The following is a 57,671-nucleotide window of genomic DNA, read 5'->3' as shown; positions in this document are numbered from 1 at the left end:
AAATTTTGAAAACGGAAAAACCTCCTGTATCAATTATAAATTCTGATCAAAAATTTTATCTATATTTGATAAACACAATGACAAATAGCCATAACCATCATGATTTCGGTATATAAACTAAAACCAAAATTCCAGCAGCTGCTCACCCCGGTTTTATTATTCCTGCATAAGAACACGGTCACCGCCAACCAGATCACGGTAAGCTCCATCTTGCTGTCTTTGATTATTGGCGTATTATTCTGGAATGCAGATCAGTCAGAATGGTTTTTCCTGAGCCTTCCCATCGGGTTGCTTGTAAGAATGGCCTTGAATGCACTGGACGGAATGATGGCCAGAAAATTCAACCAGACCAGCAGATTGGGAGAAGTTTTAAACGAAGTCGGCGACATTGTTTCTGATGTGATCATTTTTTTTCCGCTGCTAAAATTCCAGCCTGAAAGCTTATACCTGATCATTATCTTTATTGTATTAAGCATCGTCAATGAATTTGCCGGACTGATGGGGAAAATTGTCGGAAAAGAACGACGCTACGATGGCCCCATGGGAAAAAGCGACCGCGCCCTGATCCTGGGAATCTATGGTGTAGTTGTATTTTTCGGAGCAGAGATTTCAGGAATTTCATTATATATTTTCGGGCTTATTATTCTTCTGTTGACGATCAGCACGTACATCCGCTTAAAGAAATCACTGCATGAAGCCTGAAGAAAATAAATTTGCAGACGTTCCTTTAAGGGTAAAAACATGGATCTATATCATTATTGTTTTCGCATTGGGGATTTCCCATCCCCTTGCCATGAAAATTTTCGTTGCATGGATCAGCTTTCAGTGTTTTTTTGAATTCATGCGACTGTTCAGGATCAGTTCGAACCGGATTATTCCGTCATTGTTTGTTGGGACCGCCCAGTTTTTCCTGTTATATTTTTTTAGCATTGAAAGCTATTTTATTTATAGTGCTGTTGTGACGGCCATTGTATTGTTGTATTTCATTTTATTAAAAACATCCATAAGGCAGTTTTACGGAATAATCGTGGCTTTATTGGTTTGCCTATTTGCTTTTCCGCATCTTTTATTTATCAGGGAAATGGTTTCCGGACTGAATGCTATTATTTTCATTGTTGTCGTGACGGAATTGAATGATGTTTTCCAGTATCTGATGGGCAAGTTTTTTGGGAAACATAAAATTACCCCTCAAATAAGTCCAAATAAGACTGTGGAAGGATTTATCGGTGGTATTTTTCTTACTGTGCTGTTAAGTAATATTTTAGGTTTTTTCTTATTGAAGACAGATATTCCGGTTAATACCATTTTAGGGATTATTCTGGGGATTTCAGGATTTTCCGGTGATGTCTTCATGTCTTATCTGAAAAGAAAAGCCGGCATAAAAGATACCGGAACCCTGCTTCCCGGACATGGCGGCCTTCTGGACCGTATGGACAGCCTGATCTTCAATGCTCCCATTTTTTTCTGGATATTTTCACTTCTTATCAAAAGGTAGAATCATGAGTGAAAAATTTAAAAGAGCGGTTCTATTTTCCGGAGGCGGAACCCGGCTGATGATCTACCTGGGAATGTTTGCTGCCCTGGAAGAAATGGATATGAAGCCTGATGTACTGATCGCTTCCTGCGGAGGAGCATTTGCCGCAGCTGTTATCAATGCTTTTCCTGACAGTATTTCCAGAAAGGAGTACCTGAAATCAGAAGAATATTTCCGTTTTGTATCAGGAACAGTGCTGACAAAGCATAAAAAGCTTTCCCAGATTGGACTTTTCTCATTAAAGAAATTATCAGAAAAAAGAAACGCTCCATTTATTGAAGATGTTTTCAGCAGATATCTCGTCGAAATGCCTCAGGACCTGTCCATGGTTTTTCCTTCATTAAAAAATGCTCAGTTTTCACAAAGAATACCAACAGTGATCATTGGTTCAGAGATGCTTTTTGATCCAAAAGAGACAGGACAAAAAAGAAACAGCAGAAAGCTTTACCAAAAAGTGATTTTCACTGATCCGGAGACTGCAGGAAAAATCAATCCGGAACAAATCATTATCAAATCTGAAAATGTATTAAACAGTGCTGTGGAAACACTTCCGGTAATAAAAACCGATATTTCCTTACTGGAAAGTACCCGGATTTCCGTTTCTGATATGTTTTATGTAGAGCCTGTTTCTCTTCAGGGAAAATACTTTGCCGGTGGAGCTGTTGACCTCATTCCTATTGAACTGGCCAAACATCTTGCAGACGAAATCATCATTGAAAAAAAACAGCCTTACAGTTCTGTGGAAGAAGCTTTTGTACGTGCTGTGCTCGGTTTCAGCGGTAATGAAAGACTTTCAGAGATTGAAAAATTCCCGGTGGATTTCCGGATTGACACAACGGATATTAAAAAGGATTTAAAAGGACATTATCTTAAAAAGGGCATTAACTGGCGGAGATTTGAAATTGATTTTTCTTTCCCGAAAACATACAGGCAGTTTGCAGAAGATATGGAAATGCAGTGGCAGTATGGTTTTGATCAGACCATAAAATCGATCAGAAGATAATTTTTGTAGATAGTTTTGACTAAAGCCTTATGTACTTATTTTTGTTTAAACGGGCCAAAGTCCGCTTCTATTGATGTATTGAAAATATTTTATTTTCTAAAAAACCGCCCTTTTGTGTTGATAAAAATTCAGTCTACCCTCCGGTTTTCAGTTTTAAAATCTATTTTTACACAAAATTCAAATCACTACAGCCTCATGAATGTTTTTATAGCAGGCGGAACTTCCGGTATCGGCTATGCTCTTGCCCGGCATTATCTCCAAAAAGGATATGATGTAGGAATCTGCGGAAGAAATCCGGAAAAGATTCCTGAAAATCGTCATGAAAATTTAAAACCATTTCGCGCTGACGTTTGTGATATAGACTCTATTGCTGCTGCACTGAACTCGTTTACAACCGGGAAAAACAGTCTTGATATTTTCATTAACTGCGCAGGAAGTTATGCAGAAGATGTCGCAGGAAAAATTTCTTATGAGGAAGCTGAAGAGATGCTTCAGACCAATATCCTGGGAACCGTCAATTGTTTTGAAGCAGCCAGAAAAGCAATGAAAGGACAGAATAAAGGAAGTATTGCGGTCATTGCGTCTGTTTCCGGAATCCTAGAGTATGAAAATTCCAGCCTTTATACCAAAACAAAAAGATCTGTGATCCAGATTGCTGATGCATACCGCCGTGCCCTTAGTCCTTTTGGTATATCAGTAACGGCCATTGCTCCCGGATATGTAGACACCGAAAAATTAAGACAGCTGAATAATAATGATCTGGGCAAGAAACCTTTTCTTACGGATATTGAAACTGCCGTAGCGATTATTTCCGAAGCCATTGAAAGAAAAGAAAAGCTGATTATTTTCCCTATAAAAATGAAATGGATGATGAAATCGTTATCCTTACTTCCTTCTCCTTTGTTAAATATCATCATGTACAGGAAAGCCAAATGGATGAAAGACGACCGACCTTAAAACAGCAATTGTATGCCTTCTCCCTTTGTGGAATTGTATTCCTAATTGTTTACAATTTTGCGGCATGGTACACTTCAAAGGCTGAAAAAATTCCGTCTTTTGTATTCGATTTTGAAAAACATATTCCATTTCTGCCATGGAGCATTATCCCGTATATGACCAGTGGTATTTTTTTCTGTTCAGTATTTTTTATGGCTAAAGATCATGAACAGCTTAAAGTTTTAACAAAGAGAATGCTTTTCGTAACCATAGCTGCAGGTCTTTTTTTCATTATGTTTCCGCTCCGTTTTTCTTTGGTAAAACCCGGGACAAACAGCTCTGTATTAAATTACTCCTTTCAGTTTCTAAAGATATTTGATTCACCTTTTAACCAGTCTCCGTCGCTGCATATCGTTTATGCTTTTATTTTCTGGACCGTTTTCAGAAGCTTAAAAAAAGCCCGGACCTTTTTAATGCTGTGGCTTATTTTGCTGGGTGTCTCGACACTGACGACCTACCAGCATCATTTCATAGATATTCTTTCGGGAACGGTTCTTGCCCATATCAGTTTTATCTTTTTCCCTTACCGTCAACATGATTTTCAATACAGAAATTTCCATGTTGCCAATTTTTACTTTCTTTTTGGGTGGATGCTGATCTCTGCAGCATTGCTTCTGGATCAATACTGCGGGCATTTATGGCTGATTTTATTTTGGCCTGCTGTAATGTCAATCATCATTGGTTATCATTATCAGAAGAACAGTGTCCATTTTTTAAAAGACAAAAATGGGAATATTTCACTGTGGCGAAATATCTTCTATGCTCCTTATCTGATGGTGTATCGGATTTTCTGGAAATTTTTAAGGAAGAACAGAAGACCGCTGGAGATTGTTCCCCGCATCTATATTTCTTCAAGGCCAGGACCCGAAGATCTGCATTATTTTGAGATCAACAGCTCTACTTTGGTGTATGATCTTTCAGCAGAAATTGAGGAAACATCCGGGTTAAAAAACAAATCAGCCTATCACCCATATCCTTTTCTGGATATCGGAACTTTTGATATACACAGTACAAAAAAACTGGTTACAGAAATTACAGAGAACTATAAAAAACTTCCGGCAGAAGGAAAAATATTCATCCATTGTACCATGGGCTTTACAAGAAGCAGTGTTATAGGTATTTTAGTAATGAAAAATATTCTATCTTTACCCGTAGATGAAGCAGCAGAAACCATGAAAGACATTCATAAAAATGCGGTAATCCATCCTTATCTGAAGGATTTTCTGAAAAAAATTTAAACTATGAACAGCGGACACTTTAAGAGTTTTGACGGCAGTACTATTTTCTACCGTGAATGGAATTACCAGCCTCAGCAGAAAAACATCATCATCATCCACCGGGGCCACGAGCATTCGGAAAGACTGAATGATATTGCCCAGTCGGCACAGTTTTCAAACTACAATATTTTTGCTTTTGATCTCCGGGGACATGGGCATACAGAGACTGCAACGTCTTCCATTTTCATGGATTATGTGCGCGATCTGGATTCTTTTTCCAAATTTTTAGGATCAGAATTTGATGTAAAAATTTCGGATATTTTTGTTTTGGCTAACAGTATCGGAGGCGTTGTTGCTTCAGCCTGGGTCCACGATTTCGCTCCGGATATTGCAGGAATGGCACTTCTGGCTCCTGCTTTCAAAATCAACCTTATTGTTCCTCTGGCTAATGAAATGATTACGCTTGGAACAAAGCTGAAAAAGGGACTGATCATCAAAAGCTATGTAAAATCTACAATGCTGACCCACGACCCGGAACAGCAGAAAGCTTATGACACCGACCCTCTGATCACAAGATCTATAGACGCTGAACTTCTCATAGACCTTGCAAAAGCCGGAAAACGCCTGGTAGAAGATGCCGAAGCTATTGATACACCAACTTTGATTCTGGTTGCGGAAAAAGACCATGTGGTTTTCAATAAGGAACAGAAGATATTTTATGATAAACTGGATACGGATCTGAAAAAATACGAAGTGCTGCCCGGATTTTTCCACGGGATTCTGTTTGATACCGGAAAAGAAAAAGTATACGACAAGGTTGCAGATTTTGCCGGAAAATGTTTCGGCAGAACCTCTAAAACGAATTCTCTTCATCCTGACCGCTTTTCGGTAAAGGAATATGAAGACCTTCAGAAGAATATCGGCAATAATCTGAATTTTAAGTTTCAGAAATTTTCGCTCAACAATATCGGAAAGATAAGTAACGGGATGGCCATTGGACTGAAACACGGCTTTGATTCCGGTGCTTCGCTTCATTATGTCTACCAGAATCAGCCAGGCGGAAAATTCGGTTTTGGAAAAATGATGGATAAAAATTACCTCAATGCCATCGGGTGGAAAGGTATCCGAATCCGTAAGGGACATCTGATCCAGCTTTTGGAGAAGAACATCCAAAGTCTCAAAAAGGAAGGCCGGAAAATTAAAATTCTTGATATTGCAGGCGGAACGGGAAATTATTTATTCGATATTAAAGAAAGATATCCTAATGCCGAAATCGTTATCAATGAATTCGTAAAAGCCAATATCGAAATCGGAGAACAGGTAATCAAAGAGAAAAATTATCAGAACGTCCGTTTTACCAATTTTGACTGTTTTGATCCTGAAACCTATAAAAAACTGGATTTTGAACCGAATATCACCATTATTTCCGGAATTCTTGAACTGTTCGGAGACAATGAAATGGCCGTTAAAGCTGTTAAAGGAGTCACTTCTATCTCTGAAAAAAATTCTTTTGTTGTTTATACAGGACAGCCGTGGCATCCGCAGCTGAAGATGATTGCTTATGTTTTGAATAACCATCAGAACAAGGACTGGATCATGAGGAGACGTTCGCAGAAAGAGCTTGACAGGGTGATGAAATACAGCGGTATCCAAAAGGAGAATATGGTGATCGATGATTATGGCATTTTCACGGTTTCTTCAGGGAAGATTAATTTTTAAAACTAAAAAATAATCTCGCGCAGATTGAGCAGATGGAACAGATGCTTGCGTTAAACCTACCTAATCAACTGAATCTACGCGAGTTAAATTCTAATAAAAAAAGGTTTTCCAAGAGATTGGAAAACCTTTTTTATACTCAATTAGTAATAGAACTATTGTTTTACCAACTCAAAGTATAAGCTTACTTCTACATCTTTAGCTACACCTGCACCAGTCGGGTCGTATTTAATCCCATAGTCTAAGCGGTTCACTGTGAATTTGGTCTGGAAACCCATCACTTCTTTTCCCTGCTGGTTTTTAGCAACACCTCCAAACGTTACGGGAACACTGATCTCTTTTACAGTTTCCTTAATTTTTAAGTTTCCTTTCAGTGTGTAGGTATTATTTTTGTTTTTGGTGATGGATGTGCTGTTAAAACTCATTGCAGGATATTTATCGATATCAAAAAAATCGGCACTTTTAAGGTGCTTATCTCTCATATCTACACCTGTATTAATAGAATTCACTTCTACTACAAAATCAAAAACAGCATTATCCAAATTAGTGCCTTCAGCGGTTACTCTTCCTTTAAATGAATCGAACCTTCCCTGTACAAAACTAATACCCATATGTTTGATATTAAAATTTACAGAAGAATGCATAGGATCTGCCGCCCATTCGGTTTGCGCAAAACTCAGAACGCTTAACAGCGTAAAAACGAAAGATAAAAGTACTTTTTTCATTATAACTTATTTTTAGTTGAGTAAAGATAATACATATTGATTATCTGGTTCTTGATGTAGGATAGTTTTTAATTTTGGATGCAATTATTTTAAAATAGATCAAATGGAAAATACATACGATAAGAAATACAACGAAAGAATTTATATAAATGAATAAAGCTAGAAGTCCTGCATCTGTTTTATTTGAAAAATAGGCAAAGGGATTTGTTCCTGAAATGATTAATGTGAGTAAATAAATAATTTCAAATAAAACCGCAATTCTTAAAACTGAACTGTAGTTCTTTCTGAATAGTAATACCGTAATAAAACTGACAATCGTTACAATCAGGCAATCCACCAAAACACCAATTGGCACCATGACTATTCCGTCTGATTTTTCTTTTAAAAAATGCAAGGTCCATTCGCTGAACTGGGCATTAAGAAGACTCATTACAATAAATATAACCAGACTTCTCATTAAAATATTTTTCATATCTGAAAATTAATTAAAATTCTGAAAGGAGATTCATTTTTTTTAACTTCGCAGTATGGCAAAACTGAAAACAGCATATTTCTGTCAGAACTGCGGAACCCAATATTCCCAATGGATGGGGCAATGCAAAAACTGCGGAGAATGGAATACTCTTGTGGAGGAAGTGGTAGAGAAAACCTCATCCAAAACGCCCCCTTTTTCAAAATCAAAACAGCATGTCATCAACATTATTGAAGTGGTGACCAGCGAAGAACCGAGAATAAAAACACCTTCCGAAGAACTGAACCGGGTTCTGGGAGGAGGTATCGTATTGGGTTCAGTAACTTTAATCGGTGGTGAGCCCGGAATCGGGAAATCTACCCTTTTGCTCCAGTTGGCCTTAAAGATGAAGAAAAAAGTCTTTTATGTTTCCGGGGAAGAAAGTGCTTCACAAATCAAAATGAGAGCGGACAGGCTCACAGATGTTCAGAACCCGAACTGTTTTCTTTTTACCGAAACGTCACTGGAAAAGATCCTTCATGAAGCCAAAAAACTGGAACCGGATTTTATGATCATCGATTCTATCCAGACGCTTCAGTCGCAGCTGATAGAAAGTTCGCCCGGAACCGTTTCCCAGATCAGGGAATGCTCCAATGAAATCATTAAATATGCAAAGGAAAATAACATTCCTGTTTTCCTGGTAGGCCATATCACGAAAGATGGCCAGATTGCCGGACCGAAAGTGCTGGAACATATGGTAGACGTGGTTTTAAATTTCGATGGCGACAGAAATCACCTTTTCAGACTGCTCAGAGCCAATAAAAACCGTTTCGGATCTACTTCCGAGATCGGAATTTATGAAATGGTTTCCCAGGGATTGAAAGAGATCAGGAATCCTTCCGAAATCCTTATCACCAAAAAATTTGAAGAGCTTTCCGGAAACTCGGTGGCCGTAACTTTGGAAGGAAACCGACCGATGCTGCTTGAAATTCAGGCTTTGGTAAGTACAGCCGTTTATGGAACTCCTCAAAGAAGTTCCACCGGATTTGATGCAAAGAGACTGAATATGCTGCTGGCCGTCTTGGAAAAACGTGCAGGTTTCCAGCTGGGTGCAAAAGATGTCTTTTTAAATATTACTGGAGGAATCAAAACGGATGATCCTGCCCTGGATCTTGCGGTGGTGGCTTCCATCCTGTCTTCCAATGAAGATATTGCGATCTCCGAGCATTTCTGTTTTGCAGGAGAGATTGGGTTAAGCGGAGAAATCCGTCCCATAGCACAGGTTGAACAGAGAATTACAGAGGCTGAAAAATTAGGCTATGAAAAAATATTTGTTTCGAACCTCAACAAAATTCCTAAAAGAAAATTTGGAATCAAGATTGAAGAAGTGAGCAAAATTGAGGATTTCCACGAAAGAATTTTTTAATACCAGTTTCGGAAAAAGTTGGAATAGATATTGACGAACAATGCATGATTAATTATTTTCACGAAAGAATTTAAAATAATGAAAAACAGTATCCATGAATACTATGATCATCTTGCAGAAACCTATGAAGAAAACCGGTTCGGGAATTCTTACGGAAGGTATATTGATGAGCAGGAGAACTTATTTTTAAATTCTTTTTTCAAGGATAAAGACTATTCCAAAATTCTGGATCTGGGATGCGGAACGGGCAGACTGCTCAGGTTGGCTACGCATGGCGTAGATTTCAGTGAAAAAATGCTCAGGATTGCATCGGAAAAAAATCCGGGAAAGATAACAGCTGTCGGTGAGATTTCAGAAATTCCATTTGATATAAAATTTGACTGTATATTCTGCTTTCATGTGATCATGCATCAGACAAAGGAAGAAACAAAAAAATTCCTTGACGAATGTTTTCGAAAATTAGGAAATCATGGAATTTTAATCTTTGACTATCCTACAAAAGCCCGGAGAAAAACGGTTTCACCTCAGGAAGAATGGCACGCGGGGAATAGTTTTACAACCTCTGAAATTTCAATATTGTCAAATGAAAAATGGCATATAAAAAACACCATCGGTATTTTGCTCTTTCCTGTTCATAGACTTCCCGATCGCTTAAGGAAACTTTTTCTGCCCTTAGATATTCTGCTCTGCCGTACTTTTCTGAAAAAATGGGCTTCCTATAACGTTGTAGTACTTGAAAAGAAATGAAACAGGTATTGAAAAAACTTTTACCGGATCCCCTGAAACTGCGGATCAGATTATTACAACGTTATTTTGATGGGCAGCAATCCCGGTATCGGTATGCCAGTGAATATGGCACCGAAAGAATCGGTGGGCACGTCATCGAACTCAAACAGGTTATAAAAAAGGGAGTATTCAGTGAAAATAAAGTCCACAATTTAAAAGTGGTCAGTGATAAGATCCACAACCTGATAATTCAGCCCGGTGAAGTATTTTCTTTCTGGAAATTAATAGGAAACCCGACTCAAAAGAATCATTTTAAAGAAGGCAGAAATCTCATTAAAAACAATATATCTAGCGGATTCGGTGGCGGAATCTGTCAGTTTTCATCCATCCTGTATTATGCTGCTCTGCAGGCAGGGCTTAGGATTATTGAAAGACATCCACATTCTATAGATATTTATAAAGAACATGAGCGGTTTACTCCATTAGGTTCGGACTGTACGGTAGTCTATGGGTATAAAGATCTCCAGATCCAAAACCAGTTTCAATATCCTGTTCAGTTTCAAAGTTTCGTGAATGACAATGAGCTTCACCTCCATTTGGTTTCTCCGGAAAAGATCATTTTAAACCCTATTAATTTCAAATACACAGAAGCAGAAAAAGGAGTTTGGGTAGAGACTTTTGCAGATGGCAGGTTATTGTCTAAAAATTTTTATATTCGTTTATGAATTATTTAGCTCATTCTTTTCTCGCTTTTTCGGACGGACAGATCGTAGGACAGTTTCTTGAAGATTTTATCCGGAACAAAGACCGGTATTCCTTTCCGAAAGATATCCAGGACGGAATTACCATGCACAGGGCAGTGGATACATTTACAGATTCTCATCCCGCCATACACGAAGCGAAAAAGGCATTTTCTCCGCTGGTAAGGCTCTATGCAGGTGCTTTTGTGGATGTTGCCATGGATTATTTCGTGGCCACCGATCTTTCCCTGCATTCTTTAGCTGAATGGAAAGCCCATTCCCTGCGGGTCTACAGAGTTCTGAATGAACATGATGAATGGCTTCCTGAAAATTTCAAGATAATGCTGGCTAAAATGGAACAGGATGACTGGCTGTTTAATTACCGTAAGGACCAGACCATCAGATTCAGCATGCGCAATGTTCTTAATAAAGCAAAATACCTGAGTCCGGATATTCCCGTTTTCGAAGCATTCCTGGACAACAAACCTTTTCTCCAGGAGTGTTACAACAATTTTTTTCCTGATCTTCTTGCTCACGCCAAAGGAATCAATACCCTGATTCAAATGGATCATAAATAAAAAACACCTACAGGGAACGTAAGTGCTTGTTAACAATTTGTGTTGTTAGAATCTGCTGCCTTAAATATGGTAGTGGGAATTTTTACATCGCGTTTAACTATTGGCTGGGTGATTTAAATGTTTAGAAAGCTTGCATTTCGCTGCCTTCTGACGAATCCCCTTTTTATTTCTAATTTCTGCTGAATATCAATTAAAAACAATCATTATCAGAGTAAATTTAGAAAAAAATATTCAATCTCTACTTAAGCGCAATACCTGACATATTCAAAAACTTCCATGGCTCACATCCGTAAATTTTAAAGTTTTGATCAGATTCATTTAAAATCATTAACCAAAAATCAGTTATACTGAAGCAAACACATGCAAATATAACTATTTTTAAATATAAAATAAAAAAAATATTAATTAATTAACTAAATACTACCCAATTATAAGTTTTTAATAGTTAAATCTGATGAAAAACTAAAAAACAGCGCGAAATTAAAACTGCCGGTACAGATAACGGTTCGGGTAGGTAAGCTTTTCACTTTTCCTCTCACCATTCACAATCAGATGAACAATATTGATTTGATCATCATAAAGATTGTACAGAAAACTGACTGCCGTCTCTACTTTTTTAGGCGACGCCACCGTTTCCGATTCAAGAAAAACATTGACCGACTCACTGTCTTCCTCATACCCTACATAATTTACTTTTAAAAACCTGCCGTCAGCTTTTAATTTAAAATAGTCTGCACAGTACTTTTCCAGTGCCTCATTAAGCCTGGCTTTATATTTTTCGTCATTAAAATGGAAAGAACTTCCGTATTTTTTGCCCAGTCCGTTTTCCAGGTCATCCAGGAAAAACCTGCCAGTGATCTCAAAAGTTTGTGATTTGGCATTATAATTAACTTCTACAGAACCCACATGATAAGGATGCTTCACTTTTGAAAAAGAAAATAACAAAAATGCCGGTAATAAAAAAAGCCATAAATTCTTCATATGTCCTGACCTTAAAATTTGTTCGAAATTAATCATTATTTTCGTACGCATTATATTTTTACGTTATGATGCAGGATTTTCTATTTTATTTAAACCTCGGCTGGGAACACATTATTTCTCTGGACGCACTGGACCACCAGCTTTTTGTTCTGGCCCTGATTGCCGTATATTCTTACAGTGACTGGAAAAAAATACTGATTCTTGTGACAGCTTTTACCATCGGGCATTCCATTACACTTGCCCTGAGCATTCTTGATGTCTTCAGGGTACCTTCTGCCTGGGTGGAGTTTTTAATTCCTTTGACTATTGTTCTGACTTCTCTGGATAACATTCTGATGAAAAATAAAAAGCAGACGCTGATGCGGGCCAATTATTATCTTGCCCTGATCTTTGGCCTCATCCATGGAATGGGGTTTGCGAATACGGCAAGGATAATGATCGCCAAAAGCCAGAGCATTGCTGTTCCTTTGTTAGGCTTTAATATCGGGCTGGAACTGGGGCAGATCGTCATTGTATCAGCCATTCTTATCCTTTTATTTATTTTGCTGAACATTTTTAAGGTTAACAAGAAGGACTGGATCCTTTTTGTATCTTCCGGAGTATTTGCTTTATCTTTAAAAATGGCTTTGGAGAGAATTCCGTTTTAACATTGAAACATTTTTAACTTTTCAACTACTTATTATTATCTTTGATAATTATTAAATCAATTCGGTAATGAAATTAAAAGCAGCCCTATTTTCATTTTCAGTATTTGCATATGCAGGCTTTGCCGCACAAAATATCCAGAATAATCCCGGAAGTAACCACGGAAACAGGTTCGAACAGCTTGGAACCATTCTTCCTACTCCCAATATTTACAGAACAGCTTCAGGAGCACCTGGACAGGGATATTGGCAGAACAGGGCTGACTACGATATTACGGCTTACCTTGATGAAGACAAAAGAAACCTGAAAGGTTCGGAAACCATTACCTATTACAACAATTCTCCGGATGATCTGGATTATATCTGGCTTCAGCTGGACGAAAATCAACAATCCAATGTTAAAAATGCAGGGTTCGGGTCTTCCTCTACCCTTCCGGCTTCTTCCAATGACCAGCAGCTCAAAGTAACTGATCTTCCGGCAAAAGACAACGGCTATGGTGTGAACCTTGAAAAGGTAACTGATGCCTCCGGAAGTCCTCTGAAATATACGGTGAACAAAACGATGATGCGCATCGATCTGCCGAAGGTTTTAAAGAAAGGAGAAAAACTGGTCTTTAAGGTAGACTGGAACTATAATATCCCGAACAGGATTAAAATGGGCGGCCGCGGCGGTTATGAAAATTTCGCTGAAGACGGGAACGACCTGTATACAATGACTCAATGGTATCCAAGAATGTGTGTGTACAGCGATTTTCACGGATGGCAGAACCATCAGTTCACAGGACGCGGTGAATTCGCGTTGGTGTTCGGAAATTTTAAAGTTTCAATGAATGTCCCTGCGGATCATATTGTAGGCGGAACCGGCGAATGTAAAAACTATGAGCAGGTTTTAACTTCGGACCAGATGGCCAGGTACAGAAAAGCTGAAAGCGCTGCCGAACCTATCGAGATCGTAACATTGGATGAAGCGAAAAAGGCTGAAAAAAATCATTCCAAACAGCGAAAAACATGGGTGTTTTCGGCTGATGATGTAAGAGATTTCGCATGGACCTCATCCAGAAAATTTGTCTGGGATGGAATGCGCGTTACAATTCCTGAAAACAACAATAAAGTGATGGCCATGAGTTTCTATCCAAAAGAGGCTTATGCTCTTTACAGAAAATATTCTACAAAAGCAGTGGCCCACACCATCAAAACATATTCTGAATTCACAATTCCTTACCCGTATCCTGTGGCGCAGTCTGTAGAAGCGGCCAACGGAATGGAGTATCCTATGATCTGCTTCAATTTCGGAAGGACGGAAAAGGACGGAACCTATTCTGAAGGAACTAAAAACGGCATGATAGGAGTTGTGATCCACGAAGTAGGACATAATTTCTTCCCGATGATCATCAATTCCGATGAAAGACAGTGGAGCTGGATGGATGAAGGACTGAATACATTCACAGAATATCTTACGGAAGAGAAATGGGATAACAAATTCCCTTCAAAAAGAGGTCCGGCATGGACGATCACAGATTATATGAAGCTGCCGAAAGACCAGCTGGAACCGATTATGAGCAATTCTGAAAACATCATTCAGTTTGGTCCGAACGCTTACTCAAAACCAGCTACAGGATTAAATATTCTCCGTGAAACGATCATGGGAAGAGAATTATTTGACAAAGCTTTTAAAACATATGCCAAAAGATGGGCTTTCAAGCATCCTGAACCTGCAGATTTTTTCCGTACAATGGAAGATGCGAGCGGTGAGGATCTGGACTGGTTCTGGAGAGGCTGGTTTTACGGAACAGATCCGGTAGATATTGCCATCGATAAAGTAACGGTTGCCGTTCCGGACCTCAATACACCGCCAAAGGAAGCCAATGAAACAAAATATAAAGTGGAAAAGCCACTTCAGAACCCGTTTGAAGATATTTCAAAAATCAGAAACAAAGAGGATAAAAACATCACATTCTATGTAGATAAGGATAAGGATCTGCAGGACTTCTATTACAGGTATGACAGAGGCCAGGAAAAAGTGGATGCCGAGAAGGAATATACATTAAAGACGGAAGCCACACTTCCTCTGGACGCCGTGGATAAGGAGAAATTCAAAAATTTTACGGGCTACCAGATTGATTTTGTGAATAAAGGCGGACTGGTAATGCCGATCATCCTTGAATTCACTTTTGAAGACGGATCGAAGCTTTATGATAAGTCATCTGCCCAGATATGGAGACAGAACGAACAGAAAGTTTCAAAAACTTATTATTTTGATAAAAAAATAAAATCGATACAGCTTGACCCGATGAGAGAAACTGCGGATATTGACACTTCCAATAACTTATGGAACAGCAGCGGTACAGAAGGCCAGGCTTCAAAATTCCAGCTGTTTAAACAGAAACAGGAAGAAGGCCCGGTAAGAGGAGGAGCCACCCGAAAGGTAAACCCAATGCAGGCAGCAGGCAAGAAAGACTAAAACCTGAATTCAGATAAGAGCTAAAAAATTAACACAAGGATTTACAAAGCATCCGGTTCATTAAACATATCAAAGTCACCTCACAAACAGGGGTGACTTTTTTTCTGCCAAAATTTCACATCCCCAAACAAAAATCTGCCAAAAATTTCGTTTCCGTTGCTTGGCACACATTTAGACAATTACATTACAGAATAATTAAAAAATAAATATATTATGTCAGTAAACTTTAAACCATTAGCAGACAGAGTTTTGATCGAGCCGATCGCTGCAGAAACTAAAACAGCTTCAGGTATTATTATTCCGGACACCGCAAAAGAAAAACCACAGGAAGGTACAGTAGTAGCAGTAGGCCCGGGTAAAAAAGATGAGCCTACAACTGTTCAGGTAGGTGACAAAGTTCTTTATGGAAAATATTCAGGTTCTGAATTAAAATTGGAAGGGAAAGATTTTTTAATCGTTAAGGAAGGAGATCTGTTGGGAATCATCGGGTAATAATCTGTACGTTGTACAATGTAAAAATGTACAATGTATTAATGACTGATAAAAATAAATTTTAAAAAAGTAAATCAAGTACTTTGTACATTGTACATCGTACATTAATACAACAAACAATGGCAAAAGAAATAAAATTCGATATTGAATCAAGAGACGCTTTAAAAAGAGGAGTGGATGCATTGGCTAATGCAGTAAAAGTAACTTTAGGACCAAAAGGAAGAAACGTAGTGATCGAAAAATCTTTCGGAGCTCCTCACGTAACTAAGGACGGTGTTTCTGTAGCGAAAGAAATCGAACTTGAAGACAGAGTAGAAAATATGGGAGCGCAGATGGTAAAAGAAGTGGCTTCCAAAACCAATGATATTGCAGGAGACGGTACTACTACCGCTACTGTTCTGGCACAGGCTATCGTAAGAGAAGGTCTTAAGAATGTAGCTGCCGGAGCCAACCCAATGGACTTGAAAAGAGGGATCGACAAGGCAGTAACTGCTGTTGTGGCTAACCTTAAAGAACAGTCCAAGCAAGTTGGTGATTCTACAGAAATGGTGAAGCAGGTTGCTTCAGTTTCTGCCAATAACGACGAAACTATCGGATCTTTGATCGCTGAGGCTTTCGGAAAAGTGGGTAAAGAAGGTGTTATCACTGTAGAAGAAGCTAAAGGTATCGATACAACGGTAGATGTTGTAGAAGGTATGCAGTTCGACAGAGGTTACCAGTCGCCATATTTTGTGACCAACCCTGAAAAAATGCTGGTTGAGCTAGATAACCCATACATTCTTTTGGTAGAGAAGAAAATTTCTTCAATGAAAGAATTGCTTCCGGTTCTTGAGCCGATTGCACAGGGTGGAAAATCTCTTTTAATTATTTCTGAAGAAGTGGAAGGTGAAGCTTTGGCAACTTTAGTGGTTAATAAATTGAGAGGTTCTCTTAAAATTGCTGCTGTGAAAGCTCCGGGATTCGGGGACAGAAGAAAAGCAATGCTGGAAGATATCGCGATCCTTACAGGAGGAACCGTTATTTCCGAAGAACAAGGTTTCACTATGGAAAACGTATCTCTGGATATGTTGGGAACTGCTGAAAAAGTGAGCATCGATAAAGACAATACAACGGTTGTAAACGGTGGTGGTGACGAAAGCAAGATCAAAGGCAGAGTAAGCCAGATCAAAGCTCAGATGGAAACTACAACTTCTGACTACGACAGAGAAAAACTACAGGAAAGACTGGCTAAATTAGCCGGTGGTGTTGCCGTACTTTACGTAGGTGCAGCTTCTGAAGTTGAAATGAAGGAGAAAAAAGACAGAGTGGACGATGCATTGAACGCTACAAGAGCCGCTGTTGAAGAAGGTATCGTTGCAGGTGGTGGTGTTGCTTTTGTAAGAGCAATCTCTGCTTTAGAAAATCTTCAAGGTATTAATGCTGATGAAACTACGGGGATTAAAATCGTAAAAAGAGCCATCGAAGAGCCATTAAGGCAAATCGTTGCCAATGCAGGTGGTGAAGGTTCTGTAATCGTAGCCAAAGTTGCTGAAGGCAGCGGAGACTTCGGATACAATGCTAAAACTGACGAGTATGTCAACATGCTTGAAGCAGGAATCATTGACCCTACTAAAGTAACAAGAGTTGCTCTTGAAAATGCAGCTTCTGTTTCCGGAATGCTTTTAACAACTGAGTGTGTAATCACTGAAATTAAGAGCGCTGAACCTGCTATGCCAATGGGAGGTGGAATGCCGGGAATGATGTAACAGTGTGTCGCTGAGAAAATATAAATTTAAAACCGTTCAGATTTTCTGGGCGGTTTTTTATATTTTATAGAAAATCTAAAGGACTTTTTATATTATTTTTGCTGACATCCGTAATATGTGTATAAATCTCCGTTGTTTTGATATTATTGTGTCCTAAAAGCTCTTTAATGATTCTAATATTTGTCCCGTTTTCTAAAAGATGTGTCGCATAAGAATGCCGCAACGTGTGAACGGAGGCAGGAGAATCTACACCAGATTTTTTCAGTGATGACTTCATAATCTGCTGAACGCTTCTCTGAGAATATTTTTCATTTTCAGAACCTTCAAATAAATATTTTGTAGGGTTATAGATTTTATAATATTCTCTCAGTAGCTCAATAAGTTTGAAGGAGAGCATTACTACTCTATCTTTATTTCCTTTTGCTTGTCTGATTAGCAGAATATTCTGATCTGTTTTAATATCAGAAATTTTAAGTTCTAATAATTCGCCTAATCTGAGACCACAAGAGTAAATGGTTGTAAGAATTGCTTTATGTTTTATATTGGAAGTAGAATCTAAAATCTTTTTCACTTCCATTTTAGTTAAAAATTTCGGCAATTTATTTTCACTTCTTTGAGGGTAAAGATGTTTTAAATTAATTGTTCTTTGAAAAGTTTCTTTATAAAATTTCACAATAGTAGAAATCATTGCTTTTTGATAAGATGATCCCACTTTTTTCTTTTCAACGAGCCAGATAACAAAATCTTCCAATTGTTTTTGTGTGATATCTTCAGGTTGAAACTTTGCGGAGAGTTTCAAAAAATAAGACAAATGAGAGGTATAGGTTTTAATACTGCTTTTTGCATACCGCTGAAGGCGCAATATCGTAGCAAAATCTTCTACATAATTTTTATTCATTTTTAAAGTTTGTGCGTTTATCCAAATATAATAAATTTTAATTTTATGATTAACAAATAGATAACTAAAATTAAAACAACATTAGCGCAATTGTGTATAGTCCATATTATCGCATTGCGTAAATTTGGACGTTAGCCACAATTTTATGACAGACCAAGAACTTGAACTATTATTGAAAGAAAGAGTTAAGTCATTTGACTTAAAAAAGACTGCGTTTGACACTCTTGACAAAATTTTTGCTAACAACTCAGATGATAAGGACTTTTTAGGAGGTTTTAGGCAAGACGAAATCATTACAAAGTTCGATGGATTTGTCTATCACATTGACAGACGAAATGGCACTTCAATTATCAGAACTAAAATAGGTTTGTATGTTGAAAACCAATATTGGACTGAAAATTTAGAAGGAATTGGTTACTACCAACTTGAAACCGATTTGAACGGAGAAATATTGGACGACTGGTTTGTAATTGAAAAAGAAAAATACTTGAAAGACATTGGAATTATTTCCCCTTTTCAAAGTATGAATGAGCAATTACCAATTGAGTATCTAAAAAGAAATCATATTCAATACGAGTTTGTATCTTACGTGTCTTTGATTGGGACGCTATTTATAAGTAAGCATTTTGAAGGTGCTGGACGATTTATTTTGAGAGCGTATAGAAATTTAGAAATAGTTGACAATACAAAATTTGACAAAGACTATTTAAAACAAGCAAAGAAGTTTTTAAAAACAATGAGTTGTTATTTAACTACAAACAACTTAGTTACAGACAATTTGAAACAAGAACTAACCGAAAATAAAAACTGTGGCTAACAAGGGTTTGCCAAAAGCGGGGCTGAAGTTCTTCGATTGAGCTTTTGTGCAAGGTTCAACGGTAGTAATTCTATTGAACTTTTGTGCTAAAAATCCCCGCCTTCGCCAAGCCCCGAAACGTTATGCGACATTTTATGAAAACAACCCTACTAAAAGAAATATTCACGACATTAAGTATTTTATTTACTGTATTATCTTGCTCACAAACAAAAAATGAAATGTTTTCAAAACAAGTTTTACCAGCTTTGCCAAATGAAGGTGTTTCTAAATTCGGCTTTGAAAATGATTCAATAAGAATTGATGAATATAGAATTTTAACAGCAAAAGGCAAATCAGAATATATAAAAGTGTTAAAAAGTTTTAGTTGGTTTGATGAAAAAAACGAAGATAAAAAGAAAGAAATTATTAAAATTCTTGAGAACGATTTAGAAGTAAATTATTCTTTTTTAGCGTTAGAAGACTTGAGTTTTGACACTGAAGGTTTTGAAACCGCAGAATCTTACAAAAATCTTCTAAAAGAAATGATTAAAATTGCTGAAATTGAAAATCAAATCAAAAAAATAAATGTTGTTGAAAAAAGAAATTTAATCAATATAACAATCTTGACAAATAAAAACGAAGAATTAAAATATACCGTTGACATCAATGAAATTCAAGACTGGATTGATACAAATTTTATTGAACAATTAATTAATGAACAATTATTGCCAAAAACAAATAATAACAAAAAATTTATTGCTTTACCAGCGATTGACCAAATAGCAAATGTTATATTTATCTCTCAAAATGACTTTGAACAAGCTAAAAAAAATGGACTTATTCCAAGTGATGATATTTTTATGGAATAAAAAAACGTCGCATAACAAGGGTTTTGCAAAAGTGGGGCTTCAGTGCTAATTTGAACATTTGTTCTTCGATTTCCCACCATCGCCCCGAAACGTTATGGGCAATTATTACGGAACTCAAGATGAAAATTACAACAAACAAATTAATGATGTCTATTCTCAAAAATAGAAAAATTGAATTTACATCTCAAAATGTAAGTTTACCAAATGAATTAGACGAACTTATTAATTCGGGTTTTAGAGAAGAAGAAGGTTGTATTTTATTTAAAGATTATCAATATTTTGGTCCTGGAGAACTTGATTCCGAACTCAAGAAATCTGAATATGAAATATTTCTAAATGACATAAATATCAGCGATTATGTTTCAGAAAAATTAGATGAGTTTGAAAAATTAAAAATTGGAGTAGAATGCGGAAAAAGAATATATGAGCAACTTAACAAGCATTATCAGAAAGATTTTCGAGTGTTAATTTATTTTGGTGAAACATTGAACGGAAATGAAATAGATATTTACGACGATTGTATTGTAAAGTTTCACGTAATCAGAGTTTCCTGCGAAGATGAATTAAAAGAATTTGGAATTGAATCAAAATCGGAAGGTGTTTTAATTATACAATAACTGCCCATAACAGCCGTTTGGCGCAATGGCTGGTTTAGTTTTTCTTAGCCGGAAATTACTAAGTTGAAATTTTGCTTATCTTTAGAACAAATTATTACAAAAGTCGCCACTGACGCCAAGCCCCGAAACGTTATGTGCAACTTTAACTCAAACGATAAACAAAAACTAAAATAGAAAAATTATGAAATATACATTTTGGAACAACAAAGGCGGAACTGGTAAATCAAGTTTAGCATTTCAAACAATTACTGAATATGCAATCAAATTCCCTGAAAAAAAAATTTTAACAATAGACTTGTGCCCACAAGCAAATCTATCTGAACTTTTTATGGGCGGACTTCTTGGAAATGGTTCTACAAATCTAAATAATTTAACCACACCAACTTCTGTATGTACAATTGGTGGATATTTTCAAGATAGATTTTCTAATCCATACAATACACCAACAATAAATGCTTCAAATTACATAAGTAATCCAAGCGCAGTAAATTCCAAAATACCAGTAAATATTGACTTAATTGCAGGAGACAGAATTGTAGAATTACAATCAAATTCAATTTCAGCATTATCAATAACTCAAATACCAGGAATCGATACATATTTAAAAATTATAGATTGGGTAAATGATTTAGTTAACGCATCAAATCAATTAAATTCTTATGATGATGTGTTCATAGACACAAATCCGAGTTTTGCTATTTATACACAAATTGCATTAGCAGCTACAGATAGAATTATTGCACCTGTTATGGCAGATGATAGTTCAAGAAGAGCATTAACAAATATCTATTCACTTGTTTATGGATTAAATTTACCTTCAGCTATATATAATCAGTATGCATTTCATACAAAGCTAACGACTGCTGGTAGACAATTACCAAAAATACATCTTATAATTAAAAATCGACTTACGCAATATATGGGACCAGCATCTGCATACGCTTCAGTTTTAACATCAATAGATAATGACTTAAATGCAGTTTTAGCTTCTCATCCGCAACATTTTACATTTAACAATATTTCAGATGGTGTAGTTGATGTAAGAGATTTTCAAACTACTGGAGTTGTTGCATTTGCAGAAGCAACTCCTTTTTCAATGCTAGTAAAAGGTGATCATCATCTTTTTGGAAATAAAACAAAAATTCAAGACCCAAATTGGCAAAACTGTATAGATGCAATAAGTGGTGTTGTAACTAAATTATAAAAAAGCAGCACATAACAGCAGTTTGGCAAAATGGCGGGCTCAGTGCTAAATTCCACGGCAGTTCTTCGATTGAACTTTTGTGCAAAACAAAACATTTATGCTTCGATTTCCGCCACTTCGCCAAGCTGCCAACCGTTAACTAGATGTTGCGGATTTCCAATCCGTGACTTATACTTTCGGTGCAGCAAAAGAGTTTCCCCAATGCCTTAAAAGCAAAAAAAACCACGAAAAACCATTTCGATAAGACCTTCAATCATTTCAACATAAGTTTCAACTCATTCGTTGAAGATGTCAACTTCTTCGTGAAGGCAATCAAGCATTACGTTGAGGCGTTCAGGCGTTTCGAAGAAGCGATTAACCAGTTCGAAGAGACAATCAACCAGTTCGAAGATGCAATCAAGTACAATTTATTACATTTCACCACTTTACAGACCTTTGCAAATCTGGAAAATATGCAAATATTATCGACAGTGACTTCTAAAAAACAATTAAAGCCAAATATTTTACTTAAGAATTAATTTCAAACCTATACCCCGCTGCGTAAAGTCTCCCGACTTTGAGCGCATAAAATAAAAAACACTCCCCTTTTAAAAATATGCTCCAAAGTCTGGAGACTTCGGAGAACAGCTATGTAATCATTAAAGTGAAAAGCGCTGAACCTGCTATGCCAATGGGAGGTGGAATGCTAGGAATGATATAACGGTCAGCGACCGAGGCAATTTATATACTAACCGCTCTACTTTTTGCAGAGCGGTTTTTTTATTATATTTGACGAGTAACAATGATCTATAAAAAAATACAAATTATCGATGAGAGAATATTTCCACTTCCATCAACTCATACATTTAACATTTGTGAAAGAAGCTAAATCAACAGAAGGTTTGAAAGAACAATAATTACCATAACAAAAGATCGCTTGCAAAAATATTACTCTATATATCAACTTAATTAAAAATCAACACAACCAAATAAACAGAATAGACACCTTAAAACAGCAATAAACATTAATTTAAATAAAAAAACAATGACCAGACAATTAAAGTTAGCAATTGTATTATTAGTAACAGTTGCAAGCATGGGTGTAAATGCCCAAAAGAAAACAACTGCAAAACCTACCAAACCATCCACCGAAAACAAAACCGCAAAACCCACCAAGCAGGAAACTATGGATTGGATTGCAGGAAAAATGAAAGAAAATTTAGCCACATATAATGACCGAACTTTTGTTTCTTATAAAGACGGGATTTTTGTTTATAGAAGCAACTATGGAATTAATAAATTTTGTGAATATAGCTATGACATGAATAAGGTTACTGGAATGAAGAATGAATACTCTGATTTTTTTGTTTCGGGAAATAATCAACTTTTTGCTCACTGTGATTATGACAGGGCAGGCGAAGGAAATTATTACAACTATATTTCTATAAGTGGGCCTAACTATAATAAGTATAGATCACCTTTTAACTTTGGTACAGACCAAGCTTTAGTTGAAAGATTAGAAAAAGCATTTAAAACATTAGTTGAATACAATTCAACGAAAAAAGGTGCTGATGAAAAGTTTTAATTCTAAAAACAAAAAACTTTTTGCTTACTGCTTTTTCTATCAATAAGACAATTAATATATTAACCGTTCTATTCTTTGTAGAGCGGTTTTTTTCTGTATTATGGTTTTCCGTAAGGAAATAGTATATTTAGATTGTAATTTTATTATTAACAAATAGATTGTAAAACTAAAACAACATTAGCGCAATTATATGTATTGTATATTGGCGCAATGCATAAATTTGGATGTTCTATCTCAGCTAAAAAAACGATAGTGCTAAATCAAAACAGCAGTATTTTGATAAAATTAACTATAAAATTTGTACTTTTGACCCCATAATGGCAGACAAAGCATACATAACACCAAATGTTCTAAAATGGGCAAGAGAATCGGCAAGAATGACCGAGGAAATTGCTGCTGCCAAAATCTCTGTGTCTGTTGAAAAGTTGAGGGATTGGGAAGCTGGATTCAGCCAACCAACTATTCGACAAGCACAAACATTAGCTAAATCATATAAAAGACCTTTTGCTCTTTTCTTTTTACCTGATATTCCTAGAGACTTTCAACCTTTACAAGACTTTAGAAAATCGGGTTCAAAATCGTTGACAACTTCTTCAATTTTTATTATTAGAGAAATACAGCAAAAACAGGCGTGGTTAAGTGATGTTTATTCTGAAAATCAAGAAGAAAAACTACCTTTTGTTGGGCGATTTAACATAAATGACAACCCTCAAAAAGTTGCAAATGACATACTACAAACTTTAAATATTAATCCATTATTCTACAAATCCGACAATCCAATAAAAGAGTGGATAGACGCAGCGGAAACTAATGGAATATTTATATCACGGACAAGTTTCATTCATTCTAGATTGAAATTAGACTCTGAAGAATTACAAGGCTTTGCAATTGCTGACTCTCATGCTCCATTCATATTTGTAAATTCAGAAGATTGGAAAGCACCACAACTTTTCACCTTAGTTCATGAATTAGCACACATATGGATTGCAGAAACAGGTATTTCAAACGAAGTTGAACCTAATTTGAAACAAAAGGATAAATTTCATCCAGTCGAATTATTTTGTAACGAAGTAGCTGCAAATGCACTTATGCCCAAGGAAATAATATTGGATTTTGATATCTCATTGTTTCAATCTTCAAAAGATATATTAAAAATTGCGAAACAATTAGGTGTCAGTTCATTTGCATTATTAGTACGAGCTTTAAACCTAAATATTATTTCAGTGCCTACTTATCAGAAACTCAAAAAACAAGCAGACATTGATTTTGCCGAATATTTAAGAAAAGAAGCAGACAAGAAAGCAAAACAAAAAGATAAAGAAAAGACTGGCGGTCCAAATTATTTTTTATTACAACTTAATAGAAATAGTAGGTTGTTTACACAAACCGTTTTGGATGCATTTCGAGGAGGATATATTGAACCAACTTTAGCAAGTAATCTTTTAAATGTTCAAGTAAATAAATTTCAAAAATTAGAATCTCAATTAATAAGATGAACACAATGGCAAATAAATATTGTTTAGATGCCAATGTGCTAATTCAAGCATGGCAAAAATATTACAATCCAAAGTTTTGTCCAGACTATTGGGAAATATTAATAGAACTTGGAAAACAAGAAAAGATTTTTATTCCTGAATATGTTTATGAAGAAATAGTAAGAACTGAAGACGACCTTTCTAAATGGTTAAAAAATAGTAAAATCCCAATTAAGAAAGTTAGTGAACAAGTTGCAAATTGTTTGAAAAAAATCTATTCATCAAATCCAAATCATATAAACTTGGTTGACAATACTAAGGCTCGGTCTTTGGCTGACCCTTGGGTAATTGCACACTCCATATATGAAAATGCCACCGTAGTAACAAAAGAAGAAAAAGTAACTGCATTGAACTCTAACAAAATTAAAATTCCAAATGTTTGCGACAATATGGGTGTGCGTTGGATAAATGATTTTCAGTTCATAGACGAGATGGACATTAAGTTTAAATGTTCGTTAACAAAATAACGAATCGACAAGAAACTCTAAGGTATAACAATACCTACACGCAAGTGGGGATTCAGTGCTTCTATGAAAGTGAAGTGCTAAATCAAAGTTCTGTAATTTTAATGAAGTTCAGTGCTAAAAGTCCCACCTAAAACGTTACCTGATAGATTAATAAATACAAAAATCAACTTTTGTCAGGATTTCTCATCTATTTTAAAATTAAATAATTCTTGAGGATGAACTTCTAAGCCCTTAGCTAGTTCCTGTATTGTTGAAATTCTTAAATCAACTTCTCCTTTTTCAATTTTACTGATATTACTATGGTCTACATCACATTTTTGAGCTAACTCCCGATAGCTTAATCCCACCTTCTTTCTAAATTTTTCAACTCTTTTCCCGAAAGCTATTCGAAATTCAATTTTATCCATTGCAATTACCATTGTCAAAGCAATTTGGAAAGTTTACATTAAAAAAATGTAGTTGAATTAACCTACAATTCAGAAATTATATTATATTTGTACAATAAGCTACAATAAATGTAGCTTTGCGATACTTCAAAGAAATATAGAAGCTATTGCTTAGAATCTCAACTTGAAAACTGGTAATTTAAAAGTATACGAGAGGATAAGTAAACAGCTCACGACCTAGGCGTGGGCTCTCTTATCTGTGTACAGGTATACCAGTACCTCAAGTTGGATATTGTAGAGTCCCATGCCATTTTATTTCATGCTGTTCTGCTTTTCTACAATCATCTTTTTCTAAGCCAGCTTCACCACATAAAGTATCATGATATGTTACAATGGGGTGTACAATCCATTGCGGCTTTAGTGCTTTCAGAAAAATACAAATTCTATCCTATTACCCTTGGTTGGTATGGCAGGAAGTTCAGGCATTGCCCTGACTTCCTCCTTTACAGCCAATAAAAAATGACACAACAGAAAACATGAAAAAAACCAGAACAGACCTCCAATGCCCATTTTCGGGAGTTGGTAAGAAATACTCTGCAGTACAGATGATGGAGGCCTTTTTTCAGCTCAATGACCTGACTGCCTCTAAAAAGAAATTAAACAGCATTATGAATTATGCGGTAAAAAGAAATAGCCGGATCAAAGAAGATCCGTCCGTTATATTTCACTTTCGCCAGTCGATGCAGTCGTTTGTCCGGGCAGGTTATCTTATCACGCTGAAGGAAAAGAAATGGGCCGTTAATACTCAGTTGGAAGAGGTCTCTCCGTTGGTTTTTGGCTTGCTTTCGGAGAAGGAATACCAAAACCCTCTGTTGGTTTTTAAAAAAGCATTCAGAGAATACAGCATCAAGGAATTTGATTATTTTATGTCCGGGATGGTCTATTTCTCACTCGGAGTTCATGACAACCTGCCGGAAAGGAATATAGTGAGTCCTTACATTCATCTTACTAAAATGCTGGATGCAGCGCATCTTATTCTTGAAAGGAGAGAGAAGAAATAAAGATATCCCAGCTCTGCAAAGTCTCCCAGTTTTACGCCAGTCAAATAAATCCCAAGCCTGGAGACCTTGAAGAGCAAAGTTTTCCGCAAAAAATATATGTATGTTTGGGGTTTTGAAAAAGCTAACCGAAAGAATTTGCTTACACTTTTTTCCTATATTTGAACTTAGATGTTCTATTGATATTCGGTGCTAAAAACAATCCCGAATTTTGAACAGAAAATTAAGGAAACCAAACACTAAATCTTAATACCATTGAAAATAAAATTAGTAATCCTTTCATTGTTGAGCTCATGGTTATCTCACGCACAAACCCTTCAATTTAAAAATCTCGCCAATATGTCTGCAGGCAGAGGTGCCATAACCAGTGTAATCGTGAATGATAATATCTATGTGAGCAATGGGTATCATGAAAAAGCAAGTGATGCAAAGTATGTTGAAAAATATAATATTCCCAATAACAGCTGGAGTGTTCTCAATTCTACTCTACTTCCGAAAAGATTTGCTAATTCCGAAACTTACAATAATAAAATTTATATTTTTAACGGTTGGGGAAACAGCCATCTTGAAATTGTAGACCTTGCAACCAGTACAGTAACGAAGGGAGCTGTGAATCATTCCTATACAGGAAATTCAGGCTCAGCAATCCATAATGGCAGAATATATGTATTTGGTGGAAGCGGACTCAATGGAGCTGCAACCACTGTATTTTCTAATAAATTCCAGTATTATGATATTGCTTCCAATACATGGAATCCATTACCCAATATGCCTACAGCCAGAGAAGCAAAGGGCAAAATTGTTAATGATAAATTGTATGTAATTGGTGGTTTTAACGGGACCCCATCTCGTCTGATCAATGTTTATGATCTCAAAACTAATCTTTGGATTGATCAGTATACGATGCCTGCTGGTATATCCGGACACGCATTGGCTGTATCCGGTAATAAGATTTTCATTGTAGGTGGTTTTAATAATCAGACTTTTCTGGCCTATTTTGATACTACAACCAACAAGTTACATCAGTTATCATCCAATATGATTCCCAGAAGACACGCTGCAGCGGAAGTATACAATAATAAATTATACATCATCGGTGGAAGTACCACGTCTCTCACCAGCTCAGCTATTAAAAGCATACAAGTGGCAGATATTAACGAAGATATACTCTCTGCAAATGAAAACAATGAAGATCAAGTATTGAAAACAAAGGTGTATACCAACGCAGCCAGAGACGGTTTTGTCATCAGTAATAAAAATAACAGCAATCAATTTGAATACACCGTTTTCTCAATAGATGGAAAGCCAATCAGCAAAGGGTTTGCCTATTATAATAAAAATATAGATTTATCGAAAGTACGAACCGGAACTTATATTTTCAGTTATAAAAATGAGAAAGGAATTTTACAACAGGTTAGAATTATAAGATAATAATAAGCTTTCAGATATGAATATCAATTCTATGATTCGTTTTCTCGTTTTAATAATTGCCAGTCTATTTCTAAGCCATTGTAAAGATAATTCGGAGGCTAATAAATACCGTGTAGGCCAGGAATGGAAATACAAAACCCGTACTGGAGAAGAAAAATCGACTCTAAAAATTTTGAAGATTGAAGAATATCCTCAAACCGGGAAAGTCATTCATATTTCAGTTAGTGGATTAAAGATGAAAAATCCAAAAAGTTCTGAAGGTTTTGCAAATGAATTAAGCCACATTCCGATTTCTGAAGAAGCACTGAACAAAAGTATCATCAAACTACACAATGAAAACGGCAAAATGCCCGATTCTCTTGAAATGGATGGATATTCTTATTGGAAAAAAGAGTTTGACAAAGGAGAAGCCGGGATATTCAAAGTTCCTGTTTCTGAGATTGTGGGAGTAATGGAAGATCATATTATTTCAGGAAATTATACTCAATAGAACATCCTTACTTCAGCAATAAATCCTTTTATAGAAACAATCACTATTGGTTGTAACCAACGGAGCCCCTCCGGTGGTCTCCAGCAAACTGCGGGAGACTTCAAACCGTTAGCGGTAATGCTGACTGAAACGTATAAAAACATAAAAAATATTGAAATCGATTTACAGAATTTTCACAAAAGTTTCGTTTTTAAGCATCATAACAATTTTGATGATTTTATTTACTTTGCAATTTTTAGCAGTTGGAATTTTCAATATTGCTGAAAGCGGAATAGGATTTTATCTGTATGAAAATTTTATCGGCTTCATTGGTATAGTAATAATTTTAATCCTTGACATTTGGCTATTGACATCAACCTTTTTGCCTGTTATAAAAATAAATAGGGATGGAATTTCTGCTTATTCAATTTTTTGGAAAAGAAAAATAATATGGACAGAAATACAATCTGCAAAATTGTTAAAGGTAGGAAGCCGGCATTCAGCAGGAAGACAATCAATTTCTTTTGAATTTACACAAGAACCCGAAAGAAAAAACGCACTAACCAACAAAGGAGCAAGAGTGAATACATTCATCATTATTTCAAAGAAAGGTCTTAAAAAGCCAAAAAGTTTATCGTTGATTGCACAATTGTTAAATCACAATAAAATAACGACAAATGAAGAAATCGCATTTGAGTATGAACAAACTGCCTGGGAAACAATCAAAAGGAAATTGAGCGAATAAAAGCACTGCCGCCAAAAAGGGTTGTCAGACGGGCTGAAGTGCAAACTTGAACTTTTTTGTTATAAATTTGGTATTAGTGCAAAGCTTAACTTTTGTGCAAGAAATCCCGCCCGAATGCCAAGCCCCGAAACCGTTGGGCATCATTATAAAAAAACGCTAAAAAATAAACATCATGGAATTTGAAATTAAATATGAAGATTATTTTGAAAATGAAATAGATTTTAATTTCATCAATTTTTCTGGAAAATATTTAAAAGTTTATTATAAAAATGGCTTTATAAAAAAGAAAGAAGAGTATTTAAATGAAAAAATAACTCATCTGATTTATTATTTATACGAAACCGAAAATCCTGAGAATATTTTAAAAGAAAACTTTGAAATTTCTTCCGTTGAAATGATTGAGTTAGAAAAAATTGGAGACTATTTTAAACGAACGCATACAGATTACTATGCTGGAATTAAAGATGAAAATGATAGCTTTTCAGTTATTGACAAAAATAATCGAGAAATTTATGTCAGCTCAATAGTTGGTGGTGAAGAAGAAACTAATAAATATTTTTATGATAAAAATGGTAAAAAATTATATACATTTTGGTATTACAGCAAAAGTAAAGTTAGCAGTATAGATACGTTAAATCCAAAACATTTTAAATATATCAATGAATTTAAAGAGTCTTTTACTGCTGAAGAATTTATGAATCTACCTGATGTTGATTGGGAAAATATGAAATATTATCATAATGCCGAACCAATAATACCAGAATAACGAAAGTACAACAGGCGTTTGGCAAGATTGAGATTTTTGTAGTAAATACACGTTTATATTTCGCAAGAAATTTAATCTTTAATAAAAAATAATCAAACATATGACAGAAATCGGAAATGGTCTTTTTGAAAACAATGAAGAAATAATAAACTGGACCTATCCCGGAGCCACATTATATTATAAAGATTGTGATCTAAACCCTTCTGTAGCCGAAAAATTCACAAAAGGCAAACTCATCCGAAACGGATTTTTTCTTGATGTAAGTATCAGAGGCGGTGGAATTAAGTTTAATACCCGATTTTTAATTGCCTCTGCAAAAGCAGCAAAACTGTATGAAGTAAATCCGGACAATGAAAGGTTTGGCCATTGTTGTTTAAACCTTGACAGCTATTTCAAAATTCTTGATATCTATCAACTTGAAGGTAAAACTCAAATTTTTTTGCTGCACATCCCTGCAAAAAGTTTAAAATATTTTGAGAGCGTCACCTCAAACTGGGACGAAGACTTCATTAAAAAAGCAAGACAAAGCTTTGATAATAAAATACACATGGAACCCATAAGTGATCTGCTGGAGCCATTTTGGTTAAAAAGAACAAACTTCCCGGTTGGAATGGATGCCTCCGAAAAATTTTATCCTCTGACCTCCATATCCACCATTACAAAAAATGAACAGCCTTTGTATAATGGAATTAAAAATTTGACAAAAGATAACAGTGACATTAATACTCCAACACCATATTTCAGCGAACAGAATAATAAGCCCAAAGGAGGTTTTTGGAAAAAAATATTTGGATAGAATTTAATGAGTTAAACCAAAGAGTGGCAGAAAACAACAGGAATCTATCTTGATCTTTTTGCTTTCGTTTTTTAAATTGCAGTCATTTGTAGTTTTACCTAATTCTTAATAAACTTATAATTCCAACATACATTGAAACTAAAACTTTAACAATTCAAAACAAACATATGAAACAAATATTTTTCACTATCTTTTTTTTGATTTTTACAATCATATTTTCTCAAAAAAAAGATACAATTAATAAAACAAATATTCACTTTACACCTACTAAAGTTGAATATCAAAAGGTTGAATTAAAAAATGAAGTGTTAGAAAACTATATTAAAAAACTTTCTACAAAAAACGAGGCAAAACAATCTATTTGGGATACATTAATTCCTTTACTTATCGGTGCATTTTTAACATTAGGAACACAAATTTATTTTGAAAATAAAAAAAATAAAAAGGATAATGATAATCAGATTCTTGAATCTAAATCAGAGCTTGAAAAATTAACATATCTTTTAAGACATAATTATAATGAACTTGCAATGCATAAAGTTCATAAACATTATTGGTATGCTCAATATCAATATGAAGAAAATTTAGAAACCCCCAATTTAAATGATGTAAATAAATTTTATAATTACCATATTGAATCTGGTAATAAAGCAATAATTATAGAAAATGTAATAGCAGAAAATTTCTCTAATTTCACTAAGGAAATATCAAAAATACAGCACTTAACAAAACAAAATACTGAAGTAAATAATTTATATGTTAAATTTATGTCTCATACTCCAAAGAAACCTCAAGATATTATGTCATTAAATAGAAGTGAATTGTATGAACTGGCAAGAAAAGAAGAAGACAAATTAAAAAAAGAATACCAAGAATACATTAAAATATTAAATGATATTAAAAACATTGTGTAGGGAAAATTCTAACCAAACCTTTTTTCCAACCAAGAATAAATTACCCCACTCCTCCATTTTTTATCCCCCAACTTTTACCTATATTTGTTTCTATAACTCACACAAATATGCAAAACAAAAAAATACACCAGGGCAGAAATATCAAACGTTTTCGTGAGATGTTGGGTATGAAGCAGGAAGCATTGGCTTTTGATCTTGGTGAAGATTGGAACCAAAAGAAAATTTCACTCCTGGAGCAGAAAGAAACTGTAGAAGAGGATATTTTAGAAAAAATCTCCCACATCCTGAAGGTTCCCGTGGAAGCTATCGAAAATATGGATGAAGAACAAGCTATAAATATTATTGCCAACACCTTTGACAATGGTGCTATACTTAACGGCATCAACTACAATCCTTCATTCCACCCTATAGATAAAGTTCTACAGCTACACGAAGAAAAAATTGCCCTGTACGAAAGAATGCTGAAAGAAAAAGATGAAATGATGGCCAAACTTGAGCAATTTATTCAGAAATAAAATACTCATTTACGCAAGCATCCACGCTTATTTCAACATATTGCATATTTAAATTGCTAATAATGTAATTTTTAAAGGGTTTTAATACATAAAAATCAGTATTTGGTTACAAACAATATTGTTGGAAACAAAATACCAGCTTCTTTGGTTTCCCGCAATACTGCGTGTGACTTCCGGAGATGTTGTTTGGTTATAAACACTATTGTTTGTAACCAAACAACAAGTCATTTTATGACAAACATAGGTGTTTGTGACTTCCGGAGTCCTTGTTTGATCAAAAACAAGGTTGCGCAGAGTTTTCGTAATTTCTGTAGAAATGAATAGTTTATAAAAGTTTGTGTAATCTGCCAAATCTGCGGGATTTTAAAAATTCAAACAGCCTCTTATCTTCACTTAGTTTTTATTTAATAAATTTTTGTCTGAGTTTCTTTAACGTAAAGATTAATTTTAACGCCTAATCAGCGATGTAACTTTGCTTTCGTCGGAATAAAAAAAAACATACAATTCCTTAGATTTTTTCGTCTGATCGCCAATTTTTTCAAAGCCTTTTCTCTACTTTTACAATCATAAAAAATGAATTGAAGCATGAAGAAAATAGAAACAAAAATAGATGAAGCCTTTAAAAACACCTTCCTGCTTCCCAGGGAAAAAACAGTCACCAGTTTCCTTGCAGATGTATTCAGTTCAAAATATAAATTCAGGGAAGATGACAAAAAAATTGAGGTGATCAGCCTGTATTATTATGCTTCAAGTCCTTTAAGCTTTTTATTTGCACTGCCTCATTACGAATATTATGATACCGACAAGACCATTCAGATTGCAGAACTTCATTTGAAAGAGCATTCATTTCAGGACTACTCCCCTGCTGATGTTCAGGAATTATGCAAAAAGATTTTGGAAGAAAACAATATTGATTATTCGGCTTATCTGGATGAAAACGACCATTTGGATTACGCCCATTACTGGGAAAACCAGTCCGGCCTGGAAATTGATTTCCTGATGAACTGCTGGAAAAATGCCAAAGAACAAACCCAATCTAAGATGCTGGGATTTTTAGAATCTTCAGACGGCGAAAGTGGAATGTTTGATCTGGATAATAATTACGTGATTCCTTTTGATGTTGACCTGGATGAATATCTGCAGTCTCATGGCTTCATGATTCAGAAGGAGAATTAAAAAAAGATTGAACTGCCAGCCGATTTAAAACTACAATATGACACCACCGGACCATTCAAAAATTATCAGTAAAACTGCAAAAAAAATACTGACCCCTTACGGTATAAAGCAAAAGGGAAAATCCAGAATCTGGCTTGACGATCGTGGCTGGTACACCACCGTAATCGAGTTTCAGCCATTTACAGGAAGACAGGGAACTACTCTAAATATCGGGGTCAACTTCCATTGGCATGAACAGGTCTATTTTTCATTTGACATAGGGTATAGGCAGGATGTTGATTTTGTAGAATATAATGGAAATGAAGACCAGTTTTCAAGGGAAGTTGAAAATTTCTGTAAAATTGCACTGAGCAAAGCCCTGGAATACAGAGAAAATCTCCAAAATCTTCAGAAAGCCAAATCGTTCATTCTGAACCAAACCTACACAAGTGAGGAAATTTGGGGAAGCTATCACAAAGGAACCGTATGTGGGCTGATTGATGATTTGGTTGAACGAAATCACTATTATCAAAAGTTATTAGAAGCCAGTCATGCCGGAGAATGGCTCAATGAACTAAAAAACCACGTAAGTCTCCTGATTGGCCATTCAGCCGGTAAAGATCAATTTACAGAAAACATGATTGAAACAATCCGAAAGACAAGAGTACTGAAAAAACTTCCTGAAGTTGAAATAAAATTTACAGACTACTAATCTAACTCTCCAATATTCACATTTTTTACCATCATGAAGAAAACCTTTGAATTCCTAAAACATTTAGAAAAAAACAACACCCGTGAATGGTTTACCCAGCATAAAGCGGAATATGATTCGGTGATCAAAGAAAACAAAGTTTTTTTCAACCAGATCTATACCGAGCTTCAGGAACATGATCATTTAAAAGGAATCCATATTTTCAGGATTTACCGGGATGTCCGTTTTTCTAAGGACGCAACACCGTACAAAACCAATTTCGGGGTTGGATATTCCCGTTCAAAACCGATGCTGAGAGGAGGATATTATATCCATCTGGAACCCAATAACAGTTTCGTGGGAGGCGGTTTCTGGGGACCTGAAGCCAAAGATCTGCTCCGTATCCGTAAAGAATTCGAGCTTAATACAGCAGAAATAGAAAAGATCACTTCTGATGAAACGTTCATAAAATACTTCGGAGAAATCAAGGGAGACGCTGTAAAAACAGCTCCCAGAGGTTTTGATAAAAACCATCCCGCCATAGATTTAATCAGGAAAAAACAATACGTAGTGATGAGGAAATTCACGGATAAGGAAGTTCTGTCCGGCAGCTTTCAGAAAGAGGCTCTGCTCACTCTACTAGCCATGCGTCCGTTTTTCGATTACATGAGTGAAGTGCTTACCACGGACTTAAATGGGGAACCTTTAGTTTAGAAGCTGGTGTTATTTAAAAAATTAATACCCGATACCAAATTTCCTCCGTCAGTTCGAGTGTTTTTCGCAGCGAAGCGGAGAAAAATGTATCGAGAACCCGTGAACCACAGACACCTCAAAAATCACAAACTTCCCGATACGATTTTCTCCAAAAATCTACTCGAACTGACGAATATTCACTTTAAATTAAAATGAGACCATAAGCTATCAGGCTGTTCTATTTTTAAACCCTTTTTTTGTTATATTTATTCACCTTAAAATCCACTTATGAATGCAACCTTTGACACCATCATACTGTATGTTCAAAACGTTGAATTGCTTAAAAACTTCTATGTTGAAAACTTCAGTTTAAAAGTAATTGAAGAAGATCCGGTCTGGGCTCTTTTGAATGCAGGAGCAGTAAACATTGGTTTCCATAAGATGGGAGAGCCATATCTCGAAAAAATAGAAGCAGGTTATAGATTTGATAACAATACAAAACTCGTTTTTGAAATTGATGCTGATATAGAAACAGCAAGAAATAAATTTCTGTCTAAAAATATTGAAATGAGAGAAATCAAAACCTTTGAAAATTATAATTTCTGGCTATGCGACGGAACAGATCCTGAAGGAAACGTATTTCAGTTAAAAAGTAAAAAAACTCTAACGGTGATCAATGAATAATATTTTTAGAGAACCGGCAGAACCCTCTACCTTTTTCAGTTATTCTAATTTTCTAATTTTAATCCATTTATGATAAAAAATATACTTATAATATCCGTTATATATGCAGTTTTAATTACAACAATTACTTTAACCATGTCGCAGAAAGGAAATACTTATCTGTCTGTAATCGTTTTTTTAGGCGTCGTTTTCGCTTTTCTGATTGTTCGTATAGTTTACAAAAAAAATAGGTCCGGCATCAGGCAAGAAAATAACAAGCTGAATTATACCAATTCAGATTTTCAGCATTTAAATAAAATCTCAGCAAGACCATTTCTGTTCGGACTTGAAAAGAAAATCATTTCAGATCATGAATTTTATTTTGATCATGAAAACTTTTACGCCGTTAATCCCCATCATCAGACAGCAAAATTTAATCTGAAAGATATCACTGAAATAAGTAAAACATCTGTTAAGATTAATAACAGCAGCATCTGGCAGATAAAAATCAATAACAACAACGAAGAAGTTGTCTTCAAATTCGCACACAATTACACCATCTGGAATAAAAATTTTCTTGAATTTTACCGGAAAGTTGAAGAGCTAAACCCTTCCGCCATAAAATCAAAATGGAATATTTGGAGCATGTAAATCTATCTGCAACACCGAATGAAGTTCCGGTTAACCCCGGTAAATAAACACCATCCCTATTTTACTAAAAATACATTATGAATTCAGACCCTATTGAAGAAACTCCCATCTACTACCACGGCACCAGAGCCGATCTTAAAACCGGAGATCTCATCGAAATAGGTTTCAGCTCAAACTATGGCACCAAAAGAAAGGCAAAATACATCTACCTTTCAGCGACTTTGGAAGCGGCAACGTGGGGTGCAGAGCTGGCTTATGGAGAAGGAAAAGAGAGAATTTATATCGTGGAGCCAACAGGTCCTATTGAAGACGATCCTAATTTAACAGACAAGAAATTCCCCGGCAATCCTACCCGGTCTTACCGCTCCCAATATCCTTTTAAAGTGACCGGAGAAGTTACAGAATGGCAGGGACATTCACCGAAGCAGCTCAAAACCATGAAGGATCACCTTGAAAAACTGAGACAGCAAGGCATTGAAGCTATTGAGGACTGATAAAATACCTGTTAAAAAAGCAGGCTTTGAAATAGTCGGATATAATTATTAAAAAAAACTCATTAATTAAACATTGCAGAGGGTTTTCCTTTAAAAAAACAAACATTTTGACAGTACGAAAATTACCCATAGACAGACTTACCACAGAAAGATTAATTCTTATCCCGTTTACAGCAAAAATCTGTGAGTCCGTTCTGAAAGACGATTTCAGTGATATTTTCGCCCTGGGATTACAAAAAGGAAAAGGCTGGCCATATCCTGATGTCATAGAAACCCTGCCCAGGATCATTGAGAATCTCTCAAAAGTGGAGGAACCTACAGGCTTTGAATCATGGATGATTATTAAAAACGACACCTTCGAAATCATCGGTGATGCAGGGTTTAAAGGATATAATTCCGAAGAAAGAAATATTGACATCGGATACGGAATCACCAAAGAAGAAAGAAGGAAAGGTTATGCCGAAGAAGCCGTAACAGAATTGATGCGATGGGCTTTTTCTACCGGGATGATCAATGAAGTTACAGCAAGATGTTTATCAGAAAATACAAATTCTATTCATTTTCTGAAGAAATTAAACTTTACTGAAATAAAGCAGGAAAATGGCATGATCTATTGGTCGCTGCCCAAATCAATAAATTGAATTCCATTAAAAAAGCTGATGAATACATCTCTTCAAACTACATTCTTAGTATTAATCACCCTACTTTTACTTTCCTGTGAAAGTGATAAGGACAGGCTGGCTAAAGCTGAAAAAGAATGCGCAACTAAAACTAAAATTGACGGTTTTCATATTTCCTTCTTCGGATACTTTCCAAAAGATGCAGACTCCATCAATATTCTCATAAAAAGAGGAAATCAAACCATACGGAAATACAGTGATAAAATACCCGATGTTATTTATGATTCCTTAAGACATCAAAGAAATTATTTTGTTAAAGATGAAATAAACTTAACGGATACCGTTTTTGTAAATATTAAAAATAAACCTGCTAAAAAAATTTATGGATTCAAATATTTTGTAAGGCCTCATTATACCATGATGAGCAAAGACTGGGGCTGTGATTTCTATGAGCTGACAGCAGACGGGAAAACAAGCGAAGGCGCCGTTGTAGATTTTACTGCTGAAAACTGGAAGATCCTTGAAAAAAAGGACTTCAGGAATTATTACGGTCTTTAATGCACTTATCTCATAAGTTTATGAAGACATTTTGAACTAATATTTTTCACATTTTATCAATTAAACAGTTTCACAGATGTTCCTGTTCTGTTACTTTTCGTAATTTAACGCTCCGGAAACGATTTCCACCACCAAATATCATATTATGAAAACCAATAGACAAGTAAAGACAAAGCTTTTTATGCTGCTGTGCTGTATGTATTTCCTTCTCAATTCCTGTTCCGGACCAGTACCGGTTCCTGCATCTAAAATCGAAGATATTTCTCGCATAAAAGCTGAGATTGACATGTATCAAAGTTTAACGGATGAAAATGAAAACTCCCTTTCTGTAACCCTATATGATGAAAAAGGAAAAGAATTTGGCAACGACTCTGTGAAAATAGCCGTCAATGGTAAAACAGTAGAATACAGAATCAAACAGCAGCTGTATTACAGTAAAAACTACTTTTACCACGCTGAAAATATCTCTCCGGAAAATGGCAGGTATGATCTTCAGATCCAGATGTCGAATGGGAAAAAGTTTTTTCTGGCCAGTATCCCTTCCCTGAAACTGAGCAGCTCCAGGAATATCGTTTATAAAGAAGATGCTCCACTGAATCAGGATTATTCGATACAATGGTCCGGCCTTCAGGATGTCAATGTCCTCTATCTCTCTAAAAGTGTTAAAATTCAGACCAAAGAAAAAAGCAATATAGAAACCTTTGTGCAACAGGCTGAAGACACTATAAAGATTGGTCCTTCAGGAAATTATACCATAAAAAAAGAACAATTCTCCAGGCCCGGTGATACACTGGATATCATAAGCTTTAAATTTACAGCAGAAAAAACCGGAACGGTTAATCCTCATCTGTTGAAAGGAAGCAGCGGTAAGATCAAAGGCTCCCATGAGGAAAGAGTTAATTTCAAATAGTATTTCTAATTTCTTAAATATGATATTACCGTTAAAATATCTCAAATTTACTTAATCATCAATTATGCAGAACACTAAGATCCAGGAAGAATGGTTCTCGAAAGGAGAACAGTATGCCACAGAAATTAATGAAATGGTTGATTTCGGTGAAAAAAACGGTTGGGAAAACTGGAAAGGCGAAGAACCGGAAGATAAAAGATCAAACCTTGCAGAAGCTGTTTTCAACCTGCTTAAGACAGCCAACCGGAACGGAGATACAGAAAACTTCAGGACACATTTTCCACCAGCCCACACCCCTGTTATTCCTTTATTGGAAAACAGGGCACAAAGCATTGAACAGCTTCAATTTATTTCCGGAGAAAAGATAGTTTTCCTTACCGGAACTTCTTACGAAAAAAGACAGGCCTACCTGCTGGATCAGGATCAGGTGACAAAACTTGATGAAAACATTCAGGCCATCGGAAAATCCAAGCAGGGAAATATCTTTGCTATAGCCACAAACGGTAAAATTTCATTACACAAAGGTTGGGACGGCAAGCTCATCAGCGAATTCCAAATGAGCCAGGCGGCAGATTCCGGTATTACAGAACTCATCCCATTCAATGACGGCAGCAAAGTCCTCCTGGTCACGTCATTCGGAATCTATCTGATCTCCCGGAACGAAGAAAAACTCATTCATCCCCTCAACGAAGACAACGAGGAAGACTGGACTCCGGATATCGACATGGAAAACGCTGCACTTTCCAATGATAATGCTTACATCGCAGTCGGCGACCAGAGCTATGACCATAGAATTTTAGATGCGGAAGGCAATACATTGGGTTCCGTCGGGGCACAATCTTCATATCCGCATTTCTGCCTTTTTTCAAAAGATGACAGCCAGCTGATTACCAATTCCTGTCATTTTTATAATGGGATTACCATAGCAATCAATTCCGATCAATACACAGGAGCCGATATCGAAGCATATACAGAAAGCGATGATTACACTGTTATTGATGAAGAAATGAGGGTTTACACAGGTACAGCTGCGAAAGAATATTACATCCTTGGCGATGCTTACGGGTATATCAAAGCCTTTGACAGGAACGGAAACAGACTTTGGAGACATTTTCTGGGCTCTACTATTTCCGGCATGACCCTTTCAGATGATGAGAAAACATTATGGGTGGCGGCTCATTCCGGTATTTTACACAAGTTAAAATTAGAGAAAGGCAGAAGAGATACTCATACCATAGGTAATGGGAATCATTATGAAGAATTCAGGCTGCTGATATGGAAGGATGAACCGCAGATATGGAAATGGTAAAATTTATAAAGCCAAACGTTCTGTCTTAAGGGCGTTTAGCATTTTCACTGAAGGAAAGACTGGAATTGTACAGCTGATCTACGAACCCAAAAACAAATAAATTCAATCACAGAAAAATAAATTAAATATGGAAAAATACGCACATTCTTCGGACGGACAGAATATTCACTATAAAGAAAGCGGACAGGGAAATTCTTCGCTCCTGTTTGTACATGGCTGGCTCGGCAATGCAGAATGGTGGAACGGCCAGCAGGAATATTTCAGGGAAAAATACCATATCGTGCAGATGGATCTTGCAGGACACGGAAAATCTGACACGTCCAGAAAAGAATGGTCCAGCAGACTATACACAGATGACATCAAAGCAGTGGCAGACCAGATCGACTCACAGGAGATCATTCTTATAGGTCACTCCATGTCCGGAGCCTATGTTCTTGAAGCTTCTCTGAAAATACCTGAGGTAAAAGCCCTTATTCTGGTAGACACCGTAAAAGATCTTGATGAAACCTTTACGGATGAACAGGCAGAGCAGCTTTTATTCGTGCATTACCACAATGATTTTAAAAATGCAGTGGAAAATATTCTTCCTCAATATCTTTTTGCAGAAAAAACACCATCTGATGTACGGCAGACACTTCAAAACGAATTCCTTCGGAATACATCAGAAAAAGCGGTTGAGCTTCTCCGGCCTTTGTATAAAACAGATTTCAGGGAAGCAGCCTCAAACGTTCAGGTTCCGGTAAGAGCTATTAACTCAGACAATTCTCCTACCCATATAGAAAACAACAGAAAATATTTAAAAGATTATGATTACGTCGAAATAGCCGGAACGGGCCACTACCCAATGCTGGAAAACCCTGAAGAATTTAACCGGATTCTTAATGACATTCTTAAAGAGCTCGAAGGAAAGCATCGTTAACGGAGTGATCATCAATTAAAAGCCATGCACAACACCAGAATTTATGCCACAGCTTTTGCAAGCGTTTATCTTCATTATATCCAAAAAGCAGAAAAGAAAGGATGTACAAAATCCGGAATTCATGATATATACCAGACAATAATTTAAAGAAAAAAGAGTTGACAAGAAAAGAAAAAAACGAGGAAATTCTCAAAAAAGAAGGAATAAAAATTAATTTTAACCTTCCCCACATAGAAACAGACGAAGAAACAACACTTAGAACTTCTGAAGAAATGGCCACCAGAGTAACCGTTCTCGCTGTTACGAACCTTATTGCTTTTGATGCGATGGATGCGGAAGAAGCAATTGATTATCTGAAAGGCTGTGATCTTTGGGACTCCACCACTCCGGATGAAAAAGATTTTTTAAATGATCCCACGGAACAAAAAAAGGCGCAGGAAAGCTGGAAATGTGAATGCATCTGGGTCTTATTGTGGGCATTAAAAAAAGTGGACACCCTGCCCTTTCCTGATGAATTATGCGATCTGAATGATATTCCTGCCGAAAACTATCCTGTTGGCGGCGACAGCGATCCTAATGATTTCATTAATGGGCCTCATGAGCTGCGTTCAAAATCTGAAATACTCGATGCTGCAGATTTATATTACCGGTATGACTGGGCATGTGTAGACGCCCGTATCAACAATATTGAAATGACCACGGTAGATCCCGGCATCGTCTATGAGAGGCACTATGCCTTAAACTGGCTGATCACTTATATGGATCAGGATTGGGATGATGTTTCATGTGATACCTAATCCATTTGACAGATGACACAACAGGAACTTATCGAAAAATTCACCAGCCTTTCAGAAGGGAAGCTCACCGCACACGAATGGACAGGCTGGTTTACGGATCATAAAGATACCGTGGAAAAAATATGCGGAAGAACTGCATTTCTTAAAATAAAGCCCAAAGAAAGTTTCAGCGGGATCAGAAATTTATACATCGGGCAGCTGGCCGCTTTTGACTGGCTAAAATCGTTAAAAATTGATGTTACTCTTTCTGACCTTTACAAACAGGGCTGGGAGAAAGAATTTGATGATTTCTGTAAAGCCGAAAAACAAAAAGAAAAACAGCTTCAGAAAGACGTTGAAAATAAATTCGGATATCTAAAAAACACCTATCCAAAATTTTTCAGACAATTAACCAGATCATACAGCAACTCTGACATCATCGAAGCAGGTGTACAGCAGGAGATTATTCAAAATACTGAAAAAGAATTTTCCATACAGCTTCCTGAAGATTTAATCATATGGTATCGAAATATATCAGTGTTAAAACTGGAAGGTCTGGAAATTGATTTTAATGAATTAGCTGCCGAAACGATTCAAAGAAAGCAATACCTTGTTCTGGGAGAATTCTGGCTGTACGGTGACGGAGATCGGTTACTGTACAGTTTGGAAAATCAAAGCATTTACATTTTTGCCCATGAAAATGCACCTCCCAAAGTTATAAAAATTGCGAATTCACTGTTTGATTTCGTGGAGAAAAAAATGGTAACCTATTTAAAGGAATATGAATAAGAACAATTCATGAGGAGGAATAAAATCACTAAGAATATCAATTGGCTTTTTCATCAGCAAATACGATTAAAATCCTTATTTATCACTGAGTTTATTTGAATTCTAAATCCCGAACTCAGATTATAGTAAGCAAAAAAGCTGAATTAAAATTTCGGTTAAAATCTTCTGCTGTATGATATGGTAAGTATTGTGAATCCTTATTTTTTTCAATCAACCATATAACAAAAACAACAACCATATTATTGTTTTTAAGTTAAAAATTAAATCATATTGAAATATTATTCAATTTTTGCCTGGTTTTTGCTGATACTATTCTACACCCCAAAATATATAATCATGAAAAAGTTCCTCATCTTAATCCCCTGTTTCCTGTTTTCAGAAGCAGACGCACAGGAAATTCAGCCTGTTTCCCCGGAAAAAATGAATATCATTAAGACCAACGTCACAGCCTATGCATTCAGGAACATCAACCTGTCTTATGAAAGAGCCATCAACCAATGGTTTTCTCTTAACATCGGTTTCGGAACAATGACGCAGGGAAAAGTACCTTTCATTAACTCATTTCTGAAAGATGAAGATGAAAAAAGATTTCAAAATCTGAGAGTAAAGTCAACCAACTTCACCATCGAACCCAGATTCTACATCGGAAAAGGCTATGGTAAAGGATTTTATTTCGCCCCCTATTACCGCTATTCGGATGTTTCTTCCAATAGCTTTGATTTCTATTACGATTATGATGCTGTAGACGGGAATACCTACCAGATTCCCCTCAAAGGCCAGGGAAGTACCAGCGGAAACAGCGGCGGCTTAATGGTTGGCGTACAGTTTTTCCTTACCCGAAGCCAAAACCTGGTCCTTGATTTCTGGATTGCCGGCGCCCATTATGGAAGTGGAAAAGGCGATTTCACAATGACCAGCAATTACGTGCTGACCCCGGAAATGCAGGCACAGCTTAAACAGGAAATTGAAAATCTTGATATCCCTTTTGTAGATTACACCGTGGAAACGAATGCCAATGGAGCAAAAATAAAAGTAGACGGTCCCTGGGCAGGCTTCAGAAGCGGACTATCCATTGGATACAGATTTTAAAAATGATATTTAACCTTACAAAACCGTTCTTTTTAAGGACGGTTTATTTTTTAGCAAAATTTGTATCTTGGTTATCGCAAAAAACGCTCATTGCATATAAGCCAAATCTATGAATTCATCATCTATCACCACTGCCCAAAGAATTAAGGCCATTGTAGGCGGATCTATCGGAAATCTTGTTGAGTGGTACGACTGGTATGCTTATGCCGCTTTTGCTATTTATTTTTCTCATTCATTTTTTCCGGATTCGGATCTTAATGCCCAGCTGATGAATACGGCGGGAATCTTTGCCGTAGGATTTTTGATGAGGCCGATCGGCGGCTGGATATTCGGAAGTATTGCCGATAAGGTCGGGAGAAAAAAAGCAATGACTCTTTCCGTACTGCTGATGTCTTTCGGCTCACTTCTTATTGCCCTTACCCCAACCTATAAGACTATCGGAATCCTGGCGCCTGCATTACTGCTCATTGCCAGGTTATTACAAGGACTGAGTGTCGGCGGGGAATATGGTGTTTCGGCCACTTACCTCAGCGAAATGGCATCAGAAAAGCGCAGAGGCTTTTATTCAAGCTTTCAATATGTAACCCTTATAGGCGGACAGCTGATTGCATTGGGAATCCAGTTGATTCTGCAGAAACTTCTTTTAACGGAAACCCAGCTTGAAGAATGGGGCTGGAGAATCCCTTTTGTGATCGGAGCACTGCTTTCTGTGATTGCCCTGTATTTAAGAGCCAATCTTCACGAGACCGAAGCATTTGAAAATAAAAAAGAGGTCAGTGAAAAGAAAAAAGGAACAGTAACAGAACTTCTCAAACATCCCAAAGCTTTGATTACTGTAATAGGCCTCACTTTGGGCGGAACCCTGGCGTTCTATACATACACAACCTATATGCAGAAATTTTTAGTCAATACCGTTCATCTTACCAAAGAGCAGTCGACCTTGATTTCATTTATCTCATTATTTATATTTGCCTGCCTGCAGCCTGTTTTCGGGGCATTATCCGATAAGATAGGAAGAAGACCTCTGCTTTTAGGTTTTGGAATTCTCGGCACCGTGTTTACCGTTCCCCTTCTTACAGCTTTAAGCACAACCACCTCGATGTGGACTGCATTTTTCCTCATCATGGCCGCCCTGATTATTGTCAGCGGTTATACGTCAATTAATGCTGTTGTAAAAGCAGAACTTTTCCCTTCAGAGATCAGAGCGCTGGGAGTGGGACTTCCTTATGCACTTACGGTAGCTATTTTTGGAGGAACGGCGGAATATATTGCCCTTTGGTTCAAACAGGCCGGAACAGAGCAATATTTCTACTGGTATATTACCGGATGTATTTTATTTTCCCTGATCGTTTATGCCGGAATGAAGGACACCAAAGAGACCTCCACACTGGATAAGGATTAATAAATAGTACTGCAATAGAAAGCGCCGCAGATTCTCTGCGGCGCCCCGTTATATTTTAATGGTAAGCCTTTTTAAATTTCTCCACCATACTGTCCAGATTATGACGCTGGACATACACACTTTTCACTTCCTGATATCTCGGTGACTTATAAAAAACCTCATGGAAATCCATGCTTCCGTTTCCCACCTTCACTACTTTCTGTACATCGATATTCAGTTTTTTCAGCTCATCCTTAAAGACTTTAAATTCATCTTGTATATTACTCATTTGTATTTTGGGTTTTAATTTTAAAAAAATAATTTTACACCTTATACCCTCCAATTTTCAGGGGCATGCTTTAAATTTGTAATAAAAATAGTGAATTTTTTAATATAATCACAAGTCAAACGTCATTTTTTTACTCAATTTGATGATTTTATAAGAATTTTACATTTTTTGAGAATGATGAAAATAAATTAAAGCCACTAAAATTGCATAGAAAACAGCGTTAAAAAGCCTATTAATTCAGGAAAAACAATCAAAAAAAACAAACTTTCTTTTGAATCGGATAAACCACTGAAATATGATGCTTTACATCAATATGGTTAGGGAAATTGATGAAAAATTTGCTGGAATGGCGCGATGTGGCAACGATTTTTTATTTTATCGCGTTTTGAAGAACAGGAAAATTAAAATTTTCAGCAAAAAGAAGAAAAAGATTGATGATGATTTGTGATTTAAAATTGCTATTTCATAAGATTATTGCATTTCTTGAAATGACAGTGGATAATCAACAATTTCAAAATAATAAACCTCTACCCTATTACATTTAAACATAATTTCATAAAATAATTTAAAACATTCTGTAACATTTTAAAAAATCTGGTCTCTAAAAGACAGATTCACATTAAAATTTTATACAATGAAAAACTACAAAATCTTCCTTATCCTGGTATTAGTTTTTGCAACGGTATGCAATATATTTGGACAAACAAAAACCTATCCTTTTGAAGTAAAAAAGACCGGAAAAGGCAAACAGTCTATCATCTTTATCCCTGGGTTTGCTTCTTCCGGAGAGGTGTGGAATGAAACCGTAACCCAATTTGATAAAAAATTTTCGTGTTATGTACTAACAATGAAAGGATTTGCCGGAGTAAAACCATTGGCAGATGCCAATTTTAAAGACTGGGAAAAAGGAATTGCTGATTATATAAAGGATCAGAAAATTGAAAAACCGATTATCATCGGACATAGTATGGGAGGAGGTCTGGCCATGGCATTAGCTGCAGATTATCCTGAACTGGTTTCCAAAATAGTTGTTGTAGATGCTCTTCCGTGTCTGGCTGCGCTGTCGGATCCCAATTTTAAATCTAAAGAGAATAATGACTGTACCTCAACCATCAATACATTGAAAGCAATGAGTGATGAACAGTTTAAACAAATGCAAACGGCTACTATACCCCGTCTTGTAGCCAATCCATCGATGCAGGAAACGGTAGTTGGCTGGAGTATGAAGTCTGACAGGATAACATTTGCAAAGATGTACTGTGATTTCTCCAATACAGACCTTAGGGAAAAAATACAGACTATTCAATGTCCTTCCCTTATCCTGCTGGAATCTTATTTTGTAAATTTCAAGTCTGCTATTGAAAGTCAATATAAAAATTTAAAAAGTGCAGATATGAGATATGCTTCAAAAGGGCTTCATTTTATTATGTATGACGACAAAGAATGGTACTTTGAACAGTTAAATAACTTTTTATCACCCCAATAATGGTATTTGAAGATATATATGAACTGTACTGGCAGAAGATATTCCGTTTGTGCATGGGATATGTAAACGATTCTGAACTGGCACAGGATCTCGCACAGGAAACATTCATTATTGTTTGGCGACAGCTTCCAAAATTCAGGAATGAATCAAGTATTGGAACATGGATCTTTAGAATTGCTTCGAATAACTGTTTAAAGCGGATCGAAAAGGAGAAAAGATTTATGAAAGCAGAGTTTCCCGTTCATCTCGAAGAAAAAAAGCAGGAATCTATTGAACCGCAGATCCAGATGCTCTATCAGTTTATTTCTGAGCTGCCTGAAACAGACCGTATCATTATTTCTCTGGAACTGGAAGAAGTAAAGCAGGCAGAAATTGCCGGTATCGTGGGACTGTCTGAAGCTAATATACGGGTAAGGATTCACAGGATAAAAGAAAAATTAACAAAAAGATTCAAAGAAAATGGCTACTAATATAGATTTTAAAAACCTCTGGAAACAACAGACTGTAGAGAAACCCAGCATAGAAGAACTGCTGGGAAGGTTGAAAAAATTCAAAAAAGAAAATATACGTAAATTAATCACTACCAATATTTTGCTGATTGTAACCAGCGTATTGATAGGACTGATCTGGTACCACTATCAACCTCAACTGGCTACAACTAAAATTGGGATTGTATTGGTCATTCTGGCCATGGTTATTTTCCTTTTCGCTTACAACCAATTGTTTATGAACTTTTATAAACTTGACAGCACCCAGACGAATGCTGAATACTTAAACAGCCTGTATTCCCTGAAGAACAAACAGAAATTTATGCAGACCACCATGCTGAATCTATACTTCATTATGCTGTTCGCCGGAATAAGTCTGTATATGTATGAATATGCTTCAAGAATGAAAATGATATATGCAGTTACTGCCTATGGACTCACTTTTTTGTGGATAGCCTTCAACTGGTTTTATTTAAGGCCGAAAACCATCAAGAAACAACAGGCAAAACTTAATGGATTAATTAATAAATTTGAAGAAATTAATGATCAATTGAAAGATTAACTTCCGGCTGGCATTAAAGCTTATTTTACGACTATTATCAGCAATCTAAAGGATGGAATGCATCAACAATTTACTGGATGAAGATTACAGAATTACCGTCCTCCACATTTCGGAAAAGCTTTGTAAAAAACAAAAGCAAGACTGGGAAGTGACGCTGAAAAAGTAAAGTGGATCGTCTCTGACATTACAGAATTTGAAACCGATGAAACCTAAGACATCTGGCATGACAGAGAAGCGTTTCATTTTTTTACCACTCCCGAACAGGTTTTAAAATATACCCGCACAACTGAAAAAAATATCACAGGCTTCATGATTATAGGAACGTTTTCCAAAAATGGCCCGACAAAGTGAAGTGGACTTGATATTCAACAGTCTGATACTGACATTTTTCATTTGCATACCCATTTATTAGGTTTTAGTATTTTTTTTAAATAAATTTAACCATTTAAGTATCAATATACTATAAAAATAAGCGATTTACTGTTTATTTTCAGCACAACACAACTTAAATACCCTATTTATGAAAAAACTATTACTAATCATCATTTCAGGATTAGCCTGTTCCAATTTTTATTCACAAAAGATTGAATTTCAAGAGTGCGGAACCGATGAATTGATGCGAAAACATTATGAAAAACATCCGGAACAGAAAGCTCAGGACGATGCTTTCAACCTGGAATTATCCAGGCTCATCAAAAGCGGAAAGTTAGCCAGCACATTAAACAAGAACCAGGTCTATGAAATTCCTGTTGTTGTTCATGTGGTAGGTGACGGAAGTGCCATTGGGACAGTCAATAACAAATCCGATGCTGATATTACAGCATGGATTAATTATACGAACGGGGTATTTTCCGGAAGCACATCCAGCGGTATGTCCGGAACCAGCGCCATACTGCCGGTAAGGTTGGTTTTTGCCAAAATAAACCCAGGCTGTAATCCCACCAACGGCATCAACAGGATCAATGCTTCCCATCTTCCGAAATACGTGAGTGGAGGGGTCAATAATGACAATACCACGAATGCCGTAACAGCTTCCGAAATTACTGCTTTGGGAATGTGGGATACCAGCAAGTATTATAATATCTATGTCGTTAAAAAACTGGCTTCCAATTCAGGAACCCTGAACGGATTTGCTTACTATCCGGGCGGCAGCAATGATTATTCTTTCATGTCCACAAGTGCTTCGGCAGTGAATGCACAGACTTTGGCTCATGAATTCGGGCATGCACTAGGCCTTCGCCACACGCATGAAGGCTACAATGAATCTACCGGAGCCTGTCCCACGAATGCAGACTGTACTCTTCAGGGCGACCTGGTATGTGATACTGAGCCTATGAAAAGCCTTTACCATTCGTCTGTTCCTTATACCTGCCAGACAGGGCAGATCAACCCATGTACCAGCCAGATATATGCAGGCGGTGAAAGAAATGTTATGGCTTACACGTTCTGCTTCAGGAATTTATTTACTCAGGGACAGTCTGACAGGGCGACGGCACAGCTTCTGCAATACAGACAGACGCTGATCAATTCTCCGACAGCCTCTTTAATTACAGCCAACAACAGCGCTGTTTTAACCACAGCCTGCGCTCCCACCTCTATAACGAATCCGGGAAACTTTAATATCGGAATTACTTCCGTGAAATTTGCTGACATTAATAACTACTCTGCCAATTATAAACAGGCTTCCAATAATTTCTATGAAAACTTTACGGGAAATTACTGTTCCGGCATTTCAAAAACTACCATTCCTTCCAATACCGCAACGGTACTTACGGTTACGCCGGGAACCAGCAATCCGCACATTATCAAAGCTTATATAGATTATAATAATGACGGACAGTTTAATGAAGCCACAGAGCTTGTGCTTAATCAGAGCGGGATCAGCAGCAGCTCCGTTGCCACCGCATCAGTAACTCCTCCTTCGGGTGCAGTAGCCAATACGCCGTTAAGAATGAGAGTGATCGGTGAATTTAACGGAACAGCTGTTACTGCCTGCTATACTCCAAAATACGGGCAGGTAGAAGATTATTCCGTGATCATTCAGAATCCTCTGGCTGTTGCAAATGTAAGCAAACCAGGCACCTCAGAGATCATCAGGGACGAGAGTTTTGTATGGGTAAAAAGTGATCTTAAGATCTCCACCGTTCATATCTATGATGCTTCGGGAAGACTTTTGACCAGCAGGGCAAATATAAAATCCTCTGAATTCAGATTCCCTGTCAATGAAAAAAATATCATTATCACCGTGACGGCAGTTTTGGAAAACGGGAAAGTGATCACTAGGAAATTAAAATTTTAAAGAACACGTTTCAAATACAAAAGAGAGCTCCAGGCTCTCTTTTGTATTTATGAAATCATACTGATCTATGATTTTTGCTTTTCTTCTTCCAGTTCCACCTCATTTCTCAGCTGGGCTTTGTAAAGTGTTGCGTAATATCCGTTGCGGTCAAGAAGCTCCAGGTGCTTTCCTTCTTCTACGATTTTACCATGCTCCATAACAATAATTTTATCTGCCTTTTCAATGGTAGAAAGTCTGTGGGCAATGATAATCGAGGTTCTGTTTTTGGTAATTTTTTCGGTTGCTCTCTGGATCAGTTTTTCACTTTCGTGGTCTATAGAAGAAGTGGCTTCGTCCAGAATCAGAATTTTAGGGTCTGACAGATAAGCTCTCAGAAAAGATAACAGCTGTCTCTGACCCAAGGAAATAGACGAACCTCTTTCGCTTACTACAAAATCATATCCTCCCGGAAGCTGCTCGATAAACTGGTCTACTTCAATTTCTTTTGCTCCTGCCTTTATTTTTTCTAAAGTAATACTTTCATCCCCAAAGGCAAGGTTTTCAAAAATGCTTCCGTGGAAAAGAAATACATCCTGCAGAACCACTCCGATATGTCTTCTCAAATTATAAAGCTCGTACTCTTTTAAATCTACATCATCAATTATAATCTTTCCGGAGTTAATATCATAAAGCCTTGTAATAAGACTGATAATAGTCGATTTCCCTGCACCGGTTGCTCCCACGATAGCTACTGTTTCTCCCGGATTCACTTTAAAATCAATTCCTTTCAGTACTTCCTGCTTGTCGTCGTAAGCAAAACGTACATTTTCGAATTCAATTTTACCGTCGAAGTGATCTTTCTTCACCGTTCCCGTATTCGGCATGGCGTAATCTTCATCCATGACACCCAATACCCTTTCTGCTCCTACAATACCTCTCTGGATATTGTTGAAACGGTCAGCAATCTGTCTTAACGGACGGATCAGCATCGAAATATACTGGATAAACGCAATAACAACCCCGGCACTGATTGTGATATAACCTCCGTAAAAAAGGATAAATCCTATAAATAAAGAAGATATAAGCTCTACTACCGGAAAGAATAATGAGAAAATAAATACGGTTCTCAACAGGGCTCCTTTCAGCGTGATATTAATATCATCAAACTTTTTAAATTCAGCTTCCTGTCTGTTAAAAACCTGGATAATTGACATCCCTGCCAGCCTTTCCTGAACGAAAGAGTTCTGATTGGCCGTCCATGTTCTTTCATCTCCGAAAGCTTTTTTCAGTCTTTTCTGAAAGAATCTGGTAATCAGAACCATTAAAGGCAGGATCGCTAATGTAATATAGCTCAAATGAACATTGGTACTGAACATCATCACCAGGACAAACACAATTCTCAGAATATCTCCGAAAACCATGAGAAAACCGTCTGTATAAACGGTAGCAATAGTTTCCACATCGCCTACAGCACGGGTTACAAGCTGCCCGATGGGCGTTTTGTCAAAAAATGAAGTTCTGAAATAGATCAGTTTTGCATACAGCCTTTCACGGATATCGCGGATAACATTCTGCGAAATAAAATTTGAAAAGTAAACTAAGAAAAAGTTTAAAACAGTTTCTGCAAAAACCAAACCTACCAGTATGTAGATATGCTTCATCATCAAAGCATTATCCCTCAGCTTGGTGATGTCATTATCCACCACCTCCATGGTAAGATAAGGTCTATAGGTAGAAACTACGGACAGTAATACGGAAATGATTAAAGTAAGGATGAACCAGGACCGGAATTTCATTCCTATAAAGAACAGCCTCTTAACAATCCCCCAGGTATCTTGTTTTTTCATTGTACGAGTTGAAGAAAGAATTTAAAATTCAATGCAAAAATAAGACTTTAAAATTTGAAAGCCTGTAGAAGCTCATCAAATCGTCATAGAAAATTTCAGATAAAGGTTATTTATAATATGAATATTTAAAGCCGGATTTTACCCATTTAAATATTTAATGGGCTTAAGACTGTTGGTTGAAATAGCCAATACCAGACACATCCGGTGACTTCAAGGGTCTCAGTGGGCTAATTTCTGTCACCCGCTTTTATAAATCCTTATCTCCTATTTTTTCAATTTCCAAAGAAGGTTTGGTAACTTGCTCTTTCACAAATTTCCTCTGAAGAAGGTGATAAACTCCATATACAGCAGCAATGGAAATGACCCAGCTGATGATATTAATGAGGGAGAATCCTGTGTAATCCACACCCTCTATAGAAGCCGGATCTGTAATTCCCTTATAAATCCCATACGAAAAGCCGAAGACCAGCTGAGTTCCCAAATACACAGCGATCGCTGAAAGTCCATAGTGCCATTTTGTTTTTCCGAATCTTTCCGCCAGCTGTGCATAGTACCTGTAGGCTCCTATAAGAATAAAAATTGATAACATATTTCGTGTTTTTTATGTATTAAACTTCAGGACTATCCTGATTGTATAAAAGTTGGAATGATAATTTTCCCGGTTTAGAATTCATACCCTACATCCACCAGAAACAATCCGTGTCCCGGAGCCGAAGTCCCTGCTGCATTGCGGTGCTTATCTTCAATAATTTTACGCAGATCATCCGGTTTTATTTTTCCGCTCCCTATCTCAACCATAGTTCCCACGATAGCGCGGACCATATTTCTGAGGAAACGGCTGGCTGAAACCGTAAACTTAAGTTCTGTTCCTTCCTGCTCCCACTCTGCCTTGTACATTTTGCAGATATTGGTTTTATTATCCGTCTTTAGCTTCGCAAAACTTGTAAAATCCTCATATTCAAACAGAATCTTACAGGCTTCATTCATTTTTCGAATATCCAGCGGTCTTTTCCAGTGCTGCCATGCCGATTCCTGGGTAAAAGGATTTTTCGCCAGGGAAATATAATATTCATAGGTTCTGTACGTAGCATCAAAACGGGCATGAAAATCATCTCTCACCTTAAAGATCCTCTTTACAGAAATATCAGGCGGTAAGAAACTGTTCAATTTATAAGGTAAATTCATTTCATCCACAGGTTGTTCCGTATCGAAATGGGCAAATATTTTTTTGGCATGAACGCCTGTATCCGTTCTTCCGGCACCTGTTGTTTTAATCTCTTCCCTCAATATCGTGGAAAGCGCTTTTTCCAGTTCTTCCTGTACGGTAACAGCATCCGGCTGTATCTGATAACCGAAATAGTTTTTCCCGTTGTAAGAAAATTCAATAAAGTATCTCAATGTAATATAATAACTCAACAAAAATACTTTAATTTAATGAAATATTTATTGAAAAGTCTTTGAGAATATTATACAAAATCCTTATGAAAATTCCTATTTTTGCAGACGTATGAAAAGATGGTACCTTTATCCTTTTTCCCTCGGTTATCATTTGGTAACGGGTATCCGAAACACAATGTATGATCTTGGAGTTTTCAGGACAACAAAATTCAATACCCCGATAATCAATGTCGGAAACCTTTCCGTGGGCGGAAGCGGAAAATCGCCTATGGTGATGTATCTTGCCCAGTATCTGTCCAAGCATTACAGGACAGGCGTTCTTTCACGCGGTTATGGCAGACTGACAAAAGGCTACGAAGTAACGAATTATGAAAGCAACTATAAAGTTGTAGGTGATGAAGCCATGCAGCTTTTTGAGCGTTTCAAAAACCGTTTCGTTATTGCCGTTTCAGAAGAAAGAGTTCCCGGAGCCAAAAAGGTTATTGAAGACATGGATCTTGATGTACTTGTTCTGGACGATGCCATGCAGCACAGAGCCATTAAAGCAGGATTCAATATTCTGATGACGGACTTTAATGATCCTTATTTTAAAGACCATCTTCTTCCGGCGGGCGACTTAAGAGAATCCAGACACGGATCCAAAAGAGCGGACATCATCATGGTCAGCAAATGTCCTGATGAGCTTACCGAAGAAACCAAACGCTATTATATTTCAAGGATAAGACCTTCTTATAACCAAAAAGTATTCTTTTCATCCATCGGTTATGACGAAAATGTATACGGAAGAGATAAAATGCTTCCGGACAATAACCTGAACTATTATGACATCCTTCTGATCACCGGAATTGCCAATCCGAAACCCCTACTGGAACATCTGGCTAAATTTTCCCAAAGGGTGAAACATCTAAAGTTCAGAGACCACCATAATTTTACGGATGATGATATCAAAAAGATCACCGAAGAATATAAAAAATTAGGTGAATATAAGCTGATCCTGACCACAGAGAAGGATTACGTACGCCTGAAAACTTTTGATTATCTTAGAGAAATTGTTTACTACTGGCCTATTAATGTCATCATTGATAAAAAGGAAGAATTCAACCAAATCATCTTAGATTATGTTAGAAAAAATTAAACAGACCGCCGATTTCATTAAAAATACCATCAAAGAAGTTCCTGACTTTGCCATTGTCTTAGGATCCGGGCTTGGAAAACTGCAGGATGAAGTAGAAGCGATTCATATTTTAGAGTATCCTGAAATCCCTAATTTCCCGCAAACCACTGTTGCCGGGCATGGCGGAAAATTAATCTACGGAATCCTTGAAGGAAAAAAAGTCCTGATGATGAGCGGACGTTTTCATTATTACGAAGGTCATTCTATGGAAACGGTAACCTTCCCGATACGGGTTTTCCATCTGTTAGGCATTAAAAACCTCATTCTATCCAATGCCTGTGGCGGCGTAAACCCTGCGTACAGTGTTGCGGATATTGTTATTTTAAAAGACCACATCAACATGATGCCTGAACATCCTCTCCGTGGTAAAAATATTGAATCATTCGGACCGCGTTTTGTGGATATGAGCGAGCCTTATAACAGGAAAATGATCGAAGCGGCTGAAAAAGCTGCTGCCGAAAACAATATTAAAATTCACCGGGGAGTTTATGTAGCTCTGCAGGGGCCGACTTTTGAAACGCCGGCAGAATACGGAATGATCAAAGCTATTGGCGGTGATATGGTAGGAATGAGTACCGTTCCTGAAGTAATTGTTGCCAGACATATGGGAATGGATGTTTTCTGTATTTCTGTGATCACAGATCTTGGCGGACCGGATATTGCCTTTGCCGTTTCCCACGAAGAAGTTCTGAATGCAGCCAATAAAGCCATGCCGAACGTAATTGCTGTGGTAAAAGGCCTGATCGGCAACTATCAGTAGATCTTTATAGAAATTTTCGATCTCATAAATTTTTCCTAATTCATAAGAAATCAATCTCCAATTGCGTTTCATTGTTTAGATTTGTATAAATGAAATTGAGAACATGAAAAAGTCAGCATTAATTCTTATGATCAGTGTTTTCGGACTGAGTTATGCACAGCAGCAAACGAAGGTACTTAAAACCAGTTTTTCCAAAGAAGCCCTGGCACAGAAACTGGAGGATGAGGAAGGAAAAAACATCACGATACAGCAGATTCTTGATCACCATAAAGGAAAAGTTTTAGTAATTGACTTCTGGGCCGGATGGTGCAGGGATTGCTTAAAAGCACTTCCAAAAGCTGAAGAACTTGAAAAAAATAATCCCAACATAGATTTCGTATTCCTTTCGCTGGAAAGATCAAAAGAAGGTTTTGACAAAAGCCTGGACAGATTCAATATGAAGGACAAAGATAATTACTGGTTTGCTACAGGCTGGAAGAATGATTTTAATAATTATATTGACCTGAACTGGATTCCTAGATATATGGTTGTAGACCAGAAGTCTTCCATCGCAAAATATTATGCCATTTCCCCTGAAGATCCTGAGATCCAGGAAACCATCAACCGTCTTTTAAAATAATGATGACAAGAGAAGCTACAGAACAGGATCTGGAGGTCCTTTTAGAATTTGAGCAGGGGATTGTTTCTGCTGAAAGGCCATTTAACAGCACTCTGCGTGATGGAGAGATTCATTATTATGATCTTCTTCAATTGATACAGTCTGAGGATTCTTTAGTACTGGTCACAGAAGAAAATAATGAAGTCATCGCATCAGGTTATGCCAGGATCAAAAAAACGGAAAACAATTATTCCGATTTTGATCAGTATGCCTATCTGGGGTTCATGTATGTAAAACCTGAACACAGAGGAAAGGGAGTGAACAAGCTGCTTCTGGACGAACTCATCCGATGGGCAAGAACCAAAGGCATTTCTGAAGTAAGACTTGATGTATATGCCCAAAACGAATCCGCTGTAAAAGCTTATGAAAAAGCAGGATTTGAATCGCTGCTCATTACGATGAGAATGAAAACATAATGAATCCAATTTCGGAATAAGGCTTTTCTCTTTTTAATGGTGTCAGGAAGATGGAAGAGGAAGCTATTACAGAGCATATCGAAATTAAATCTGAAAAAACGGAGCAGTACAAGCTGACACCCATTGAAATTGTGCAGGGTGCAAAATAAAATCTACATTAGGTATTTTTGCACATAAACCATCAGCATCTGCTTTTTGTAGTCATTCATTCCTTCAGATAAGAGTTCTATTTCTTTCCGGTACATTTTTTCATTTGCCATTTTCCGAAATTCTCTGGCGATCTCTAATCTTATTCTTTTTTTAAAGGAAAGATTCCCAAAAAGATCAAAATAAGAATCTATACGGGACTTATCCTTAACCCCATTCCAGGTGAATGCTGTAGCATCATCCGTATTTGTAAGTAATTTTTGGTAATATGCTATAGCCTGTTTCGATGTTATTTTACTTAAATACAGATCATATTTTATCCTAAAAAACTCCTTTTCTGCTGATGTGTCCTTTTGTAAATGCCCGAATGCATGATCAATAATTTTAGGATTCAGTTTATTAAGATTTGACTGCATGCCAAGTAAATTAAAAGATAATATAGCATAAGCATCTTCCGGCCTGAAATTTTCATTGATATCCTGCCTATTTATTTCACCGAATGAAGAAGGCTGTACAATGGAATATCCACTTTCCATGAGGTGTTTCTCAATATCATTTTTATGAAATGAACCGATGACTACCAAGATCGTATCTTTATCAGAGTAATTTTCCAACACTTTTTCAATCCGTTTGGCCTGCAGGAAAGTACGGTATAAAAACAGCCTTCGTGGAAAATCAGAGCTTGTTTTAGACGGATGCTTCGTATACCACTTTTCGATCTGCTCACTGTATACTTTGGAATCTGCAAAATAAATTCCATCTTCAAAGTCATTTTTTTCGGTAAAAACTGTAAATCCTAAAAAACCCTGATTACCTCTGGTGAATCTGGGAACCTCAAGATTCTTTATACCAAACGCAAGGTCCATATCCATTTCCTCTGGTAACCAATCAATTGGATGCAATGATTTCTTTATAGATTTTGCATAGGGAACGACCACATATTGCTGTTCGTATGTAAATTCGTAAAAATCATTTTTTGAAAATTCTTCAGGAGATCGTTCGATG

Annotated in this window: 64 protein-coding genes (1 of these 64 cut by a window edge); 54 read left to right on the top strand and 10 right to left on the bottom strand. The window is 36.6% G+C overall.

All coding sequences use genetic code 11. From position 1 onward, the window contains the following. Positions 1-99 precede the first annotated feature (99 nt). The 6 genes from IX38_RS04605 to IX38_RS04580 all read left to right on the top strand — a co-directional run bounded on the left by IX38_RS04605 (position 100) and on the right by IX38_RS04580 (position 6,469). Positions 100-702, top strand: a complete 603-nt coding sequence (locus tag IX38_RS04605) for a CDP-alcohol phosphatidyltransferase family protein (RefSeq protein ID WP_034702219.1) — start codon at positions 100-102, stop codon at positions 700-702. Further along, entirely contained in the window at positions 692-1,495 is an 804-nt protein-coding gene (locus IX38_RS04600; RefSeq protein ID WP_034702216.1) for a phosphatidate cytidylyltransferase, read from the top strand. Before IX38_RS04605 ends, IX38_RS04600 begins: the two co-directional genes overlap by 11 nt. A 4-nt stretch (positions 1,496-1,499) precedes the next feature. Beyond that, a complete protein-coding gene (locus IX38_RS04595) occupies positions 1,500-2,537 on the top strand; it encodes a patatin-like phospholipase family protein (RefSeq protein WP_034702214.1) in 1,038 nt (345 codons plus the stop codon). Positions 2,538-2,732: 195 nt separating this feature from the next. Beyond that, positions 2,733-3,494, top strand: a complete 762-nt coding sequence (locus tag IX38_RS04590) for an SDR family NAD(P)-dependent oxidoreductase (RefSeq protein WP_034702211.1) — start codon at positions 2,733-2,735, stop codon at positions 3,492-3,494. Beyond that, a complete protein-coding gene (locus IX38_RS04585) occupies positions 3,401-4,771 on the top strand; it encodes a phosphatase PAP2/dual specificity phosphatase family protein (protein ID WP_084680198.1) in 1,371 nt (456 codons plus the stop codon). Before IX38_RS04590 ends, IX38_RS04585 begins: the two co-directional genes overlap by 94 nt. A gap of 3 nt (positions 4,772-4,774) precedes the next feature. Beyond that, a complete protein-coding gene (locus IX38_RS04580; protein WP_034702204.1) occupies positions 4,775-6,469 on the top strand; it encodes a bifunctional alpha/beta hydrolase/class I SAM-dependent methyltransferase in 1,695 nt (564 codons plus the stop codon). 152 nt (positions 6,470-6,621) lie between these two features. Here IX38_RS04580 and IX38_RS04575 read toward each other — a convergent pair whose 3' ends face one another. Continuing rightward, on the bottom strand, positions 6,622-7,191 hold the full coding sequence (locus tag IX38_RS04575; RefSeq protein ID WP_034702202.1) for a YceI family protein: 570 nt from the start codon (positions 7,189-7,191) through the stop codon (positions 6,622-6,624). 40 nt (positions 7,192-7,231) lie between these two features. Further along, the gene (locus IX38_RS04570; RefSeq protein ID WP_034702198.1) at positions 7,232-7,663 is read right to left on the bottom strand and encodes a hypothetical protein; all 432 of its coding nucleotides are present in this window, start codon (positions 7,661-7,663) and stop codon (positions 7,232-7,234) included. A gap of 55 nt (positions 7,664-7,718) precedes the next feature. On the opposite strand from IX38_RS04570, the gene radA reads away from it, so the two are divergent. The 4 genes from radA (at position 7,719) to IX38_RS04550 (ending at position 11,112) form a co-directional block, all read left to right on the top strand. Continuing rightward, entirely contained in the window at positions 7,719-9,068 is a 1,350-nt protein-coding gene (radA, locus tag IX38_RS04565) for a DNA repair protein RadA (protein ID WP_034702195.1), read from the top strand. A 78-nt stretch (positions 9,069-9,146) separates the two neighbouring features. Beyond that, positions 9,147-9,815 (top strand): class I SAM-dependent methyltransferase, encoded by a 669-nt coding sequence (locus tag IX38_RS04560; RefSeq protein ID WP_034702190.1) that lies wholly within the window; start codon positions 9,147-9,149, stop codon positions 9,813-9,815. Between the two features lie 8 nt (positions 9,816-9,823). Further along, positions 9,824-10,519 carry a VanW family protein gene (locus IX38_RS04555; RefSeq protein WP_034702536.1) on the top strand — a complete coding sequence of 232 codons (696 nt, stop codon included), beginning with the start codon at positions 9,824-9,826 and terminating at the stop codon, positions 10,517-10,519. Next, the gene (locus tag IX38_RS04550; RefSeq protein ID WP_034702187.1) at positions 10,516-11,112 is read left to right on the top strand and encodes an acyl carrier protein phosphodiesterase; all 597 of its coding nucleotides are present in this window, start codon (positions 10,516-10,518) and stop codon (positions 11,110-11,112) included. Before IX38_RS04555 ends, IX38_RS04550 begins: the two co-directional genes overlap by 4 nt. A 480-nt stretch (positions 11,113-11,592) precedes the next feature. Here the strand turns inward: IX38_RS04550 and IX38_RS04545 are convergent, their stop codons facing one another. Continuing rightward, on the bottom strand, positions 11,593-12,036 hold the full coding sequence (locus IX38_RS04545; RefSeq protein ID WP_228377910.1) for a DUF6702 family protein: 444 nt from the start codon (positions 12,034-12,036) through the stop codon (positions 11,593-11,595). Between the two features lie 125 nt (positions 12,037-12,161). On the opposite strand from IX38_RS04545, the gene IX38_RS04540 reads away from it, so the two are divergent. From IX38_RS04540 to groL, 4 genes are all read left to right on the top strand, one after another. Continuing rightward, on the top strand, positions 12,162-12,740 hold the full coding sequence (locus IX38_RS04540; RefSeq protein WP_034702533.1) for a HupE/UreJ family protein: 579 nt from the start codon (positions 12,162-12,164) through the stop codon (positions 12,738-12,740). A gap of 67 nt (positions 12,741-12,807) precedes the next feature. After that, positions 12,808-15,198, top strand: coding sequence for a M1 family metallopeptidase (locus tag IX38_RS04535; protein WP_034702181.1), 2,391 nt, complete (start codon positions 12,808-12,810; stop codon positions 15,196-15,198). Between the two features lie 213 nt (positions 15,199-15,411). Further along, complete coding sequence (locus IX38_RS04530) at positions 15,412-15,690, top strand: co-chaperone GroES (protein WP_034702180.1); 279 nt, start codon at positions 15,412-15,414, stop codon at positions 15,688-15,690. 119 nt (positions 15,691-15,809) lie between these two features. After that, positions 15,810-17,435 (top strand): chaperonin GroEL, encoded by a 1,626-nt coding sequence (gene groL / locus IX38_RS04525; RefSeq protein WP_034702178.1) that lies wholly within the window; start codon positions 15,810-15,812, stop codon positions 17,433-17,435. Between the two features lie 64 nt (positions 17,436-17,499). On the opposite strand, the gene IX38_RS04520 is transcribed toward groL, so the two are convergent. Next, complete coding sequence (locus tag IX38_RS04520; RefSeq protein WP_034702176.1) at positions 17,500-18,333, bottom strand: tyrosine-type recombinase/integrase; 834 nt, start codon at positions 18,331-18,333, stop codon at positions 17,500-17,502. 145 nt (positions 18,334-18,478) lie between these two features. Here IX38_RS04520 and IX38_RS04515 point away from each other — a divergent pair, with 145 nt between their 5' ends. The 8 genes from IX38_RS04515 to IX38_RS04480 all read left to right on the top strand — a co-directional run bounded on the left by IX38_RS04515 (position 18,479) and on the right by IX38_RS04480 (position 25,385). Then, positions 18,479-19,150, top strand: coding sequence for a hypothetical protein (locus IX38_RS04515; RefSeq protein ID WP_034702173.1), 672 nt, complete (start codon positions 18,479-18,481; stop codon positions 19,148-19,150). Between the two features lie 134 nt (positions 19,151-19,284). Continuing rightward, positions 19,285-19,998, top strand: coding sequence for a hypothetical protein (locus IX38_RS04510; RefSeq protein WP_131368641.1), 714 nt, complete (start codon positions 19,285-19,287; stop codon positions 19,996-19,998). A gap of 119 nt (positions 19,999-20,117) precedes the next feature. After that, a complete protein-coding gene (locus IX38_RS04505; protein ID WP_131368640.1) occupies positions 20,118-20,615 on the top strand; it encodes a hypothetical protein in 498 nt (165 codons plus the stop codon). 181 nt (positions 20,616-20,796) lie between these two features. After that, positions 20,797-21,819, top strand: coding sequence for a ParA family protein (locus IX38_RS04500; protein ID WP_034702164.1), 1,023 nt, complete (start codon positions 20,797-20,799; stop codon positions 21,817-21,819). A 179-nt stretch (positions 21,820-21,998) separates the two neighbouring features. Beyond that, positions 21,999-22,337, top strand: coding sequence for a hypothetical protein (locus IX38_RS04495; protein ID WP_034702163.1), 339 nt, complete (start codon positions 21,999-22,001; stop codon positions 22,335-22,337). 506 nt (positions 22,338-22,843) lie between these two features. Then, a complete protein-coding gene (locus IX38_RS04490; RefSeq protein ID WP_034702161.1) occupies positions 22,844-23,383 on the top strand; it encodes a hypothetical protein in 540 nt (179 codons plus the stop codon). A gap of 317 nt (positions 23,384-23,700) precedes the next feature. Further along, positions 23,701-24,879, top strand: a complete 1,179-nt coding sequence (locus IX38_RS04485; RefSeq protein WP_034702159.1) for an XRE family transcriptional regulator — start codon at positions 23,701-23,703, stop codon at positions 24,877-24,879. Positions 24,880-24,884: 5 nt separating this feature from the next. After that, on the top strand, positions 24,885-25,385 hold the full coding sequence (locus IX38_RS04480; protein WP_228377909.1) for a DUF4411 family protein: 501 nt from the start codon (positions 24,885-24,887) through the stop codon (positions 25,383-25,385). Between the two features lie 173 nt (positions 25,386-25,558). Here IX38_RS04480 and IX38_RS04475 read toward each other — a convergent pair whose 3' ends face one another. Then, positions 25,559-25,804, bottom strand: a complete 246-nt coding sequence (locus IX38_RS04475; protein ID WP_034702155.1) for a helix-turn-helix domain-containing protein — start codon at positions 25,802-25,804, stop codon at positions 25,559-25,561. Positions 25,805-26,307: 503 nt separating this feature from the next. On the opposite strand from IX38_RS04475, the gene IX38_RS04470 reads away from it, so the two are divergent. From IX38_RS04470 to IX38_RS04360, 24 genes are all read left to right on the top strand, one after another. Continuing rightward, positions 26,308-26,832: a hypothetical protein gene (locus IX38_RS04470; protein ID WP_034702153.1), complete on the top strand. Its 525-nt coding sequence runs from the start codon at positions 26,308-26,310 to the stop codon at positions 26,830-26,832. Between the two features lie 252 nt (positions 26,833-27,084). Continuing rightward, positions 27,085-28,260, top strand: a complete 1,176-nt coding sequence (locus tag IX38_RS04465; RefSeq protein WP_131368639.1) for a T9SS C-terminal target domain-containing protein — start codon at positions 27,085-27,087, stop codon at positions 28,258-28,260. A 16-nt stretch (positions 28,261-28,276) separates the two neighbouring features. After that, complete coding sequence (locus IX38_RS04460) at positions 28,277-28,750, top strand: hypothetical protein (protein WP_228377908.1); 474 nt, start codon at positions 28,277-28,279, stop codon at positions 28,748-28,750. Positions 28,751-28,901: 151 nt separating this feature from the next. Further along, positions 28,902-29,474: a hypothetical protein gene (locus tag IX38_RS04455; protein ID WP_131368638.1), complete on the top strand. Its 573-nt coding sequence runs from the start codon at positions 28,902-28,904 to the stop codon at positions 29,472-29,474. A gap of 172 nt (positions 29,475-29,646) precedes the next feature. Beyond that, the gene (locus IX38_RS04450) at positions 29,647-30,240 is read left to right on the top strand and encodes a hypothetical protein (RefSeq protein ID WP_034702146.1); all 594 of its coding nucleotides are present in this window, start codon (positions 29,647-29,649) and stop codon (positions 30,238-30,240) included. A gap of 100 nt (positions 30,241-30,340) precedes the next feature. Next, positions 30,341-31,036 (top strand): hypothetical protein, encoded by a 696-nt coding sequence (locus tag IX38_RS04445; RefSeq protein WP_051884476.1) that lies wholly within the window; start codon positions 30,341-30,343, stop codon positions 31,034-31,036. A 167-nt stretch (positions 31,037-31,203) separates the two neighbouring features. Continuing rightward, positions 31,204-31,950: a hypothetical protein gene (locus IX38_RS04440; protein ID WP_034702143.1), complete on the top strand. Its 747-nt coding sequence runs from the start codon at positions 31,204-31,206 to the stop codon at positions 31,948-31,950. Between the two features lie 107 nt (positions 31,951-32,057). Then, positions 32,058-32,465, top strand: a complete 408-nt coding sequence (locus IX38_RS04435) for a helix-turn-helix transcriptional regulator (RefSeq protein ID WP_034702142.1) — start codon at positions 32,058-32,060, stop codon at positions 32,463-32,465. A gap of 585 nt (positions 32,466-33,050) precedes the next feature. Continuing rightward, positions 33,051-33,641: a hypothetical protein gene (locus IX38_RS04430; protein ID WP_034702139.1), complete on the top strand. Its 591-nt coding sequence runs from the start codon at positions 33,051-33,053 to the stop codon at positions 33,639-33,641. A 37-nt stretch (positions 33,642-33,678) separates the two neighbouring features. After that, positions 33,679-34,332, top strand: a complete 654-nt coding sequence (locus IX38_RS04425; protein ID WP_034702137.1) for a hypothetical protein — start codon at positions 33,679-33,681, stop codon at positions 34,330-34,332. Between the two features lie 33 nt (positions 34,333-34,365). After that, positions 34,366-35,025, top strand: a complete 660-nt coding sequence (locus tag IX38_RS04420) for a DUF2461 domain-containing protein (RefSeq protein ID WP_034702135.1) — start codon at positions 34,366-34,368, stop codon at positions 35,023-35,025. A 267-nt stretch (positions 35,026-35,292) separates the two neighbouring features. Then, positions 35,293-35,688 (top strand): VOC family protein, encoded by a 396-nt coding sequence (locus tag IX38_RS04415; protein WP_051884474.1) that lies wholly within the window; start codon positions 35,293-35,295, stop codon positions 35,686-35,688. A gap of 135 nt (positions 35,689-35,823) precedes the next feature. After that, the gene (locus IX38_RS04410) at positions 35,824-36,318 is read left to right on the top strand and encodes a hypothetical protein (RefSeq protein WP_034702133.1); all 495 of its coding nucleotides are present in this window, start codon (positions 35,824-35,826) and stop codon (positions 36,316-36,318) included. Positions 36,319-36,395: 77 nt separating this feature from the next. Next, complete coding sequence (arr, locus tag IX38_RS04405) at positions 36,396-36,812, top strand: NAD(+)--rifampin ADP-ribosyltransferase (protein ID WP_034702130.1); 417 nt, start codon at positions 36,396-36,398, stop codon at positions 36,810-36,812. 107 nt (positions 36,813-36,919) lie between these two features. Further along, positions 36,920-37,453 (top strand): GNAT family N-acetyltransferase, encoded by a 534-nt coding sequence (locus IX38_RS04400; RefSeq protein ID WP_034702128.1) that lies wholly within the window; start codon positions 36,920-36,922, stop codon positions 37,451-37,453. Between the two features lie 18 nt (positions 37,454-37,471). Then, positions 37,472-37,990, top strand: coding sequence for a hypothetical protein (locus IX38_RS04395; protein WP_034702125.1), 519 nt, complete (start codon positions 37,472-37,474; stop codon positions 37,988-37,990). Between the two features lie 145 nt (positions 37,991-38,135). Continuing rightward, entirely contained in the window at positions 38,136-38,900 is a 765-nt protein-coding gene (locus IX38_RS04390) for a hypothetical protein (RefSeq protein ID WP_131368636.1), read from the top strand. A gap of 64 nt (positions 38,901-38,964) precedes the next feature. Continuing rightward, positions 38,965-40,209: a hypothetical protein gene (locus IX38_RS04385; protein ID WP_034702121.1), complete on the top strand. Its 1,245-nt coding sequence runs from the start codon at positions 38,965-38,967 to the stop codon at positions 40,207-40,209. 127 nt (positions 40,210-40,336) lie between these two features. Continuing rightward, positions 40,337-41,128 carry an alpha/beta fold hydrolase gene (locus tag IX38_RS04380; RefSeq protein WP_034702119.1) on the top strand — a complete coding sequence of 264 codons (792 nt, stop codon included), beginning with the start codon at positions 40,337-40,339 and terminating at the stop codon, positions 41,126-41,128. 24 nt (positions 41,129-41,152) lie between these two features. After that, positions 41,153-41,275 (top strand): DUF2200 family protein, encoded by a 123-nt coding sequence (locus IX38_RS22295; protein WP_084680196.1) that lies wholly within the window; start codon positions 41,153-41,155, stop codon positions 41,273-41,275. Between the two features lie 11 nt (positions 41,276-41,286). Then, complete coding sequence (locus IX38_RS04375; protein WP_051884473.1) at positions 41,287-41,925, top strand: DUF4272 domain-containing protein; 639 nt, start codon at positions 41,287-41,289, stop codon at positions 41,923-41,925. 12 nt (positions 41,926-41,937) lie between these two features. Next, on the top strand, positions 41,938-42,693 hold the full coding sequence (locus IX38_RS04370; protein ID WP_034702117.1) for an SMI1/KNR4 family protein: 756 nt from the start codon (positions 41,938-41,940) through the stop codon (positions 42,691-42,693). Positions 42,694-43,029: 336 nt separating this feature from the next. Then, positions 43,030-43,782, top strand: a complete 753-nt coding sequence (locus IX38_RS04365; RefSeq protein ID WP_034702114.1) for a DUF3575 domain-containing protein — start codon at positions 43,030-43,032, stop codon at positions 43,780-43,782. A 109-nt stretch (positions 43,783-43,891) separates the two neighbouring features. After that, a complete protein-coding gene (locus IX38_RS04360; protein ID WP_034702112.1) occupies positions 43,892-45,184 on the top strand; it encodes an MFS transporter in 1,293 nt (430 codons plus the stop codon). 55 nt (positions 45,185-45,239) lie between these two features. Here the strand turns inward: IX38_RS04360 and IX38_RS04355 are convergent, their stop codons facing one another. Continuing rightward, a complete protein-coding gene (locus tag IX38_RS04355) occupies positions 45,240-45,452 on the bottom strand; it encodes a hypothetical protein (protein WP_034702111.1) in 213 nt (70 codons plus the stop codon). A gap of 634 nt (positions 45,453-46,086) precedes the next feature. On the opposite strand from IX38_RS04355, the gene IX38_RS04350 reads away from it, so the two are divergent. From IX38_RS04350 to IX38_RS04335, 4 genes are all read left to right on the top strand, one after another. After that, entirely contained in the window at positions 46,087-46,938 is an 852-nt protein-coding gene (locus IX38_RS04350) for an alpha/beta fold hydrolase (RefSeq protein ID WP_034702108.1), read from the top strand. Further along, the gene (locus IX38_RS04345) at positions 46,938-47,408 is read left to right on the top strand and encodes an RNA polymerase sigma factor (RefSeq protein ID WP_034702107.1); all 471 of its coding nucleotides are present in this window, start codon (positions 46,938-46,940) and stop codon (positions 47,406-47,408) included. Before IX38_RS04350 ends, IX38_RS04345 begins: the two co-directional genes overlap by 1 nt. Further along, entirely contained in the window at positions 47,398-47,988 is a 591-nt protein-coding gene (locus IX38_RS04340; RefSeq protein WP_034702105.1) for a hypothetical protein, read from the top strand. The genes IX38_RS04345 and IX38_RS04340 overlap by 11 nt, the downstream gene beginning before the upstream one ends. A 520-nt stretch (positions 47,989-48,508) precedes the next feature. Further along, on the top strand, positions 48,509-50,287 hold the full coding sequence (locus IX38_RS04335; protein ID WP_034702103.1) for a M43 family zinc metalloprotease: 1,779 nt from the start codon (positions 48,509-48,511) through the stop codon (positions 50,285-50,287). A gap of 65 nt (positions 50,288-50,352) precedes the next feature. On the opposite strand, the gene IX38_RS04330 is transcribed toward IX38_RS04335, so the two are convergent. The 3 genes from IX38_RS04330 to truA all read right to left on the bottom strand — a co-directional run bounded on the left by IX38_RS04330 (position 50,353) and on the right by truA (position 53,532). Further along, positions 50,353-52,113, bottom strand: coding sequence for an ABC transporter ATP-binding protein (locus IX38_RS04330; RefSeq protein WP_034702101.1), 1,761 nt, complete (start codon positions 52,111-52,113; stop codon positions 50,353-50,355). Positions 52,114-52,360: 247 nt separating this feature from the next. Further along, a complete protein-coding gene (locus tag IX38_RS04325; protein ID WP_034702098.1) occupies positions 52,361-52,702 on the bottom strand; it encodes a hypothetical protein in 342 nt (113 codons plus the stop codon). 74 nt (positions 52,703-52,776) lie between these two features. Then, a complete protein-coding gene (gene truA, locus IX38_RS04320) occupies positions 52,777-53,532 on the bottom strand; it encodes a tRNA pseudouridine(38-40) synthase TruA (protein WP_228377907.1) in 756 nt (251 codons plus the stop codon). Positions 53,533-53,620: 88 nt separating this feature from the next. Between truA and lpxK the strand changes: the two genes are divergently transcribed. The 4 genes from lpxK (at position 53,621) to IX38_RS04300 (ending at position 56,519) form a co-directional block, all read left to right on the top strand. After that, positions 53,621-54,646: a tetraacyldisaccharide 4'-kinase gene (gene lpxK / locus IX38_RS04315; RefSeq protein WP_034702093.1), complete on the top strand. Its 1,026-nt coding sequence runs from the start codon at positions 53,621-53,623 to the stop codon at positions 54,644-54,646. Next, positions 54,630-55,445, top strand: coding sequence for a purine-nucleoside phosphorylase (locus IX38_RS04310; protein WP_034702092.1), 816 nt, complete (start codon positions 54,630-54,632; stop codon positions 55,443-55,445). The genes lpxK and IX38_RS04310 overlap by 17 nt, the downstream gene beginning before the upstream one ends. Before the next feature lie 103 nt (positions 55,446-55,548). Continuing rightward, positions 55,549-56,064, top strand: a complete 516-nt coding sequence (locus IX38_RS04305; RefSeq protein WP_034702090.1) for a TlpA family protein disulfide reductase — start codon at positions 55,549-55,551, stop codon at positions 56,062-56,064. Next, complete coding sequence (locus IX38_RS04300; RefSeq protein WP_185097672.1) at positions 56,064-56,519, top strand: GNAT family N-acetyltransferase; 456 nt, start codon at positions 56,064-56,066, stop codon at positions 56,517-56,519. Before IX38_RS04305 ends, IX38_RS04300 begins: the two co-directional genes overlap by 1 nt. Before the next feature lie 152 nt (positions 56,520-56,671). Here the strand turns inward: IX38_RS04300 and IX38_RS04295 are convergent, their stop codons facing one another. Beyond that, positions 56,672-57,671: the 3' portion of a hypothetical protein gene (locus tag IX38_RS04295; RefSeq protein WP_051884471.1), read on the bottom strand. The gene runs 173 nt beyond the window's last position; the window shows 1,000 of its 1,173 coding nt (coding positions 174-1,173); its start codon lies beyond the right edge, outside the window — the gene reads right to left on this strand; its stop codon occupies positions 56,672-56,674.

The organism is Chryseobacterium luteum, from assembly GCF_000737785.1.
GTDB lineage: Bacteria > Bacteroidota > Bacteroidia > Flavobacteriales > Weeksellaceae > Chryseobacterium > Chryseobacterium luteum.
This window is presented reverse-complemented; position numbering and strand designations above follow the sequence as displayed.

What these genes read in the sequence shown, in the direction of transcription:
- IX38_RS04345 (WP_034702107.1), top strand. Translation starts at nt 46,938, where the DNA reads ATGGTATTTGAAGATATATATGAACTGTACTGGCAGAAGATATTCCGT.
- IX38_RS04325 (WP_034702098.1), bottom strand. Translation starts at nt 52,702, where the DNA reads ATGTTATCAATTTTTATTCTTATAGGAGCCTACAGGTACTATGCACAG.
- IX38_RS04500 (WP_034702164.1), top strand. Translation starts at nt 20,797, where the DNA reads ATGAAATATACATTTTGGAACAACAAAGGCGGAACTGGTAAATCAAGT.
- IX38_RS04415 (WP_051884474.1), top strand. Translation starts at nt 35,293, where the DNA reads ATGAATGCAACCTTTGACACCATCATACTGTATGTTCAAAACGTTGAA.
- IX38_RS04450 (WP_034702146.1), top strand. Translation starts at nt 29,647, where the DNA reads ATGGAATTTGAAATTAAATATGAAGATTATTTTGAAAATGAAATAGAT.
- IX38_RS04485 (WP_034702159.1), top strand. Translation starts at nt 23,701, where the DNA reads ATGGCAGACAAAGCATACATAACACCAAATGTTCTAAAATGGGCAAGA.
- IX38_RS04540 (WP_034702533.1), top strand. Translation starts at nt 12,162, where the DNA reads ATGCAGGATTTTCTATTTTATTTAAACCTCGGCTGGGAACACATTATT.
- IX38_RS04440 (WP_034702143.1), top strand. Translation starts at nt 31,204, where the DNA reads ATGAAACAAATATTTTTCACTATCTTTTTTTTGATTTTTACAATCATA.
- radA (WP_034702195.1), top strand. Translation starts at nt 7,719, where the DNA reads ATGGCAAAACTGAAAACAGCATATTTCTGTCAGAACTGCGGAACCCAA.
- IX38_RS04380 (WP_034702119.1), top strand. Translation starts at nt 40,337, where the DNA reads ATGGAAAAATACGCACATTCTTCGGACGGACAGAATATTCACTATAAA.
- IX38_RS04505 (WP_131368640.1), top strand. Translation starts at nt 20,118, where the DNA reads ATGAAAATTACAACAAACAAATTAATGATGTCTATTCTCAAAAATAGA.
- IX38_RS04305 (WP_034702090.1), top strand. Translation starts at nt 55,549, where the DNA reads ATGAAAAAGTCAGCATTAATTCTTATGATCAGTGTTTTCGGACTGAGT.
- IX38_RS04605 (WP_034702219.1), top strand. Translation starts at nt 100, where the DNA reads ATGATTTCGGTATATAAACTAAAACCAAAATTCCAGCAGCTGCTCACC.
- arr (WP_034702130.1), top strand. Translation starts at nt 36,396, where the DNA reads ATGAATTCAGACCCTATTGAAGAAACTCCCATCTACTACCACGGCACC.
- IX38_RS04580 (WP_034702204.1), top strand. Translation starts at nt 4,775, where the DNA reads ATGAACAGCGGACACTTTAAGAGTTTTGACGGCAGTACTATTTTCTAC.
- IX38_RS04410 (WP_034702133.1), top strand. Translation starts at nt 35,824, where the DNA reads ATGTCGCAGAAAGGAAATACTTATCTGTCTGTAATCGTTTTTTTAGGC.
- IX38_RS04520 (WP_034702176.1), bottom strand. Translation starts at nt 18,333, where the DNA reads ATGAATAAAAATTATGTAGAAGATTTTGCTACGATATTGCGCCTTCAG.
- IX38_RS04490 (WP_034702161.1), top strand. Translation starts at nt 22,844, where the DNA reads ATGACCAGACAATTAAAGTTAGCAATTGTATTATTAGTAACAGTTGCA.
- IX38_RS04350 (WP_034702108.1), top strand. Translation starts at nt 46,087, where the DNA reads ATGAAAAACTACAAAATCTTCCTTATCCTGGTATTAGTTTTTGCAACG.
- IX38_RS04570 (WP_034702198.1), bottom strand. Translation starts at nt 7,663, where the DNA reads ATGAAAAATATTTTAATGAGAAGTCTGGTTATATTTATTGTAATGAGT.
- IX38_RS22295 (WP_084680196.1), top strand. Translation starts at nt 41,153, where the DNA reads ATGCACAACACCAGAATTTATGCCACAGCTTTTGCAAGCGTTTATCTT.
- IX38_RS04330 (WP_034702101.1), bottom strand. Translation starts at nt 52,113, where the DNA reads ATGAAAAAACAAGATACCTGGGGGATTGTTAAGAGGCTGTTCTTTATA.
- IX38_RS04430 (WP_034702139.1), top strand. Translation starts at nt 33,051, where the DNA reads ATGAAGAAAATAGAAACAAAAATAGATGAAGCCTTTAAAAACACCTTC.
- IX38_RS04335 (WP_034702103.1), top strand. Translation starts at nt 48,509, where the DNA reads ATGAAAAAACTATTACTAATCATCATTTCAGGATTAGCCTGTTCCAAT.
- IX38_RS04595 (WP_034702214.1), top strand. Translation starts at nt 1,500, where the DNA reads ATGAGTGAAAAATTTAAAAGAGCGGTTCTATTTTCCGGAGGCGGAACC.
- IX38_RS04385 (WP_034702121.1), top strand. Translation starts at nt 38,965, where the DNA reads ATGCAGAACACTAAGATCCAGGAAGAATGGTTCTCGAAAGGAGAACAG.
- groL (WP_034702178.1), top strand. Translation starts at nt 15,810, where the DNA reads ATGGCAAAAGAAATAAAATTCGATATTGAATCAAGAGACGCTTTAAAA.
- IX38_RS04560 (WP_034702190.1), top strand. Translation starts at nt 9,147, where the DNA reads ATGAAAAACAGTATCCATGAATACTATGATCATCTTGCAGAAACCTAT.
- IX38_RS04515 (WP_034702173.1), top strand. Translation starts at nt 18,479, where the DNA reads ATGACAGACCAAGAACTTGAACTATTATTGAAAGAAAGAGTTAAGTCA.
- IX38_RS04365 (WP_034702114.1), top strand. Translation starts at nt 43,030, where the DNA reads ATGAAAAAGTTCCTCATCTTAATCCCCTGTTTCCTGTTTTCAGAAGCA.
- IX38_RS04355 (WP_034702111.1), bottom strand. Translation starts at nt 45,452, where the DNA reads ATGAGTAATATACAAGATGAATTTAAAGTCTTTAAGGATGAGCTGAAA.
- IX38_RS04300 (WP_185097672.1), top strand. Translation starts at nt 56,064, where the DNA reads ATGATGACAAGAGAAGCTACAGAACAGGATCTGGAGGTCCTTTTAGAA.
- IX38_RS04550 (WP_034702187.1), top strand. Translation starts at nt 10,516, where the DNA reads ATGAATTATTTAGCTCATTCTTTTCTCGCTTTTTCGGACGGACAGATC.
- IX38_RS04310 (WP_034702092.1), top strand. Translation starts at nt 54,630, where the DNA reads ATGTTAGAAAAAATTAAACAGACCGCCGATTTCATTAAAAATACCATC.
- lpxK (WP_034702093.1), top strand. Translation starts at nt 53,621, where the DNA reads ATGAAAAGATGGTACCTTTATCCTTTTTCCCTCGGTTATCATTTGGTA.
- IX38_RS04420 (WP_034702135.1), top strand. Translation starts at nt 34,366, where the DNA reads ATGAAGAAAACCTTTGAATTCCTAAAACATTTAGAAAAAAACAACACC.
- IX38_RS04460 (WP_228377908.1), top strand. Translation starts at nt 28,277, where the DNA reads ATGAATATCAATTCTATGATTCGTTTTCTCGTTTTAATAATTGCCAGT.
- IX38_RS04600 (WP_034702216.1), top strand. Translation starts at nt 692, where the DNA reads ATGAAGCCTGAAGAAAATAAATTTGCAGACGTTCCTTTAAGGGTAAAA.
- IX38_RS04470 (WP_034702153.1), top strand. Translation starts at nt 26,308, where the DNA reads ATGAAAAAAACCAGAACAGACCTCCAATGCCCATTTTCGGGAGTTGGT.
- IX38_RS04425 (WP_034702137.1), top strand. Translation starts at nt 33,679, where the DNA reads ATGACACCACCGGACCATTCAAAAATTATCAGTAAAACTGCAAAAAAA.
- IX38_RS04585 (WP_084680198.1), top strand. Translation starts at nt 3,401, where the DNA reads ATGGATGATGAAATCGTTATCCTTACTTCCTTCTCCTTTGTTAAATAT.
- IX38_RS04370 (WP_034702117.1), top strand. Translation starts at nt 41,938, where the DNA reads ATGACACAACAGGAACTTATCGAAAAATTCACCAGCCTTTCAGAAGGG.
- IX38_RS04590 (WP_034702211.1), top strand. Translation starts at nt 2,733, where the DNA reads ATGAATGTTTTTATAGCAGGCGGAACTTCCGGTATCGGCTATGCTCTT.
- IX38_RS04340 (WP_034702105.1), top strand. Translation starts at nt 47,398, where the DNA reads ATGGCTACTAATATAGATTTTAAAAACCTCTGGAAACAACAGACTGTA.
- IX38_RS04510 (WP_131368641.1), top strand. Translation starts at nt 19,285, where the DNA reads ATGAAAACAACCCTACTAAAAGAAATATTCACGACATTAAGTATTTTA.
- IX38_RS04475 (WP_034702155.1), bottom strand. Translation starts at nt 25,804, where the DNA reads ATGGTAATTGCAATGGATAAAATTGAATTTCGAATAGCTTTCGGGAAA.
- IX38_RS04445 (WP_051884476.1), top strand. Translation starts at nt 30,341, where the DNA reads ATGACAGAAATCGGAAATGGTCTTTTTGAAAACAATGAAGAAATAATA.
- IX38_RS04435 (WP_034702142.1), top strand. Translation starts at nt 32,058, where the DNA reads ATGCAAAACAAAAAAATACACCAGGGCAGAAATATCAAACGTTTTCGT.
- IX38_RS04575 (WP_034702202.1), bottom strand. Translation starts at nt 7,191, where the DNA reads ATGAAAAAAGTACTTTTATCTTTCGTTTTTACGCTGTTAAGCGTTCTG.
- IX38_RS04480 (WP_228377909.1), top strand. Translation starts at nt 24,885, where the DNA reads ATGGCAAATAAATATTGTTTAGATGCCAATGTGCTAATTCAAGCATGG.
- IX38_RS04535 (WP_034702181.1), top strand. Translation starts at nt 12,808, where the DNA reads ATGAAATTAAAAGCAGCCCTATTTTCATTTTCAGTATTTGCATATGCA.
- IX38_RS04530 (WP_034702180.1), top strand. Translation starts at nt 15,412, where the DNA reads ATGTCAGTAAACTTTAAACCATTAGCAGACAGAGTTTTGATCGAGCCG.
- IX38_RS04390 (WP_131368636.1), top strand. Translation starts at nt 38,136, where the DNA reads ATGAAAACCAATAGACAAGTAAAGACAAAGCTTTTTATGCTGCTGTGC.
- IX38_RS04360 (WP_034702112.1), top strand. Translation starts at nt 43,892, where the DNA reads ATGAATTCATCATCTATCACCACTGCCCAAAGAATTAAGGCCATTGTA.
- IX38_RS04395 (WP_034702125.1), top strand. Translation starts at nt 37,472, where the DNA reads ATGAATACATCTCTTCAAACTACATTCTTAGTATTAATCACCCTACTT.